The following is a 57,431-nucleotide window of genomic DNA, read 5'->3' on the forward strand; positions in this document are numbered from 1 at the left end:
GACTATACGTACCATATTGGATGAAGCCGATATTACCTATCAACATACGAAAACCTGGAAAGAATCGAATGATCCCGAGTTTCACACTAAAAAAAACGAATCGAACAGCTCTATCATCATCCCCCTCAAGACGGTAGAGTAATTTGTATCGATGAATTCGGACCTTTATCCATTCAACCTTATGCGGGGAAAGGTTGGTATAAACAGAAAAAGCCTGATCGACTCCCTGCAACCTATACGCGTAAGCACGGAGTACGCCATTTGTTTGCCGCATTAGACTTAAAAGAAGATAAATTGTATGCGCATAACCGAGAATCCAAAAAGCATCAAGATCTACTCTATTTTCTAAAAGTATTACGTCGTCGTTACCATCGGAGTGAACGGCTTTATATTGTGCTGGACAATTTTTCCCCCCATCGACATAAGAAAGTTAAAGAATGGGCGGACGAAAATAACATAGAACTCACTTTCACACCAACCAATGCCTCCTGGTTGAACCGTATTGAATGCCATTTTGGACCACTAAGAAAATTTGTACTCGAAGGCAGTGATTATAAATCACACAACGAGCTAGCCCAGGCTATTCAAAATTATCTTCGCTGGAGAAACAAAAATAAACGTCTTGAAAAAATATTACGTGAGCAAAACAAGATCAAAGTTGCTTGAAGGGGCACTAGGTGAAGAGAAAGTATCTTCCTCATATCTTCTTCATCTTCAGCGATCAATATATGTTTACTCATTAATGACTCTCCCTTCCCATTTATTAAACCAAATGACAAATACCCCCAAAAGAATGGCATTGATAATAACATATAGGCTTATTATCAGAAATGTGAATTCGTGATGATTTGCCATCAATTGATATATATACCTTGTTCCATACAAAAGGGGGATGTACTGCCAAATAGAATCACCCAAACTTTGTGCTCCAAAGTAAATAAGAAATATACTGAAGAATACCCCTGCACCAAGACAAATATTCGCATTTATTTTTATTGCTATAAACCATAAAATGATTATTACAGTTAACGAAAAAATGATTGTTAAAATAAAGTATAACAATATATCATTAAGAAAACGCTGACCTATAAGCAACCATAATGGAAAACAACTAATAAATGTACTGCACATTATAGATAGGATGCTAATAACAATTAAACTAATACCCCACTTAGCCCTATCAGGTAATTTTAGAATATGGTTAAAATGCCCTATCTGTTCCTCGTATTTAATATATAAACTAATCATTAGCGAAATTCCAAATGGTATAGCACAATTAAAATAGATTGTATAGTCGTAAAATATTAAAGTTGGATTATCATATCTTTTTAAATATAAGAATAAGCATATGCCGTATATAATTGGAGCCAATATCATAATAAGAAACCAATAGGATCTCATCATTTTGTATGACAATACTTTATAATACCTCATATAGACCCTTCCTTTTAAAAACAAGCATTGACAACATTGATAAAACTATAAAATATACAATACTGACAAGGATAATTATAGCCAAAACATAAAAGTCAGGGATTTTGTTAAAATTATCCATCGGCGTGCCATTGGGATTGATTCCCATTGTTTCAGCTGAAACTCTCATCATATTTCCCCATGGAAGAATCCAAAAATATGATTTTAAAGCAATAAAAACGGATCCGAATGAACCAACAAGACTTAATAAAATTGTTATAATTACACCGACATATTGACATAGTATTAAACATAAAGGTATCAATGGTAATGAAGCAATTGTTATAAATATAGTCGTAAATATTAGTTGTGGGATATTAGGAAACTCCTTATTAATAATTAATGAACCCAATGTAGCAACGATTATTACTAACAACGATGAAATACACTGATAAATGACTATTGATATGATTTTTGAATACCATATTTTAGATTCAGGTAAATTATTTGATAATAAACCTTTATAATGACCACATCTCTTTTCCATATTTATATTGATGCAGCAAGACATGGCTAATCCAATTGGTAAAAAGAATATTGGCCAAAGATTATAAGTAATTATAAGTAATTGTTAAAAAAATATTTGCGTCTGGATGTTGAGATTTATTAGCATAAATATTTGAAAAAGCGGCGAACAACAAAAAGAAGATAGGGATTATTAAAAATAAATTTCTAGATAAAGAAGATTTCATTTTAAGTAATTCAGCTCTAATAAAAGCAGTCATCCTATGCACCCCTTCTATTGCCAGATGTGATTTTAAAAAATAAATCTTCAAGATTTTCCTTATGATCGATTTTATTTTCATACTCTAATTTTCCATTGTGAATAATACCAATGGTATCTGACAATATCTGGATCTCATTTAAGGCATGGCTAGAAATCATGGTGGTAATGCCTTCCCTTTTTAAATCATTTAATAAACTCCTTAATTCCCGTATACCTGCTGGATCTAATCCATTAGCCGGTTCATCTAACACTAAAAACTTGGGTCTTTTTATCAATGCCATAGCAATTCCTAATCTTTGTTTCATGCCTAAAGAAAAAGCCTTGGTCTTTTTCTTTCCTGTATTGGTCAGGTTCACTTTACTTAAAACCTGGTTAATTTCTTCAAAAGGTATGTTTTCCTGTAAACAAAAGAGTTTTAAATTGTCATAAGCACTTAAGTTTCCGTATATCGCAGGGCCTTCTATCAAAGACCCTATTTTTTTCAAATCGCTCCTTTTCCAATAATCGCCTTCAAACATTATCTCCCCTGTTGTCTTTTGAAGGATACCGCAAATTATTTTCATTAAGGTTGATTTCCCAGCCCCATTTAATCCTAAAAGACCATATATTTCTCCATATTCGACATGCAAATTTATATCTGATAAAACTGTTTCATTCTTGAACTTTTTTCCTAAATGTGTTGTCGTTAAAATATAATTTGTCATTATATCAAGCTCCTTTATCTTTTCTAAGGTGATTATAAAAAACAAATATAAAGAAACGATAAGGAATTGAAATATTAAAGCCGTTTCGGTAAATCCCTTAACATGAGGCAGGCGACAGCTAGAAATATGTATTAAACGGCTCTGCACTGGACTACCATTTTTACATCTAATCCTTTTTAAAAATCGAGTAGGAGGGGGTGACTAACCCCCGACCTCTCACACCACCGTACGTACGGATCCGTATACGACGGTTTCATCTAAGTTGTACGCATTGTTTGATATCTATAAAACAGACTCTCCAACCCTTGTTGTACCCAATATTGGTCATCAAGGGCTTTATGCAAGATAGGGCTTTTGGCTATTCGCCAATAAGCCTTTCTTGTGTTTGCCCATTCCCACGCCTTACCTCGCTTAATTCCAAGTTTCATGAGATTCTTATACTTTGTTTTATTTTTCTTCCACTCTTTCCAACGTATCATTCGTAACCGCCTTTTAATCCATCCGTCCAATGTCTTAAATATTGTCGGTGTTTCGGCTAATTGATAGTAGCCGAGCCACCCCACGAGATATCGATTTAATTTCTCGATTCTATCTGTCATGTTCATGGATTTCTTTCTTGACGTCAATTCCCGTATACGTTGTTTAAAGCGTTTAATACTCTCTTTTGAAACCCGAATTTTGGGGTTTTCCTTATGAACAGTCAGGGAAAACCCAAGGAATTTACGTTTCCACGGGCGGTCAACTGCACTTTTCTCCTTGTTAACTTTAAGTTTAAGCTTTCCTTCGATAAAATTTGTGATGCTTTCCATCACTCGTAAGCCTGCTCTTCTTGAGCGAACGTATATATTACAGTCGTCCGCATAGCGGACGAACGGAAGCCCTCTTTTCTCTAATTCTTTATCAAGTTCATCCAGAACAATATTAGAAAGTAACGGACTTAAAGGACCACCTTGAGGCGTGCCTTCTGTATTAGGATGAACAAGGCCGTCCGCCATAACTCCTGCCTGCAAATATCTACGGATGAGTTTTAATACTCTTGAATCCTTTATTCTTTTATTTAGTGTTCGCATCAATCTGTCGTGGTTAACCTTATCGAAGAATTTCTCTAAGTCCATATCTACGACCCATCTATTTCCTTGTTTCATGTATTTCTTTGCTTCTCTCACCGCATCATGTCCCCTCTTATTTGGGCGGAATCCATAACTATGCTGAGAGAATGTTGGGTCATATGTTTCAGTGAGAACTTGTGCAATGGCTTGTTGAATGAATCGATCTGTCACGGTAGGTATGCCTAACTTCCTTTTTCCACCGTTCGGTTTCGGGATTTCGACACGACGGATGGGTTGAGGATGGTAGGCTCCTTCTTCAAGTTGCCTTCGGAGGGCAGGCCAGTGTGTCATGATATGCGCTCGTAGGTTTTGTACAGGCATTTCGTCTACACCATGGCTCCCTTTATTCCGCTCGACACGCTTGAGCGCTAGTATTAAATTTTCCCGTGATAGGATTCTTTCCAACATGATATCTTACTCCTACGTGAATGGTCATTCTTCTTGTGTGGCAATATCTTTCAGCCCTTCTAATGTCCCCCGCGGATTCACCGTTTCCTCCATTAGGAAGGTTAATATGTTTCTGCTTCATCAAGTATTACGTACGTAAAGGTGACCATTCTCCTTACATGATTCAGCCCTTCTCGAATATTCTAGAAATATCCGGTACTATGGCTTCGGCTGACTTCTGATAGTTCAGCGAACATTTTCATATTCGGTTACGGTATGTGTACCGCATGTCTATCAGATCTCCCAGGGTAAGCACACATTCTTCCTCTCCATGTCCTCTCTTCATTTACTTTATGGACCCTTCGGCAGTAAGGGCTTTGACTTGTCGTGCAGTCTTATCCAAGTCCATCTAGCCTTATATGAAGTTCGTGTTCCTAGAGGCGGAGATTTGCCGCTGACTTCCTTCAGATTCTAGGTCGCCCTAGACACCCTTGTCTTAAGCTAACCGCTACTACTGCCTTCGCGGATCGGGACTTTAACCCTAGAGAATATGTGCATGCCTGGCACACACAAAAAAACAACAGCAATCAATATTGCTGCTGTTTTTCATGCATTATTTTTTTACTACTTCGTGTCCGCCGAATTCGTTTCTTAATGCGGCTACGACTTTGCCTGTAAAGGTATCGTCTTCTTGAGAACGATAGCGCATCGCAAGAGATAAGTAAATCAATGGTGTTGGGACTTCTAGGTCTAATGCTTCTTCAACTGTCCATTTTCCTTCGCCTGATGAATTCATGACACCGCGAATTTTATCAAGCTTAGGATCTTTAGAAAATGCATTTTGCGTTAATTCCATCAGCCAGCTGCGGATAACGGAGCCATGATTCCATACCCGAGCCACTTGTTCGTAATCAAAGTTGAAGCGGCTTTTTTCAAGAACTTCAAAGCCTTCCGCAATGGACGCCATCATCCCGTATTCGATACCATTATGAACCATTTTTAAGTAATGGCCGCCTGCAGGTTCATTTGTAAAATGATAACCGTTTTCTACTGCTGTATCTTTGAAGAGCGGCTCAACAATAGAGAATGCCTTTTGGTCGCCGCCAATCATATAACAAGCGCCGTTTCTTGCTCCGGAGACACCGCCGGATGTGCCGGCATCAATGAAATAGATGCCTTTTTCTTTTAATTCATTATAACGGCGCAAAGAATCTTTATAATTTGAGTTGCCTGCATCGATGACAATATCCCCTTTGCTTAAAAGCGGACTGATTTCTCCGATAACATCATCGATGAGGTGACCGGCTGGAATCATCAGCCATACTACTCGAGGCGTTTCAAGAGAATTAACCAGCTCTGTATAAGAGCTTACACCATTCGCCCCTTTTTCCGAGATTTCTTTAACCGCATTTTCATTAATATCAAATGCTATGAGTTCGTGACCATGATCCATCAAGTTAAGACCAAGGTTCATGCCCATTTTTCCTAGTCCAATTAAACCTAATTTCATTTCTAGATCTCCCTTCAAAAAATCCTCGTCAATTATTGTATCATATTGTCTTCAAATTACCCTCATTAGATGCTCGTTCGGGTCTAATAGAAATAATTGAAAGTATAACAGCGGCTAACGAGATGCCTGCTGCTGCCAAAAACATGTTTCGAACCGAGTATTCCATGATCACAGCATAGATTGGCGGCCCTGCAGCGACGCCAATAAAACGCATACTGCTGTATAAACTTGTAATGGTTCCTCTATTTTCTTTTTGAATCCCTTCAGTAATAAAAGCATCAAGACAAGGCAAAGCAACACCAATACCTATTCCGGAAACAAATAAAAATAATAAAAACAGCCGGATATTCGGTTGAAAACTTAAGCATACCATCATAACAGCAGCAATAAACATGCCAATCAAGGTTAACCACTTCATTAGTGACTTATTTTGCCCTATTTTCCTGCCGGCTATTAAAGAAGCGGCGGATAAAGCAAATAGCGGAATCGCAATGACAAATCCTTTACGGACGGCTTTAATATGATATGTGCTTTCGAGAAGCTCTGATAGATAAAACAAAGTGCCAAACAAAACAAACATCACAATACAGCCAATGATAAAGATTGCGATTAACCATTTTAGATTTTCTTTAAACGTGTTTTTAGTATTTTGAAGAAATTCATGAAAAGTAGGAGGATCTTCTTGGTTTTTTGGCACTTTAACAAAAAAGCCAACTAACAAAATTGAGATCAAGCAGAGGATCGGAATCGTTAAAAACGGCGTATACCATGTAATAACAGCAAGCAAGGCACCGACAATAGGACTTAAGACCTTGCCGAACGTATTTGATGTTTCAATAATGCCTAAACCATTGCTGACATCTTCTTCCTTTTCAAACATATCTCCAACTAATGGTATAACAACAGGAAAAGCTCCCGATGCACCAACCCCTTGCAATAATCGGCCAACTAATATCAGCCAGTAAGGTTGGTTTAATAAAATCGGCGCTAAACCAGAAACCGCTCCCCCGATGCCGGTAAGTATAAGGCTTGGAATAATGACTTTTTTCCTTCCTATCCGGTCTGACAGATAGCCTGCAATGGGGATAAAAATAATAGCCATAATAGAATAAACGGTAATAATAAGACTTGACTGGAAGGCGCTGATATTAAGCTTTTTTTGGATGGTGGGCAACACAGGTATAAGCATTGAATTGCCAAGCGTCATCATTAGCGGGATTGAAGCCAATGATAAAAGATCGAAGGTTTTTTTCTCTTCTTCCATAAAGCATCCTCCACGAGTCATATTTATTGTTAGTTTGAAATGAAGAAATAAAAAATATACGAACGGCATTAAGAAAGGAAAAAAGCACCATTCATAATTGTTGTTGTACCGTACAAAAATAGAAAAAGATTGGAGGATTCAAAAATGGCTCAATCAGAACAATTACAATCTAAAAGCAAACTCAAACCTTTAATAGAAACAAAGCAGCTATTGCAAAAAGCTTTAGAATCAGTCAATCAGGCCACTGCTATGGAAAATAATCGTGCGATGATTCAAACGCAGCAGACACTGCAGCAAGCACAACAAACCTTATCCCAAAGCTTAAGTCCAAGTCAATCACCTGAAGAACAACAATTAATCGAAAACGCACAGCAACAGCTGCAGCAAGCACAGCAACAGCTGATGCAAGCAAATAAAGCTGACTATGACAGCAAAACCACTTCCTGAGACTGCGATACTGTCTAGACACGCTGACGTTCAATCTATAAAAAGCACCTAAACAAACACCGACCATAAATAAAATGGGCGGTGTTTGTCTTATATTTATTAAGAAACGCGGGAGGCCAATTGACTGATTTCTTCTTCAAATTTCTTCTGCAAAAGCGTTGTTACAGCACCTGGACGCCCTTCTCCGATCACATTATGATCTACTTTCACCACAGGAGAAATTTCAGATGTTGTACTTGTAATAAATACCTCATCAGCCTGCATCATTTCTTCAATAGGCACGGCTTTTTCAATAACTTCAATTTTGGCTTCCTTCGCATAACGAATCACGTATCGTCTTGTAATGCCGTTGAGAATGAAATGATTGGCGGGATGAGTATATAATTTTCCATTTCTGACTATAAAGACATTTGATGAGCTTCCTTCGGTTACGATGTCTTGACGATGCAAAATCGCTTCATAGCATTGTTGATGATGCGCCTCTTCCTTTGCCAGGACATTGCCCAGCAAATTTAGGCTTTTAATATCACAGCGCAGCCAGCGGATATCATCTGCAAGTATGGTATTGATCCCATTTTGAAGATTATTGTGCGGGCGGTCCATTTCACTTGTATAGGCCGTTAGAACACTTTTGGCCTGCATCGGAAACTGATGCGTTCTCTTTGCCGGTCCTCTGGTTATTTGAAGGTATACAATACCGTTGTTTAATTGATTCTTTTGAATAAGCTGACGGATATTTTCCTCCAGCTCCTTGCGGCTGACCGGCCATTCTAATTTGATTTCTCGGGCGCTTCTTTTCAATCGATCCAAATGTTCATCCATGGCAAAGCACTGACCATGATAGACCCTGATCACTTCGTATACGCCATCCCCAAATTGATAGCCTCTATCTTCAATATCAATCCAGGCATCTTCTCTTTCTATAAACTGATTGTTATACAAAATCATATAAAATCCCCTTTACATTTTCATCTCATTCATTTTTTCAATATGCACCCATTATAAAATATTCAGAACATAATAAGCAATGCTTTTTATCATATTTAAGCGACCGTACCCAGACGGCCGCTTATCAGAAAACACTAGCTTCCTTCCCCATGTTTTTGACGGGACATTTGCCTCTTTTTGGCTTTCTTCGATCCATCCAGCGGCCTCGGCTGTCCGCCGCCGCGCGATTTTTTATCTTTAAGCTGCATGAACATTCTCCTTTCCAAAAAAGGTTAGCCTTAACGGTTTTGCGCCGGCTAACCTTTCTTAGTATGAACAAAAAAGGAGTGTTTATGTCGAGCTGTTAACCTGATAATAAGGCAGCAGCCGCTTAGTCATTAGTTTATATCCTTTTGAATTCGGATGAAAATGGTCTTTATAAAGCAAAGTGTTGGTTTTCCCTTTAAAAATATCTTCTGTTGGGATAAAAACAGTATGGCTGTACATCTTTAAAATATTCTGGCTCGTGTGATTCCACTCTTTAAGAATTACGAAAAACTGTTTGTTTAACTTTTTATCCAAATAATCTTCAAAGGGGTTATAAAGGCCAAAATAATAAATGGTCGCCGACGTATTTTCTTTGCGGATTTTTTGAATAATGTCATTGAAATTCTTTTCAAATTGCTGCCGTTCTGTTTCAAAATCATTTTGTTTTAGATTTAGGAAATTTGATTTTAATACATTGACTAAATCATTGCCGCCTATGGTTAAACATATCATATCAGCATTTTTTAATTGTTTTTTTACATTTTCTTGATCAAGGACCTTTAATAGATCGTCTGTTGTATCACCTGTAACACCAAAATTATTAACAGTCACTTTAGAGATGGTGTCTGATCTTTTTAAATGGTTTATAAAATCTCCGAAATAGCCGCCATTTTTAGGATCACCTACACCTTTTGTCAGGGAGTCTCCTATGCCGACAATATGAACAGGCAGCTTTTTTTTCATGACGTGTTTTTGTGAAGCTTGCGTTTTTTCAACCCGTTCTGATTTAAAAGGGTGAGCGGCAACTGTGAAAATAACCCCCACAATACATATTAGAACGGCGGCGGCGATATAAATTATTTTCCGTTTTAAGGTAACCACCCCCATAACACTTTAAAAGAAAACCTAGCTGTCCCGCTGTCTCGCCTAACTTCGCTTAACCTTAAAGCTAACAGCGCCTGCCGCATTGAATCGAGCGCATTTGCCGTTTGATGCGATAAACAAAACGGTCATTCTTTATTTTTTAGATTGAATCGTTCGATATGGTCTGCATATCCTTCATGATTTAGAATATTGATCTGTTTTTCGCCTAGTAAATCGTAATGCGGGTAGTCTTCCCTGGAATCAATCCACTCGGGTTTCAGACCATACTTTCTGCCCCACATCGCGAGCTTTTCCAAATTGATACAGCCCACTTTAGTTACCGTATGGCAATCAGGAAAACGCGGATCATACCAGTAATGAGTTATAAAAGCAATTTCACCGTCTAATACTTTTCTTTTCCACTCATTTAATTCTTGTCTTTTTAGACCGAAAGCCATATGAAAATACTTCCTTTTATCCTAATGCCCGGCGATAGGCCTGATCCCAGTCTGGGAAGTGCTTTTTCAATATAATCGGCCTGAAGCTATCTTTTTTGACGCAGACATGCTGCGTTTTTGCTTTTACAGAACATTGCCCCTGGCCATCAATCACTTCATAGCCATATGTAACACGGATGCCGTCGTATGCGTCTACCCATGTTCTAACCGTCACTTGTTCACCGTATTTTGCCGGTTTATGATAACTTATATGAACATCAACAACCGGCGATAATATGCCTTCTTCCTCCATTGAAGCGTATCGGAAGCCAAGTTCGCTAACGAGCTGTGTGCGGCCCACTTCCAGCCAAACAAGATAGTTAGCGTGATAGACAACTCCCATTTGATCTGTTTCCGCGTATCTTACCGTTATTTTTGTTTCCGATATATGCATTGATCTCTTCTCCTAAATCATTTGTAGAGTCAAACTATCACTTATTTTAACACATTATCAATTATACAAAAAAGAAAACTCATCGGGCAGATGCCAATAAATAAAGCAACGGCACGCCGTTGCTTTAGCGAATTGAACGTTTTTTTTCAATTTTTAATTCAATTTTTTCAATAGCAGAATGATCTCTTAAAATTTCTGATTTATTTTTAGATACGAGATCTTTAAAAGATACTTTCTTTTTCATGTTTATCACCTTCCACCATTATTTTATAACATTAGTATGGTCAGTTTTTGCTTAAATTATTACAAATGTTTGAAAATTACCGATTGTGCTTTTTATATTCAATCCACTCGCTTTTCAGCAGGCTGTATATTTCTAAATCAACATATTTATCGCCCCATCGCTGATATTGCCGTAAATAGCCTTCCTTTTTAAAGGGAACGACCTTAACCAGCCGTTGGGCCTTTTTATTATCAGGTGATATGAGCGCTTCAATTCTATTTAAGCCCAGCGGATAAAACCCGACTGTCAAAAGGGCTTGTATCCCTTCTTTTCCAATCCCCTTCCCCCAGTAGCTCTTTAATACTTCACCTCCGATTTCCGCCTTTCTTGAAAAGTAATCAATATGATGGAAACCTGCTGTCCCAAAAAATTCGTTAGTGTCTTTTGAAGTGATCGCCCATCGTATAGCGGGCTGATCAATAGACGAAAATGTCTGAATAAAGGCCATCGCCTCTTCTATATTACCCATCGTCATTCCTCCGTCAAACATCATTGTTTCTGAATCAGAGAACAGCTTAAAGACATCGTAAACATCGTCTTTTTTTAATTGGCGGAATCTCAATCGTTCTGTTGTAAACTCAGGAAAAGCTCCGTTAGCCATCAAATCACCCCCATTTTATACGCTCTTATCTTCAAGATATTGATTCAGGGGATTAAAAGGAACGATGTTCGCCTATAAAAAACGCCCTTATGCTGTGCATAAAGGCGTTTTTATCAATGATATTAAGCTTTGGTTTTCTCTTCTATCAGTTCCGTATAATAATAATACATATCCTTGCAGGCCGCCATTAAAGCATCTTTGGCTTTGCCGTGGTAGCCATTATCAATAACATCCAGGATGACATCCAAACCCTCTCGTAAACTATGTCCTTTTAATAATTGATTAATAAAATGATGAGCATGTTCAGTTGCTAAAGTGCAAGAAGCCTCAACGATTACGCCGTAATGCGGGTCAATTTCAGCTGTAACGGTTAATGTTTCATAGACATCCCGTGCCGCCATGCCTTTAGGCAGCTTAGCATGACCAGCAATCATCATTGTTTGCGCCATATGTTTCCTCCTTAATGACTGTTTCTACTGTTTCTGTTCGTTAAAATTTTCTATAGTAAACCGTTAAATCCTCTTTTTTAATAGTTTTCCCGTTAGCCTTTTATTTTTGCTTTATGTCTGATGTCGTCAATCGTCTGTGATACCGAAATGTGATCCGGGTCCATCATCACTTCAATTAACACAGGCTGTTTGATTTGCCCATTTGACAGCTGCTTGAATACAGCCTCAAATTCCATCGTGCTATTAACATAGCAGCTATCAATATGAACAGCTTCAGCCAATTTGTTAAAATTCACCCGGCCAAGCGACGTGCCGACAACTCGACCAGGATAATGCTTTTCCTGATGCATCCGGATAGTCCCATACATCGCATTATTAAAAACAATCGCGATAATAGGGATATGGTATCTCGCCGCCGTTTCCAATTCCTGAACCGTCATCATGAAACCGCCGTCGCCGGATAAGGAAACAACAGGACGAGCGGGATCGGCCAGCTTTGCGCCGATTGCCGCCGGCATTCCATAGCCCATCGCTCCTGAAGTCGGTCCAATATAGGTTTTTGGCTGTTTAAATTGATAAAAAGAATGCAGCCATCCGGCAAAGTTGCCGGCATCATTTGTAATAACTGTATCTTCAGGCATTGAATCTTGGATGATCTTAAAGATATTTTTCAAATTACAGCCGTTATCATGGTCTTCTTCGAAATCTGGCGGTAAACAGGATGCCCTAACATAAGCTTCTCGACGTTCTTTCCTCCAATTTCCCCATTGCGGTGAACATCCGCTTTCTTTTGCAGCTTCCAAAAGCTGCTCCAAAGCCATTTTCGCATCAGCAATCACTGAGGTTTCCACTGGAAAATGTCTGCCTGCTACTTGGTCGCTGATATCAATATGAATCAGTTTATGGTCAGAGGTAATCAATGAATAATCCTGTGTTGTCACTTCTGAAAGCCTTGTACCGATGGCAAGAATAACATCTGCTTGCCTGACCGTTTCAAGAACGCAAGGAAGAGGGCCTAATCCCAAATGACCCGCATAATGACTATGATCATTAGCCATCACATCATGGCGCCTGAATGAAGATAGAACCGGCAAATCCATAGTTTCACTAAATGCCGCCAATACCGCTTCAGCATCTGAAAATTTAATGCCCCCGCCGGCAAGAATGACAGGTCTTTCCGCCTTTTTAAGCAATGATAAACATTTTCTTATCAAGGATGGATCACCGAGCGGACGGGACTTTTCAAATTTCTTAGCAAATCTCATTTCTGCCTTTTCCTTCAGAACATCTTCCGGCAGAGAAACGACAACCGGCCCAGGTCTGCCGGACTGAGCTATTCTTAACGCCCTTTGAACGAGCTCCGGCATACGCTCGGCATCGCGAATTTCAACCGTCCATTTGGCGATCGGCGCAAAAAATTGTTCCAAATCAACCTCTTGGAATCCTTCGCGTCCCCTAAATTTACTGTGAACCTGCCCCAAAAAAACAACCATTGGCGTTGAATCTTGATACGCCGTATGAACACCAATTGTTAGATTGCCGGCGCCAACCCCTCTGGTGGCGAATACAATCCCGGGCTTGCCAGTCGCTTTAGCATAACCCTCAGCCATAAAAGACACGCCGCCTTCATGGCGACCTGAAATAAGTTTAATCCTTGGATGCTCATATAAATTATCTAATACCGGCAAATAGCTTTCTCCTGGAACACAAAAAACGTGATTGATGTCTTCGATTTCCAAACATCTTATTAAAGCCTCGGCGCTTGTCATGTACTCAGTCATTAAATACACTTCCTTATCTAAAGAAATTGTTTGATGCGCTTAGCCGCTTCCTCTAACCGTTTGTCAGGAACAGATAGGGACACTCGAAAATAGCCTTCTCCGTTTTTCCCAAAAGCGGTGCCAGGCGTCACAACAACCCCGGCTTCTTCTAGCAGTCTTTCGCAAAAAGCCCCGCTCGTCATTGATCCCGGCACTTTAGCCCAAAGAAAAATGCTGCCTTTCAGCGGATTTGTCTCGATCCCGATATTACGAAGGGCTTGGCGCATCACCTGTCCCCTTCTTTCATAAACAGCATTTCGCTCTTTTAAAAACGACAGGTCGCTCTTTAAGGCAATCGCAGCCGCTTTTTGTATAGGAAGAAACTGGCATGAATCGAGATTGCTTTTAACCGTCAGCAACGTTTTTATCATCTCTTCATTGCCGACAAGATAGCCGATTCTCCAGCCTGTCATATTAAAAGCCTTTGAAAGCGATCCAAACTCAACAGCTATATCCTTGGCGCCGTCAACTTGCAAAATGCTCGGTGCCTGATAGTTTCCAAATGTAACAAGGTTATAAGCGGAATCATGGGCGATATATATGCCATGCTTTTTGAAAAAAGCAACAGCCTTTTCAAAAAAGTCAATATTGACAGTGGCGCCTGTCGGATTGCTCGGATAATTTAAAAAAGCCAGCTTCGCTTTTTGTAAAATTTCATGAGGAATAGATTCTAAATCAGGCTTGAAATCGTTGTCAGGATCAAGGCGCACAGGATAGGCCTTGCCTCCTGCCAAATGCACAGCCATTTTATATACCGGGTAACTCGGATCCGGAATTAAAACAATATCATCAGGGTCTATCATGGCTTGAACTAAATGGGCAATGCCTTCCTTAGAACCAATTAATGTTTGAACTTCCTTATCTTTATCAATCTTCACATGAAAATGTTTTAAATAGAATTCAGATACAGCGTGACGAAATTCTGGGCAACCGTTAAAAGTTGAATATTTAAAATTATCCGGATGATTTAATTCCTTAATTAATTGATCAATGATAAATGGCGGCGTCGGCAGATCAGGATCGCCAATGCCAAGATCAATCATATCAACACCTTGTCTTTTTAAAGTTTCTTTTTTGCGGTTTAAATTTGAAAATAAGTACGGCGGCATTTGCTGAACATTTCGAGACGGAACTGCCTTCAAAGGAAAACCTCCTTAGACTAGTTTCAATTAATGAAACTATATTCCTTTAAATAAAACACACATTCATTTTAGTTTAATATTTTGAATTTTTCAATTGGTTTTTATATATTTTCAAATTTGTTCACTAGCTGAATGTAATAAATAACATTTGTTTTAGATTAGATTTAGGTCCTTTTAAAATTAATCTTTATACTTCTTCAGTTGATATGGAATGCATTTGATATGGAATGCATTGTTATAAAATGTAAAATTTTGACTATAATTTATGGCCAAATATTCCTTTTATTGTTGGTGAATCCTAATTGCTTATGACAAATATCGTATAAGCAGCTTCACACATTAAAATGATATAGATCTGTATTTACACTAAGTTACCTTAACTTAACGTAACTTGCCTTATATTATATCTCTGTGTATAATATGAATTAGAAAACATAAAGTAAAAAAAGCCGAGAGCGGCTACTCTCGACTTATGTAGCATATCACATTGGTTTCGCGACCACTGTGGTCCGGTAGATATTTATGGATATAATCCACCTGTACGAAACTCGCAAAAGTTCAATAGGCAGGTGGATTATTTTCGTGTTGTTTTATCTATGATGTCAACAACTAGACCGATGAGAGCAACGACGAATATCCCGGTTGAAAGTACGATCTGTATTCCATCCATACGACCTACCTCCATTCTCCACAGAGGTTTTGCCCGTTCCACCTGCTATTGATATGCTACATGTAGATTATATCATATAAAATAAAAATAAGTCGGAAAATATAGTAATAGAGGTTTGACAATAGTAGGAGTAAATGGTTTTGATAAGGTGTAAGTTACCTCATAAGTTTTAACACGCATTTTTTCCCCGCGTATATATACTTTGTTCAAAACAATCCCCTAGCACGAATTAACTATAATACAATAAATTTCCACAATTAATAAATTAGTCCAAATATAGACTCTTTATTCACTTTTATTAATTATATGAACAGCCGGAAAGTCTGCTTGAAGTTGTTTGGCATACAACTCCCCTTTAAGTGCTTCCAGCTCGCTTGCCTTTTTCTGAATATCATAATATGCCGAGTTGAGTTTTTGCTTGCTTTTATCAGCGGAATGTCCTTTACAATCGTTCAGCTGCCCATAAGTTTGTTTCATTTTAGTTTCTGTTTCTTTTAAAACGCTAATCTCCTCATCTATTCTATAAGCAATTAATCGGCAAAGGGTTTCCGTAGCGTCAAATGACTTTGTCATCCTTTTATCCTCTTAATCATTCCTGATCTGCTTGTTCGAATCGAGACGCCGCATCTTTTAACATTTGCGACTGTTCCTGTATTTTTTAAAGACTAAAGTCATTTCATTAATTTTAACGTTGCTGTTTTCTTTCATATAAAGCAAACATCGAACCTGGACATTCATTGAACGTCGTTTTTTGTCTGAATTTATATCATTTTTATGAATTTTGTAAATATACTTGAATCTCATTTTTCTAAGTCATATAATGAAATTGTCAGTGCAATGTTTCATTTTCTGAAACAAAGTTTAATTAATTGAAAACGGTTACTTTTTAAGGAGGGTTTTACAATGGTCACATCAACAAAAACAGCATACCTCAATTTTATTGATGGGAAATGGCAGCCGGCGAAAAGCGGTGAAACTGTTGAAAATGTTAATCCGGCTAATGGCGAGGTGATTGGTCTCGTAACCGTATCATCTGAAAAGGAAATAGACGATGCCGTCAAAGCAGCAAAAAAAGCTCAAAAAACCTGGAGATTGGTTCCCGCTCCGGCTCGCGGAGAATACCTATTTCGAATTGGCGACTTATTAAAGCAAAAAAAAGAAATGCTGGCGCGGCTTTTAACTCAAGAGATGGGAAAAGTGATCGACGAAGCCCGCGGTGAGGTCCAAGAGGCTATTGACATGGCATATTATATGGCTGGAGAAGGTCGCCGGCTCTTCGGCCAAACGGTGCCTTCCGAGCTTCCAAATAAACATGCAATGAGCATGCGTGTACCAGTTGGTGTTGCTGGTCTGATTACGCCTTGGAACTTTCCAATTGCTATCGCCAGCTGGAAGATCTTCCCTGCCCTTATCGGCGGTAATACAGTAGTCTGGAAACCAGCAACGGATACACCTGCTCTCGCTTACGAATTTGCAAAAATTTTCGAAGAGGCAGATTTGCCGAAAGGTGTTGTTAATCTTGTATACGGTTCTGGCAGCACTGTCGGCCAAGCAATGGTTGAACATCCTGATATTGATATTATTTCCTTTACAGGCTCTACAGAAACCGGAAGCAAAATATCCGGGCGGGCCAGTGAGTTATTAAAGCGCGTTTCCCTTGAAATGGGCGGTAAAAACGCCATTATTGTCATGGACGATGCCGATCTTGATTTGGCTGTTGACGGCATTGTTTGGAGCGCTTTCGGCACTTCCGGACAACGTTGTACAGCTTGCAGCCGCCTCATTGTTCATGAAGGCATCAAAGAAAAGCTGGAGTCTCTTTTGGTCAAAAGAATTGGGGAGCTCAAATTAGGCAACGGCCTTAATGAAGATATAGATGTCGGACCTGTCATTTCAAAGCGCGCACTGCAACAGATCGATGAATATGTGCAAATCGGCAAACAAGAAGGCGCAACACTTCTTTGCGGCGGCCGGATCGCTGATAAAGGCGAATTATCTAAAGGGCACTATTATGAACCGACCCTCTTCACCGATGTTAATCGAAATATGAGAATCGCCAAAGAAGAAATTTTCGGCCCTGTGCTCTCCTTAATTCCTGTATCCAGCTTAGAAGAAGCCATTGAAATCAATAATGAAACGAATTATGGCCTATCAAGCGCCATTTTCACCAATGACACGAATAACACTTTTACTGCCATGCGCGATCTTGATACAGGCATTGTTTATATTAATGCCGGAACGACCGGTGCTGAAATTCATTTGCCTTTCGGCGGAACGAAGCATACAGGCAACGGCCACAGGGATTCCGGAACAGCCGCTTTAGACGTATTTACTGAATGGCGCGCTGTTTATGTAGATTACAGCGGCAGCTTGCAAAGAGCGCAAATTGATAATAATTAAAGAAAAAATGAGGTTTTCCTAAAAATCTATATCAATCACTCTAAAATAATGCGGGGAGGAATCAATCATGAAGGTTGCTGTATTAGGTGCAGGTTTAATGGGTAAAGAAGCGGCTCGTGATCTTGTTAATTCCAGCGGTGTCGATCAAGTCATTATTGCTGATGTTGATCAGCAAAAAGCTGATGGCGTCGTTCAAACGCTTAACAGTCCGAAAATTTCTTCTGCTTACATTAATGCCAAAGATGAAGAACAATTAGCGAATTTTATGAAGGATTTCGATGTCGTTATTAATGCTTTATTTTATACATTTAATGAAACAGTCGCAAAGACAGCTGTTAAGGTTGGTGTAAATTTATGCGATCTTGGCGGTCACATCGGACATGCAACAGATAAAGTATTAGCATTAAACAATAATGCCCAAGAAGCCGGCGTAACCCTTATTCCTGACTTAGGCGTTGCCCCGGGAATGATCAATATTTTATCCGGTTACGGCGTCAGCAAGCTTGATAAAGCTGAATCTATAAAAATTTTGGTCGGCGGCATTCCAGTAAGGCCTGAACCGCCGTTTGAATATAATCATGTTTTCTCAATGGAAGGCGTCTTTGACCATTATACTGATGAATCTCTCGTCATTCGTGACGGAAAGAAAATGTTCGTTCCTTCTCTTTCTGAAATTGAAACCGTTTATTTCGAACAATTCGGACCATTAGAGGCTTTCCATACAGCGGGCGGAACTTCCACGCTTTCACAAAGCTACTCTGATCTAAAAAACCTTGAATATAAAACCATCCGTTATCCGGGTCATGCTGAAAAATTCCAGCTGCTTGTTGACCTTAATTTAACTAGACGCGATTATGAAGTTGAAGTGAACGGAACAAAAGTCAAACCTCGAGAAGTTATGCTTAAAGTCCTTGATCCTATTGTCGATCTTAAGGACAAAGATGATGTTGTTCTGCTTCGTGTCATTGTCTCAGGTACAAAGGACGGCGAACAACACACTTATTCATATGAAATGACAACATTTAATGATAAAATTAATCATGTAACAGCTATGGCGCGGTCAACAGCTTATACGATTTCTGTTGTTGCTCAAATGATTGCTAACGGCACAATTACCAAAAAAGGCGTTTATCCGCCTGAACAAATTGTACCTGGCGACTATTATATTGAAGAAATGAAAAAACGCGGTGTCATGATTAAAGAATCTGTTGAAAGAACATCAGTAGCACAAGTCACCGCTTCAAATTAATTATAGGATCGCTCTATTATTCGCTTTCTCCTCACCAAGGCTTGCTTGGTGAGGTGTCTTTTATAAATGCCTTCATCTCACAAAGCTTGCCAATCGATCATTTATTTTTAATACGGTACAGTTATTTCAGAAAGGACATCACATTATGAATCAAAGTGTCCTTAAAGCACTTGATATTTTAGATTTATTTATCAAACAGCATGATATGACCCTCAGCGACATTTCAAAAAAACTAGATATGCCGAAGCCTACAGCATATCGATTGATCAGCGCTTTAGAGTCGCGCGGCGTTCTTCATAAGCAAAAGTATTCCGAACACGATATCCGCTATACGCTGGGCCTAAAACTATTGGAACTTGGAAATATTGTCAGCGAACAGCTTGAAACAAGAAAAATCGCTTACCCTCATATGGAGGCTCTGTGCCAAAAAATAAACGAAGTCGTCCACCTCGTCATCATTGATCAATTCGAAGGTGTTTATATTGAAAAAGTAGAAAGCAATCAAACGCTTCGGCTTCATACGAGAATCGGCAAACGTTCCCCCCTCCATATTGGTTCCGGTCCTAAATTGCTGCTGGCTTATCAAGGACAAGATTTTATTGAAGATTACCTGCAAACTTCGCATTTTTCCAATGTCTCTGAACCATTTTCTATGGCTGCAAAATCCGAAATCAAAAAAGAAATCGCCGGTATTTTACAGAATGGTTATGCTGTCAGTTACGGTGAGCAAGATGCGGAAACCATCGGCATTTCTTACCCGGTGCGGGATCATACCGGTCAAGTTTGCGCTTCGCTTGCAGTCAGCGGACCGACAATTCGTTTTTTCGGGGAACGAGGGCAGCAAATTCAAGAAGAAACCAAAAAGACCGCTCAAGCCATTTCAAAAGATTTAGGGTATAAAAAGAGAGAAGACATATAAGCTATGTCTCCTCTCTTGTTTCAAAGATCATTTATTTTAGTTTTTCATACTGTTCGCTGAACGGCCATTTTGGAAGCATTTTCCGAAGCGGCTTATCTTTACGGTATCCGAGAACATATTCCGCTTGCATAATCGTATGAATTTCCCTAGTTCCTTCGTAAATCACCGGCGCTTTTGAATTTCGCAAATGTCTCTCTACTGGGTATTCATTCGAGTAGCCGTAAGCGCCATGGATTTGAACAGCATCATTAGCCGATTCATTAGCAAAATTGCATGCCTGCCATTTGGCAAGAGACGTTTCCCTTGTATTGCGGACACCTTCATTTTTCAGTTCTCCGGCACGGTAGACAAGTAAACGCGCCATTTGCAGCTTCGCTTCCATATTAGCAATCATTTGTTGGACAAGTTGGTGTTTGCCGATTTCTTCACCAAAGGTTTTCCGCTCATGACAATACTCAACACTTGCTTCAAGACAAGCCATGATGATGCCGCAAGCGCCTGCCGCTACAGTAAATCGGCCGTTGTCAAGAGCCGACATGGCAATTTTAAAACCTTCCCCTTCTTCCCCTAATAGGTTTTCTTTAGGAACCCTGACATTGTCAAAGAAAATCTGTCCAGTATTGCCTGCGCGAATACCCAGTTTCCCCTTTATCGCTTTTGACGAGAAGCCCGGCATCGTGCGTTCAACAATAAACGCCGAAATCCCTTTATGAACTTTTTCTTTATCTGTATAAGCAAAGACAATGAAATGATCGGCAAGGTCACAAAGAGAAATCCATGTTTTTTCGCCGTTTAGTATGTAATCATCGCCGTCACGAACAGCAGTTGTCCGCATCGCTTTAACGTCTGATCCTGCATTCGGCTCCGTCAGACCAAAGGCTGCGAGCTTCTCACCCTTTGCCTGCGGCACCAAATATTTTTGTTTTTGCTGTTCATTGCCCCATTGCAGGAGCGTCATGCTATTTAATCCCGTATGAACGGATACAGCTGTTCGGAAGGCAGTGTCGCCTCTTTCAAGTTCCTCGCAAACAATTGCCAAAGAGTTGTAGTCCATGCCGCTGCCGCCGTATTCTTCAGGGATACACACTCCCATTAAATTCAATTCAGCCAATCTTTTGAAAATATTTGTGTCAACATGGCCATTCGCATCCCATTCACCTATGTAAGGTATAATTTCTTTATCAACAAATTGCCGGACCATTTTTCTTAACATTTCTTGTTCTTCAGAGAATTTAAAATCCATTTAAATCAACTCCTATATAATTTTTTGATCTTTTAGAACTTGGCATTCTTCTTCAGATATGCCTAATTGCTGCAAAATTTCATCCGTATGTTCCCCCACCATTGGCGGCGGGAGTTCATATGAAACTTTAGTTCTCGACATTTTCAGCGGGCTTCCGACCATTGAAATTTTTTCGCCGTTTGTATGATCCATTTCGATGACCATCTCGCGCGCCATGACGTGCCGATCATTAAAAACTTCATCAATATTTTGAATTGGCGCGCAGGGAATCCCCTTTTCTCTGAATAAATGAATCCACTTATCTGTATCATCCTGCATCAGTTTTTCATGGATTAATGCTTCTAACTCTTCCCGATGAGACATGCGGTCGGAATTAGTGATAAACCTTGGATCCTCCTTAAGTTCAGGGGCATTAATGCAATCAGCAAACATTTGGAACTGGCGGTCATTGCCGACGGCCACTACCATTTCTCCATCTTTGACTTTAAAAGTTTGGTACGGTGTGATATTAGGATGATAGTTTCCTAATCTTTCAGGAACTTTTCCTGATACTAAATAGTTGCTGGCGGCATTAACGAGACTGCTGATCGCTGCGTCATATAAAGAGATATCGATGGCTTGGCCGAGACCTGATTTTTCCCTTTCCAATAAGGCGGACTGTATGCCAATGTTGGCGTACAACCCCGTGAGGACGTCGGTAATAGCGACACCGACTTTCATCGGACCTGATTCCTCGGAACCTGTAATGCTCATCAAACCGCTCATCGCTTGAATGGCAAAGTCATATCCGGCAAGGTGCCTTAATGGCCCTGTTTCGCCAAAACCGCTGATATGACAATAAATCAATTCGGGATGATCATATTTAAGAGATTCATAGTCAAGTCCCCATTTTTCCATGGTCCCTGTTTTAAAGTTATGAATTAATATATCGCTTTGTTTAATGATTTTTTTTAAAATGTCCTTGCCCTTTTCAGATTTCAAATTGAGTGTCATTGCTTTTTTATTCCGGTTTGTGCATAAATAGTAGGCGCTTTCCCCTTTTACATAGGGAGGCCCCCACCCTCTTGTATCATCGTTGCCGCCCGGGGCTTCAATTTTGATCACTTCAGCGCCCATATCGCCCAGAATCATGGTACAATAGGGGCCGGCTAATACCCTAGTCAAATCAACGACACGAACGCCTGATAACGGGCCATGCAAACGAACCGCCTCCTTTATGCCGTATTCATAAAATGGATCAAGTATGCCTTGAATCTGTTTCAAATTGAAAAATGCCAGTTACCGGCATTATTGTCGAATGCGCAGTCACTGGCATCATGACCTGAGCTGGTGACACTGGCAGGCATCACATTCAGATCTTTCAGTGCAATGTTTAAATTCATTATTTTTATTAAATTTTAACACTTTATGTTCTTTGTGTCAATATTATTACTTTTCCTTTTGAGCATTTCTTTTATGAGCTTGTCATATTTATAGAATAGATAAGTTCCGTTATAATGGAAATGGTTTATAGGACATTTGCAAAAGCAAACATTAAATGAAAAGTAGGTAACTTGATATGAAAGAAATAGTGATGGAATTGTTAAATTACATCATCAGCCTCGGCTACCTCGGTGTAGCTTTAGCCTTGATGATTGAAATTATTCCGAGTGAACTCGTATTAGCCTACGGCGGATTCATGGTTTCAGTCGGCCATCTTAATTTTGCCGGCGTTGTCATTGCTGGAACTATCGGCGGTGTTATTGCACAGATTTTCTTATATTGGCTTGGGTATTACGGCGGCCGGCCAATCCTTGAGAAATACGGTAAATACTTATTAATACATAAGAAACATCTGGATTTATCAGAAATGTGGTTTGACAAGTACGGTGTCGGCGTCATATTTTTTGCTCGTTTTGTTCCTGTTGTCCGCCATGCCATTTCAATCCCGGCCGGCATTTCGAAAATGTCCCTTAATAAGTTTACATTCTTTACAATCTTAGCTATCATCCCTTGGTCTATATTATTTATATACCTCGGTGAAAAGCTGGGTCAGAACTGGGATAAGATTAAAGATATTACCGCTCCATACGTTGACGTCATAGGCATTTTCATTATCGCAGTGTTTATTTTATTCGTTCTTGTCAAGTTCAGACAGCGAAAATTTAAACCGTAAAAAAGACCAGACATTCCGCATACAATGCTTTGCGAATGTCTGGTTTTCTATATACAATAAACTTGTAAGGAGGCGCTGTAAGATGAATGAAGATGTCAAAAAATACTTGCAAGACAATCGACATGCACAATTAGAACAAATGAAAGAATTTTTATCAATCCCAAGCATCAGCTCACTCTCCGAACATAAGGAAGATGTCAAGAATGCCGCGGATTGGCTGGCAAAGGCATTAAAAGAAGCTGGTGTTGAAAACGTTAAAGTGATGGAAACTGAACGCCACCCCGTCGTCTATGGCGACTGGCTGAAAGCTGAAGGAAAGCCGACTGTGCTCATCTACGGGCACTATGATGTTCAGCCTGTTGATCCATTAGAACTTTGGGAGACGCCGCCGTTTGAGCCGACCATCCGCGATGAAAAAATCTATGCCCGCGGCGCAAGCGACGACAAAGGACAAGTGTTTATGCACATTAAAATGATTGAAGCCATTCTCAAGACAAGAGGCGAACTTCCTGTCAATGTAAAATTCTGTATTGAAGGCGAGGAAGAAATCGGCAGTCCAAATCTCGATTTATTTGTAGATAAAAACCATGATCTGTTAGCAGCAGATGTATTGCTCGTTTCCGATACAAGTATGCTTGGCAAAGGAAAGCCGTCTGTCTGTTACGGACTTAGGGGGTTATGCGGGCTTCAGATTGATTTAAAGGGAACGAAAGGCGATCTTCACTCGGGAATATTCGGAGGTGCTGTGCAAAATTCAATTCACGCCCTTGTTGAACTGTTGGCGACCATGCACAATGAAAAAGGACAAGTTACTGTCGAAGGATTCTACGACCGCGTCCGGCCCTTAACAGAAGAAGAATTAAAAACCTATGAAGCATTATCAAACGATGAAAAATTGAAAGAGCAGCTTGGTGTTAAAGAGCTGTATGGTGAAGAAGGCTACTCATCGATTGCGCGGACTTGGGGACGGCCGACATTAGAGATTAATGGTATTTACGGCGGCTTCCAAGGCGAAGGGATTAAAACAGTCATTCCTTCAGAAGCGCACGCTAAAATCACCTGCCGTCTCGTACCGGATCAAGATCCTAAAGAGATTGCCGATCTAATCATTAAACATATTCATAAACATCTGCCGGCCGGCGTTACCGTTGAAACAACCCTTTTTGACCAAGCCAAACCGTTTATCACACCATATGATCACCCGGCCATTAAAGCTGCGGGCAAAGCTTTAAAAGCAGCTTATCATGTTGACCCTACATATGCACGTATGGGCGGATCTGTTCCGATTGTAGAGACTTTCCATACAAAGCTCGGCCTGCCTGCTGTTCTTATGGGATTCGGACTGGATGAGGAAAATTTCCACGCGCCTAATGAACATTTTCATCTTGAAAACTTTGACAAAGGGCTGATGGCACTTGTCGATTTCCTTTTTGAACTTGAACAGGCGGAGTAACTATATAAAGCATAAAGCTGTTGGCGATATGTCAACAGCTTGCTTTTTTCTAATCATTTAAAAACCTATACTATTTCGTTGGTTCATGTTTAAAATTTAAAATAAATGTTATTGTTTAAGTTCCCGGCAATAATTGATGACAAATGCTTTAAACCCTTCTACCGCAGGAGAAATATATTTTGATTTTCTGGAAGCCAGCCCAATTTTTCTATGGCACGTGAAATCATTTATTTCAAGCAGCGACATGCGGTTTGGGTCTATGTCTTTTGTTTGTGGAATCATTGTGATCCCAAGACCGGCGGCTACGAGTCCGGCCAATGTCGAAACTTCTTCACCTTCAAAAACAATTTCAGGTTTAAATTCTGATTTTTCAGTAATATTATCAAAAATAGTTCGCAAACTATACCCTTTTTTCATACATATAAAATCTTCCTCTTGCAGGTCTAATAATGAAATTGATTGTTGATCAGCATATGGACGGCTTCGAGGCACACAAATATAAAGAGATTCTAGCAACAAATGATCCCAGTGGATATCCGGATGATAAATAGGCGGAGACGTCAGACAAAGATCAACCTCCCCATTCAGCAATTGGCGAAGTAAAATTTCAGGGCCGTTTTGAAATAGTTGAAAACGGATTTGCGGATATTGTTTGCGATAAACCGCCACAAGTTCAGGAATTAATTCATTTCCAAGGGTGTGCAAAAAACCGATGGATACCTCCCCTTTATCAGGAGAAACCATATCTTTTACTTCTTGCTTCCCTTCTAATATCACATTCATTGCCTTTTCAACTTTTTTTCGGAACAACCGGCCATAGCGATTCAGCTTAATTGAACGCCCCTGCCTGTCAAAAAGCGGAGCGCCAAGTTCCATTTCTAATTTTGAAATCGCCCGGCTTAGCGCCGGCTGCGAAATTGATAATTTGTCAGCTGCTTTTGTCATGTGTTCTAACTCAGCGGCTGTTTTAAAATACTCCAATTGATACCATTCCACGATACATCTCTCCCTTTCCGTTTGACATGCTGGACGATGTTTTAATTATAACTGAAAGACATCAAATCAATGCAAATGATAAATTGGACTTATTGATAAGATAGGAATACCATAAAAACTGGGAACTCTATTTAAGAAAAGGTGAAATGAATTGACTTATATTGAACGCGGAACAACACAATATTGGCAGGCAAACCTTGCTTTATTCTTCGGCGGGTTTGTCACTTTTTCGATCCTTTATACGACCCAGCCTTTAATGCCGATTTTTTCTAAGCATTTCGGTATATCACCGTCTGCGGCCAGTCTTAGCCTTTCTCTTACAACCGGCGCCCTGGCTCTTTGTATGCTGCTGGCCGCTGAAGCATCCGATGCCATAGGCAGAAAGCATATCATGATATTTTCTATGGCGCTGGCATCGATATTTACTTTAGTCACAGCCTTCAGCCCTAATTTTGCGGTCTTGCTCATATTGCGCGGACTGCTGGGTATTGTGGCAGCAGGAGTCCCTTCAATAGCAATGACATATGTCAATGAAGAATACCATCCGAAGACGCTTGGTCATGTGATGGGGCTTTATGTTAGCGGGACATCGATAGGCGGTATGTATGGACGTATCGCTGTCGGCGCTGTCACTGATTTCTTCTCTTGGCAAACTGCTTTTATATTTATTGGAATAACCAGTTTGATCATCAGCCTTTTGTTTTGGAGGCTGCTCCCTGATTCCCGTCACTTTGTACCTAAACAAGTATCTGTAAGGTCTTTCTTCCATTCTCTTGGCAGTCAACTTAAAAATCCCGGCATACTTTGCATTTTTGGGATTGGTTTCTCATTAATGGGCGGCTTCGTTACTATGTTTAATTATATTGGCTATCTGTTATCGGAAAAACCTTATTCATTAAGCCAGTCTGTTATTGGTTCATTATTTATTGTCTACATGATGGGAACAGTCAGCTCAACATGGATGGGTCACATGGCAGATACAAAAGGGCGCGCAAAGGTGATCATAATATCTGCCGTGATCATGTTGGCTGGAGTATTACTGACTTTATTCGCAAACTTATTTATAAAAATAATGGGTTTGGCTGTGTTTACCTTTGGCTTCTTTGGCTGTCATTCCGTTGCCAGCGGATGGGTTGGCGATAGGGTTAAAGAAAATAAATCACAGGCGTCATCATTATATTTATTATTCTATTACACAGGATCAAGTTTAATAGGCACATTGGGCGGCTGCTTCTGGAGCCGTTTCGGCTGGGGAGGCATTGCGGGATTAATCAGCAGTCTGATTGTCCTGTCATTGGTCCTTACTGTCATCAGTTATGCATTTGAGAAAAAAGAAGCCAAGAGACATGACTGTTATCGTCAAGCACAGTAATTCCAAAAAAGCTGCCGAGATGATCTCGGCAGCTTTTGTATTAAGCATTTTCTTGTAATTTTCTTCTAAGCACCATTTGAAGGATACCGCCGTTTCGATAGTAGTCAATTTCTACCTCGCTGTCGAAACGGGCGATCACTTCAAAGTTAGTTGTTTTGCCGTTTTCGTCAGCAGCAGTCACTTTAAGGAGCTGCTGAGGTTTAACGTTTTCATCAATATCAACTGTGATCGTTTCTTTGCCAGTTAAACCAAGCTTATCAGCGTTTTCCCCTTCTTTAAATTGAAGCGGAAGGACTCCCATCATGACAAGGTTGCTGCGGTGAATTCTTTCATAGCTTTCCGCGATAACTGTCTTAATGCCTAGAAGGTTCGTGCCTTTTGCAGCCCAGTCGCGGGAACTGCCCATGCCGTAATCTTTGCCGGCGAGAACAACAAGGCCTGTGCCGTCTTCTTTGTACTTCATGCATGCATCGTACATTGGCATCACTTCGCCCGTAGGCCAATAAGTTGTGAAACCGCCCTCTGTTCCCGGTGCAATTTGGTTTCTGATACGGACGTTAGCAAAGGTGCCTCTCATCATGACTTCATGGTTGCCGCGGCGGGAACCGTATGAGTTGAAGTCTGCAGGCTTGACGCCTTTTTCGATGAGGTACTTGCCTGCCGGGCTGTTTTTAGCAATCGCACCTGCTGGCGAAATATGGTCAGTTGTCACAGAGTCGCCGAACTTGCCTACAACGCGCAAGCCTTTCAGCTGTTCAATTTTATCCGGTTCGGCTGAAAGATTTTCAAAGAACGGCGGATTTTGAATGTATGTTGAGTTTTCATCAAAATCATAAAGTTTTCCTTCGCTTGTATCAATGTCATTCCAGCGTTTATTTTCTTCGAATACACGTGCGTATTCTTTCTTAAACATTTCTGGACTCACTGACTTGGTCATGACTTCTTCTATTTCTTCAGCTGTTGGCCAAATATCTTTAAAGTAAACATCATTGCCGTCTTTATCTTTGCCAAAGGAATCGTTTTGCAAATCAAAGTTCACTGAACCGGCTAGAGCGTACGCAACAACTAACGGCGGTGAAGCCAGATAGTTGGCTCTAACCAACGGATGGATGCGCCCTTCAAAGTTGCGGTTGCCGGACAACACGGAAGCAACGGTCATATCCCCTTCAGCAATGGCTTTTTCAACTTCTTCAGGAAGCGGTCCGGAGTTACCGATGCATGTTGTACAGCCATAACCGACTGTATTAAATCCAAGCTCATTCAAATATGGGGTCAATCCGGCATCATCTAAATAATCTGTAACAACTTTTGAACCGGGAGCTAAGCTTGTTTTCACGTAACTCGGCACTTTCAAACCTTTTTCGACTGCTTTTTTGGCTACAAGACCGGCACCGAGCATAACGCTTGGGTTGGAAGTATTTGTACAGCTTGTAATTGCTGCGATAACAACAGCACCCGTCTTAAGAGACACTTCTTTGCCGTCAGGATACTTGACGGATACTTCTTTTTTAATTTCGTCTTCGCCTAAGCCGAATCCATGATTGCCTGCTTCTCTGACAAGAGCCTTATTGAATTCTTCTTTCATTTCAGAAAGCGGAATGAGGTCTTGCGGACGCTTCGGACCGGATAATGAAGGCTCAACAGTTGAAAGATCAAGTTCAATCACTTTGGTAAATCTAGGATCCTTAGCATCAGGCGTATAGAATAAACCATTTGCTTTGCAATAAGCTTCAACAAGCTTGACTTGCTCTTCGCTTCTGCCTGTCAGACGCAAATAATTCAGCGTTTCTTCATCAACAGGGAAGAATGTTGCTGTGGCACCGTTTTCAGGCGACATGTTAGAAATAGTCGCGCGGTCAGCAAGAGACATTTGCGCCATGCCTGGACCAAAGAATTCCACGAACTTGCCTACAACGCTTTCGGCACGAAGAACTTGAGTCACTTTAAGCGCCAGGTCAGTTGCAGTCGTACCGTTAGGCAGTTCTCCAGTCAGCTTAACGCCGATAACTTCTGGAACCGGGAAGTATGACGGCTGTCCCAGCATGCCGGCTTCAGCTTCTATGCCGCCGACGCCCCAGCCGAGAACGCCAAGTCCATTAATCATAGTCGTATGAGAATCCGTACCTACTAATGTATCAGGAAATGCAATATATTCGCCGTTTCCTTCTTCATTAGCGTGGACAACAGAAGCTAAGTACTCAAGGTTAACTTGGTGAACGATACCTGTTGCAGGCGGAACAGCGCGATAATTTTCAAATGATTTTTGCGCCCACTTTAAGAATTTATAGCGTTCGATATTTCGTTCGAATTCTTTTTCCATGTTATATTTTAAAGCTTCATTTGAACCGAAGCGGTCAACTTGGACAGAGTGGTCAACAACAAGATCCACCGGTTTTTCGGGATTAATCTTATCAGGGTCGCCGCCCATATCCGCCATCGCTTTTCTCAGTGAAGCCAAGTCAACAACAACCGGCACCCCGGTAAAGTCTTGGAGGATAATGCGCGAAGGGTTAAAAGGAACGTCTATCTCTTTATTTAGTTCCTCTGTTCCCCATTTTGCCAAATTTTCAACATGTTCCTTCTTAATGACTTTTCCATCATATTGGCGCAGCACAGACTCTAGCAAAACCTTAATTGAATAAGGGAGTCTTTCAATATCGCCAAATTGTTTTAATGCGTCCAACTTATAGTAATTATACGTTTTTCCGTTTACAGAAAACGTATCGCGAGCTTTATAGATATCTTGCTTCGCTTGGTCTTTTGTAGAAGTTGGCATCCCACTCACTCCTTTTCCGACGGTTTTCACAAAATCGTAGAAAAACTTACATATCTATCATAAATCAAAATAATACATAAGTAAAATTCAATGAGGTTATGATTCGTCATAAGCGTAACTTATATTTTGAACTGCGTTTAGAATCTCGACGCATTCATTATCGGCCACCGTTCGACAATCAATGATCAAGTCCTCGTCCTGGATACGGCCAATAACAGCAGGCTCGCCTTTTCTTAATTCACAGGCGAGGCTGTGAGCTGCAAGCTTCCGATGCTTAATGGCAACACCGTAACTTTCTAAATCAACATCAGGCATTGTTCCGCCGCCTATAGGCGAACGAAGCGATACCAAACGAACTGTCAAGCCGGAAACCCCTTCCAAATGTTCGAGAAGCCTTTGCGCGCGTTTTTTTACCGATGAACGCTTCTCCATGATCCGGTTCAGCGTCGGGTTTTGATCATAGCTGTGTTCGTCCAAGAAATAGGACTGAATGGTTGCGCTGAGAGCCGCGAGCGTCATTTTATCAACACGAAATGTTCTCATCAGCTGATGTTTTTTTAACCGGTCGATTAAAGCCTTCTTGCCTAATATGATTCCCGCTTGCGGACCGCCAAACAGCTTATCCCCGCTGCACGATATGATATCCGGCCCGTCCTTTAAAACATTTGCCGCAACAGGCTCATTGCCGATGCCGTATTGATGAAAATCAAAAAAGGCACCGCTGCCAAGATCCTCATAAAAAATAATGCCATGCCGCTTAGCGATGCTTGCCAAACTTTTTCTGGACACCGATGAGGTAAATCCTGTGATGTTAAAGTTGCTGCGATGAACCTTTAAAACCATTGCTGTATCATTGGTTATCGCTTGTTCAATATCTTCTGTGTGCGTTTTATTCGTTGTTCCTACTTCAACAAGCTTGGCGTCACTCTCTTCCATAATTGATGACACGCGAAAAGAACCGCCGATTTCAACGAGTTCTCCTCGGGAGACAATGACTTCTTTATTCTTGGCAAACGCCCGCAAAATAAAATAAACAGCCGCAGCATTGTTGTTGACAACCAGCGCTGCTTCCGCCCCGGTTAACTTCCTCAGCAGCCATTCAGTATGATCATGGCGGCTGCCCCGTTCGCCAGTCTTTAAATCTAACTCAAGATTTGTATAGTTTGTCGCCGCTGAAAAGACTTCTTCAGCCGCACGTTCACTTAACCGCGCCCGGCCCAAATTCGTATGTAAAATAACGCCTGTTCCATTGATTACTTTCCGTAAAGGTGTTTTGATAAGCAGCGAAGCTTTGCTTGTGAATTTTTGATAGACTTCTCGATAAATTTCTTTTTCGCTTGTTCCTGTTGTTCGTTTCATCAGCTGTTCTCTTACTTCGTTAACAGCTTCTCGAGCCAACATCGTTAAATATTTTCCGCTGATGCCTCGGCTCAAAAACAAACGGTATTGGCTGCTGTCTTGTATTGCTTTGATAGACGGTAAATAACGAAACTTATTATCCATAGAGACCTCTGTTTCATGTATTTATATATTGTTTGTTATTATTGTATTATAAACAAATAAAAGCGGGTTAGCGATTAAAGTTAGATTTTAGAGCACTTAACTCTAATCGCAGCCTTAGAATAGGAGGAACGGACATGACCGACTTAAAAAGACTGACTAAAATGTCTTCCAAAGGCGGCTGAGGCTGCAAATTAGGTCCTGAGGACTTGGCGCAAGTTTTGCGTCAATTACCAGCGCAAAAAGAAGATCCAAACCTGCTTGTCGGAACAGATACATCTGATGACGGCGGTGTTTATAAATTAACTGATGACCTTGCTCTTATTCAAACCATTGACTATTTTACACCGGTTGTTGATGACCCGTATATGTTCGGGCAAATCGCGGCAGCCAATGCGCTAAGCGATATCTATGCAATGGGCGGAACGCCGAAGACAGTGTTAAACATAGTCGGATATCCTATGGAAGCGCTTGGCCCCGATATGCTGAGCGAAATATTAAAAGGCGCCGCAAATAAAGCCGCGGAAGCTGGGGCAGTAACGGTCGGAGGGCATTCTATTGATGATCAAGAACCTAAGTTCGGTCTTGCAGTCACCGGAGTGGTTCATCCGGATAAATATTATAAAAATGTCGGCGCTAAAGCAGGCGACGCACTCGTTCTGACTAAGCCGATCGGTGCCGGCATTCAAACAACTGCGATAAAACACGATCATATGACTGACGAAGCAATTGATAAAGTTAGCCAAGTGATGGCTGAACTTAACAAAACGGCAGCTGAACTGTTGAAGAAGTATCATCCTCATGCCGTAACAGATGTCACAGGCTTTGGGTTATTAGGACATGCCTATGAGATGGCATCAGGCAGCCGCGTCACAATGACTATCAATAAGGATCATGTCCCTGTCTTGGCCGGGACTGAAGCCTTGGCGAAAGACGGCATGATTCCAGGGGGAACCCGAAAGAATTTACGTTGGCTGACCCCAAATATTGCGTTTCATCAGTCTATTGCCGAGCATTGGCCGTTCATCTTGGCCGATGCGGTCACTTCCGGCGGACTGCTTGTCAGCTTGCCTAATCACGAAGCCGAACGATATGTGAGGGATCTGCACAAGGCAGGCATAACAGAAGCCGCTGTCATTGGCAACGTTCATCAACATTCTGACAAGGTCATAAAGGTTTTTTAAAGGAAAACGCGGCTGCGCCCAGTCTCCTTAGGCACAGCCGCACCGCTCATACTGTTAACCTATCTTAACTGCGCCGGATCATCACCAATGCTGGCGGGATATTGTTCTGAAAACAAAGAAACTCGCATACACCGAGTTTTTTAATTTCTTAAGAAATAATTAAATGATCCAGACTTTTAATCAGCCATTTTCTGCTGTTGTCTTCCCGTTTCGTCAAGCCTTTCAAGTCGCAGCATTCGAGAAAAGGCATTAAATATTTTCGCGTCAGCCCTAAAATCTCTTTTGCCTCTTGAACCGTAAATTGTTCATTTGTATGATCCTTTAACTTTTGCACCTGATTCATAAACTTGCCGCAATCTGCGATATGCTGATCATCAAGCAGTACCGCTTGTCCTGTGTTCAGCAAAAATTGTCTTAACTCAATGTGGTAATGATCAGGAATTTCTTGGTTTTTACAAATGTCTACCCATGCCTCAACTTTTAATCCTTGTTCTTTTAGCTTAAGAACAGCATTATTCATTCGGGTCTGCCACGCCTTTGGCAAATGAGGGACAAATTCAGCCCGCCGAATCACCGGACCGTCCGCCATAATTAGATGTTGATCTTTTAATTGCTGGAAAGCTTTCTGAATGATGGCATCTGGAGCGGAAACCGTTTTAAGCCATTCAGCTTTGGGCCGGCCTAATCTCATTGGAAATTGATCATGGTAACGTTCCAAGCTTTGCAGAAGTTGTTTTTTTATGGCCTCAATCATGATTTGGCATGCAAAATGTTCCTGATCCAGCGGTACGGCGATACTTTGTTCGATAAAATTTTGAATGACTTTATGGCATATATCATGAGGTAACCCGGTCGCTTTAATGAGTTCTTTCTTATCAAGCATTGTATGTTCATAGAGCGCTTGCATCACTAAATCTTCCGGCGACCCTTTTGCTTTTTGTTCGAGTTTCCTGACCGTTTGCTCGCCAAATCGATGCTTTGAAACTTGCACATCAATGACGATTCCGCCGCCGATTGTCTCGGCTGGTGTTGGTCTTCTCAAAATAAAACGATCGCCTTTTTTGGCAACAATCGGCTTATCCAATTGCAATTGCGCGTAAAATCGTTCTCCCCCATTGACTTTATTCCGGTCAAACAGGATAATCCTTCCCATAACAGCGGCCGTTCCTGTATGACAAACAATCGGCATTCTCTGTTTGATAGGATGGTTTATACCCTTTGCCGTTTGGATATCGACATCTATCCGATCTGTCGGTATGTATACTTTCCTATCAGAAACAAGAACATCTCCCCTTCTCACTTCATCACGGGACACGCCGAGCAGATTAATGGCTGCCCTTTGCCCTGCGAAAGCTTTCTCTTTATCTTTATAATAGACTTGAATGCTTCTTGCTTTTGTCTTTTTCCCTTTTGGCAAAAGAATGATTTCTTCTCCTTGCTGTATGCTGCCGTTAAAAATGGTGCCTCTGGCAATCGTGCCGAATCCTCGTAACGTAAAAACATCATCGATAGGCAATCGAAAAGGCTCGTTCGTATTCTTTGGCTTTATTTTGTTGCACTTTTCGATAACCGCCTGCCTTAATCCATCTATCCCTTCATGAGATAAACTATCGACTTTAAAAATAGGCGCCCCGGCAAATGGCGTTTCAGAAAGATCCTGTTTCACTTCACTTTCAACGAGATCAAGCCATTCTTCATCTGCCAAATTCACTTTCGTTAAAATAACAAAAGCTTCTTTCAGCCCAAGTAACGTTAAAATGTCAATATGTTCTTTTGTTTGCGGCATGACGCCTTCATCGGCCGCGATCACGATAAGAACCATATCAATGCCTGCGACACCTGCGATCATTTGACGAATAAATTTTTCATGGCCGGGCACATCAATAACAGCAGCACGATGATGTTCATCCAAATCTAGATAAGCAAATCCATTTTCAATAGAAATCCGCCGTTCTTTTTCTTCCTTTAAACGGTCCGTATCGATGTTCGTTAAAGCCTTTGTTAAGGCGGTTTTCCCATGATCAATGTGGCCCGCAAGCCCGATCGTGATATGTGAATTCATGATGCTGCTCCCTTCTATTTTATTGTTTGGGGCATAAAGCCAAATTCACTATAAATCGAGTGAGTTGAATAAGTTCACCCGATATCCGGCAGTTGATAGAAACGGCAAGTATTATCCCAAATGATTTTATAGACATCTGATGCTTTCTGGATGAAAAGTTCCAATAACTCAATATAAGGCGCAAGATCTACCTTCTTTTTTTGACGCATATAATAAGGCAAGCCCGCCTCGCCGACCGCAATCATCGCTTTTACGCCGTATTGGCTGTTTTCATTAATCATATAAGAAATCTGTTGTTGTGAATATTGGTCTTAAAATGAATATGTGCGTCTATGATTTTATTCAACGTACTTCCCCCGTTTTCGCTGTTCCTCTTAGTTTGAATATATCATTTATAAATCTTGTGACAATAAAAAAATGAAATTCCCCAAATGAATTGACGGAATCAGCTTGTCTTTCTATACTGGTAGAGTTAATGAAATGAAACAAGGTGAACATCATGGATTTTGTGATAAATTTCTTATCTTTTTACGTTGTTTATGTTGAGGGTCAAGGCGAACAGGTCAATAAACATTATAAACACTTTCAAACATTAGATACGGAAAGCTATGAAAGCAGCGCGCTGAAAGACTTTCTAGATGGAGAGCTGACAAAAATCGCGAAACGGAAAGTCGAACGCCACCCGAAGTCTGAACAAGTCCCGACAAAAATTGGCCAGTTCATTGTAGAACCTGGCCACGGTCTAGATACCAACCCGAACTATAATCTCTTTCACCGGATCCGCTTTGCCGATAATCAAGATGAATTTAAAGCATTGAGCGAGCAGTTTGTTTCTGCTTATACCGACACAAGCGCGGTACGCGGCGGTGTATTTCTTGTTGCTTCAGCAAAGCTGCGAAAATATTTCGATGATCCGTTCGTTTTTATTATGAAGTGCGATTTCGAACCGAAAGTGGCTTCAATCGCCGATGAAACGTCCCTTATCCGCAACTTGGAAATGGCCATTACTACAAAAAATATGAAGTCTATTCAGTATCCTTTCATGCCGGAAGACGGCATGGTTGAGGAAGGTGAACTGAAAATACACCAAGCTTCGCACGCCCGTTATTTTGAGGATTTCCTTAAATTCGTTGAGTTTGAAAAATCTATGCCCGAAATTGTAAAAACACAAGTGATGGACATGGTGCGTGAACACATCATAGAATCATACGAAGAGGACAGCGAAGAGCGGGGACAAATCGAAGAAGCAATGGAAACGTGGGCGCAAAGCCCGAAACGCGAGCTGCAAGAGCGCTTCAGTACGGAACAAGTCGTAGAAGCAGCAGGGCAAATTGTCGAGCACACACCCGATTTGGAGTTGAAGCTGAAACTCGATCATATCTTTCTTAAAGGACTGCTTTCCGACTTTGGCGAATCGATACATTTAGCTAAATCTAATGGCCGATATATCCTCCTTGTTGAAGCGGAAGCAGTGCATTTTGAAAAAGGCTTTTCGCCGATTGAATTTCATAAGCCTGATGATTTACAGAAAGTTATCGAGAAAATAAAGTCAAAAAATAACACTAGCAAACTATAAAGTACTTAGCTCAGCGGGCGGTTTTGTTCCCCCGCTGAATTTAGTTGAACTTATAGGGGTGTTTCCGCTTGTTAGCCCCTGCCTCTTTTCCTATCTTTCTTATTTTATCGGAACAATATTCTTTCATGGTGAGATTGTTTCATAAGCATAGGCAATTTGCAATAATAGTCCTTCTGAAAAGGTGCGCCCATGAATAAAGCTATCCTATTCATTTTAATAAGTTTACATAAAATTATTATCGTAACGAGAATTTTACCTAACACATTATTTCTTTAACTGCTGCCGGCTTGACTTTATCTTCAAGTGCTGCCTCGCCAACCCAGATGAAGAAATATCTATTGTTCTTCTAAACATCGCCTTCCAACTGAGAGATTCTATCGTCTATTTTCGGGATAATTTCGTCTAATTGGCCGATGCTTTCTATAACATAGTTTGCGCCGGCTTCTTTAAACTTTTTTTCAACGGCTTCCATTTTATCTGCTAAAATATCAGGATCGCACTGATTAATCTCTTGCTCGGTCATTCCTAGTTCGTTGCCGCCCTTTATGACACCGACAGTCCAGGTGCCTGCATTTTTGCCTTCTTTAATGTCGCTGATTGAATCGCCGACTTTAATCGTATGCTTCAATGGATATACCCCCAAGGTCATGGCATTTTGAAAGATCATCCATGGATACGGCCGGCCTGCGGGCATTTCATCGGACGTAACGATCAAATCAGGAGAGCAGCCGTGTTTTTTGGCGACAGGAGCAACGACCTCCATCATTTTGCGGGTAAAACCTGTCGTTGAACCAATTTTGAGTCCCATTTTCCTTAGACGTTCAACCAATTCGACAGAGCCGGGAATTGGCTTGCTGTATTTTGGCAATATTGAAATAAGCAAAGGCTCAAAATCGGCGTAAAGCTCATCGACATCTTTGTCATGAGGCATTCTGCCATACTTTTGTTTCCAAAGATTTGCGATTCGGTCTATTTTGCACATTTCTTTAATATGGTCCCATTTTTGAAGTCCCATTGGTTCGCGTGCTTCTTCAGGTGTCACCTCAATGCCTTTTCTTCTAAAAACTTCAATAAAAACATCAACGGGAGAAAAACAGCCATAATCGACTATCGTCCCTGCCCAATCCATGAAGACGGCTTTTACATATTTGGGCGCTTGAGCATTCATCGAAGCAGACCTCCTCTTTACACAGGTTTTAAAAAGTATTCAATCAGCGGGCGGCATAAAGTTTCATTATTAATTTGGCCGATTGCTGGAATCATTCAGCCGCCTTTGGCGATATCGCAGCCTTGCATTTATAACTGTCAGTCTCGCATCAATCTTTATGAAGTCTGCGCGCGGATCATTTGATCGTTTCACGAGTCTTATGTCCTCTTTTCATTAAAATCTCCTGCATTTTTTTCAAAATCAAAAGGGCAAACAGTTCATTAATGGCTGCCCTGCAAACTTTTCCTGCTCTATGAGACTTAAAAGCCTTTATGGAACGGCTCCCCAATTATGATAATTCAGACTATTCGCGGTGTCAATCACTCTGCTTCCTCACCTTTAACCCTCTCTCTCATCGGTCATTTTAAACAAAAAAATATTTCATGAATAATTTTAAAAAACACCGTATAGGACAAGTTAGATTTTGTTCAACATAATGCTAAGGAGGCGGTGTTAGATGAGTATCTATGAGTCGTTGATGTTAATGATTAACTTTGGCATGCTGGTAATCGCTGTCCTTAAGAGCAATAACCCTAATAAATAGAGACTTTAACCCGCTTTTGTATTTAGAAACCATGCACTTACTAAAATTAATGACTCTATATATCAATTAATGCACTATAAACTTCCCCTAAACTGAAAGATGCTGTCCGGCAATGAACAGCATCCTTTTTTTTTATCATTTACGCTGCCGTTTCAGCACAATAGAAAAAGACGGCCTCTGATTAAAGCATCTGGGTCTTGCGGCTTCCTATCGGCAAATGTTCTTTATTCGATAACGTTTGTAAAAGGAGTTAACGGAAGGGTTGAAGATAAAACAAAAGCAAGCATCACAATCATTGACATTGTTAAAAGGAAAATAAGATCATAACTGCTTACCCCAGTCTTATAATAGTAGGTTCGATTCTTCGCAAGTGAGAAGCGTTTGGCTTCCATGGCAACAGCCGTTCTTTGAGCGCGTCTGATTGACTGCGCCAAAAGTGTGATGGCATAGCGTTTGATCTTATGATATTGTCCTTTTGGCCCCTTGTTTTTTTCTATGCCGCGTACTTTCATTGCGGCTCTTATAATATGAAACTCTTCATACATCATCGGCAAAATCCGAAACGCCGCTAAAAATCCATAAGCAAATTTAGGCGGCAACTTCAGCTGCTGCATCAGTGAATAAAAAAATAAGACAGGCTTTGTTGTTGAAACAAATATAAGGCTTAATATACTGAATAGAAATGTCCGCAGCCCGATATGACATCCTCTGGCCAGACTTTCTTTAGAAATTACAAGAAAATGCCACTTGAATAAAATATGTGTGCCTTGGCCAAAAAAGATCATGGTTGTCGAGCTTAAAACCGCCAATATTAATGCTAATAGCAGCATCCAAGAAGATAATTTAATATTAAAACCATTAAATACTAAGTATAAAATAAAAAATAAGCCTGTTATCCAAATCATTGTATTAAGATTATGAACCGTTAATAAAGCAATAAATAAAACGGCGATAATTAGAAATTTAAATGATGGATTAACCTTAGAAAGCCATGTGTGATAGGTTAACAATTTTTTTATTCATCCCCTTTTTTTCGCTTTCCTCAATAAACCATGCCGGCTTCGTTTTTATTTAACAGCAAATGCCCGCGTGCTGTCAGAAAATCTTTCTTTAGTTTGCCGTCTTCAATCTCCAGAACTCGAGTGGCAAAGCGTTGGACGATTTCCATTTCGTGCGTCACCATGATAACAGCCGCACCGGTTTGTCTTAATTTTTCAAAATGCTCAAGCAGAGCGAAGGTATTCTTTGCATCTTGGCCAAATGTCGGCTCATCCAGTAAAACTATTTTTGGATTTTCAAGCAGCGAGCAGGCAACACTTAGCCGTCTTTTTTGTCCAACCGACAATTGAAACGGGTGTTGGCGGATATGCGGTGCAAGCGAGAATTGGTGAAGCGCTTGATTCACTTTTTCATTAATGATGGATTGCCCCACTTTCTTTATGACCAGTCCATACTGCAGTTCATCAATCACCTTGTCGGTCACAAATTGAAATTCTGGATTTTGAAAAACAAACGCCGGGTCTGTTTCATCTGAAAGGTTCTTGCACTTGCCGGTGCAAGGCAATAACCCCATCATCCCTTCGAGAAGCGTACTCTTCCCGGCTCCGTTTCGCCCAATAATCGTAATCCATTCGCCTGATGCGACTAAGAGTTTGTTAACATGGACTTTTGGCGTTTTCTTGCGGTATACAGTAAAATCTTCAATCTCAATCAACGGCTGTCCTTCAAAAATATCGGCCGCTTCTGGTTTATTGCCAAACTCATTTTGCCAGACACCCGGGTACCAAATCCCATATTCAATCAATTTATGTTGATAATTTTTAAAAATATCATTAACCGTGCCGTCAGCTATCATGTCTCCGTCGTCATTAAATAAAACCACCCGGTCAACAAAATTAACAACATGATCAATTTTATGCTCAACAATAATCACTGTTTTATCAGCGGCCGCATCTTTAAGCATTTCCCATAAACCTTCTGTTCCTTCTGGGTCAAGCATGGCTGTCGGCTCATCCAGAAACAGCGCATCGGGATCCAAAGCTAATGCGGAAGCCGTCGCCAGCCGCTGCTTCATCCCTCCCGACAATTGGTTAATAGGCGTATGAATGTCGTCAAGGTGAAGCCCTGCTTCTTTTAACTTTTGATGAATAATGTCAGGCATTTTTTCACGCGGAACTTGAAGATTTTCAAGAACAAAAGCAATTTCTTCGTCAACGCAAGTCATACAGAATTGTGAATCAGGATCTTGAAAGACATAGCCCCATTTTTCTGGAATCTTAATTTCATCGGCTTTCACAGGATATTCAATATGCTCCGGGACAAGACCGCATAACACCTGCATTAATGTTGATTTTCCGCATCCTGATGGACCGAGCATTAATATTTTCTCGCCCTTTTGATAATGAAAGGTAAGATCCTTAAATTGCATCTCTTTTTGCTTTGGAAAAGCTAAGCGCAAACGAGTGACTCCGTATTGGCTATTGGTTAAGGACATCATAATCATCCTTTGATACAGGTCTTACGATATTCGCAACTCCGGCCGACTCCAGCGCTTTAACAAGGACATAACTAAATGCCCCCGCAATCAGCCCTGCGCCAATAAAACGGAAAATGATATTTAAAATAAGATTCCATCCGGCAAGTTCAAACAGATAGCCGTAACCTAAATCCAATATAAAAGATGCAAGCGCCGACGCCATTCCAGACAAAACAGCAACAGAGAAGTTAAATGACTTGTAGCGAAAAACTAAGAAAACAAGTTCAGCAAACAGCCCCTGCAGAAATCCATAATAAAAATCAATCACGCCGCCTTGACCGGCAAATAATACTTCTCCTAAAGCTGCCGCCGTTTCAGCAAGGAGCGCTGTACCCGGTTTTCTGATCAACAAAAGAGCGAACGGTCCTGCCATAAACCACATTCCGTAGATAAGCTGATCAATTTGAAAGCCCAATGGTTTTAATAAGTAGGATACCGGACCCCACAGCTTATAAATTAAACCAAATACTAATGCGATAACGATCGTTACCAAAATGTCTGTGAGCTTTAACTTTCGATGATTTTTCACGAATTTTCCTCCTCGCGATTTGTTCCGTCCAATTAAGGAAACTAAGAGGCAGACTTTTCGTGAAAATAGCAATACTGTCTTGGTTTGAAGAGCTTCCATCGAAAATTTGCCAAAAGGCAATGATTGAGAAAGCCGGCTTGGAAAACGATATAAGGCCGCTTTGTCATTATGCTTTCCTTCGCATATGCTGCACCTCATAAAAAAATGCCGCTTTCAATTAATGAGAAAGCGGCATGAAAAAGACGACTGTCAACATATAAAAACAGTGTATTTTCACCACTTTCCTTCGCTGGTATTATCCAGATCAGGTCCGAGGGTTTAGGCATTAGCCATTCTCAGCGAAAAGCACCCCTAGTGGAACAAATCAATATTTGCTTTTTATTTATTATCACTTTACTATACTCATTATCTTTTTTCAATATCGTGATTTTTTATTTTTAAAGTCGGCCAGCCGACAGTTTTTGCATCGTATTTTTACTTTTTTTGACATAACATAGCCGAATTCAAGTTTTTTCTATGAAAACCTTTTCAATATTGTTATAATATTGTTGAAATAGGACATTTACAATAAGAAGCAATAGTATTAACAATTTAAATTACAGCTGAGAGAGGAGAAACAGTATGAATATAGGCGTCCTTATTTCATTATCTATTTATATTATCGTCTTGTTGTTAATTGGCTATTGGTCCTATAAGCGGACATCAACATTATCCGATTATATGCTTGGCGGCCGCGGCCTCGGACCTTGGGTCACTGCGTTATCCGCAGGTGCATCAGATATGAGCGGCTGGATGGTTATGGGACTGCCGGGAGCCATGTATGCAACAGGTCTGTCAAGTGCTTGGCTGGCGATCGGCTTAACATTGGGTGCTTATGTGAACTATTTGGTCTTAGCCCCGCGTTTGCGTATTTATACTGAAATCGCCAATGATTCGATCACGATTCCTGATTTCCTTGAAAACCGTTTCAATGACAAACAAAACATTCTCCGTCTTGTTTCAGGTCTTGTTATCCTTGTTTTCTTTGCCCTATATACAGCTTCAGGCATGGTATCAGGCGGAACCCTTTTTAAAAGCGCCTTCCACCTAGATTATCGGCTTGGATTATTTTTGACTGCAGGCGTCGTGATTATTTATACGCTATTCGGCGGTTTCTTGGCCGTGAGCATGACTGACTTTGTTCAAGGTGTCATCATGTTTGTCGCCTTAATCATGGTGCCGATTGTCGCTTTTACCCATATAGGCAGCACACAAGTTATGTTCCATGATATTAAGAGCGTCAACCCTTCTTTGCTAAGTATATTTAAAGGGACTTCCGTTCTCGGCATTATTTCCTTCTTCGCTTGGGGACTTGGCTACTTTGGCCAGCCGCACATTATTGTTCGGTTTATGGCGATTACATCCTCCAAAGAACTCCGTGTGGCCAGACGCGTCGGTATCGGATGGATGGCACTGTCCTTAATTGGCGCGATGTTAACGGGCCTTATCGGTATTTCATATTTCTTGCGGCATGGAGGCTCATTGCATAACCCGGAAACGGTGCTTATTCAATTTGCAAACATTTTATTTAACCCGTATATTACAGGATTTATATTGGCAGCTATGCTCGCGGCCATCATGAGTACCATTTCTTCGCAGCTTTTAGTTACATCGAGCGCCGTGACAAATGACTTTTACAAAACATTTATCCGCCGTGAAGCCACAGACAAAGAGCTTGTTTTGGTTGGTCGATTGGCAGTATTGGCCGTATCGATTATCGCTCTCCTATTATCGATCAGCCCTAACCAGACGATTCTCAGCCTTGTTGGCCATGCTTGGGCTGGTTTTGGTTCCGCTTTTGGTCCGGCGATTTTAGTCAGTTTGTATTGGAAACGGATGACGAAATGGGGGGCGCTTGCCGGTCTTATAGTCGGCGGCCTAACAGTTATTATTTGGCTTATTATTCCTGGACTGTCAGACTTTTTATATGAAATGATTCCAGGGTTCTTCCTGAGCTTGGCAGCCGTTATTGTCGTCAGTCTGTTGACGAAAGAACCTGATGAGGCCGTTAATCTGGAATTTGAAGAAATGAAATCAAGAATCGTAAAGTAATAAAGCAGCTTGACACGCCGCCTCATTATATATTCAAAAAAAGCGCCCTGGTAAACGTGTTTTACCGGCGCTTTTCTAATAATAATCATCACTCTTTGGAAAGATAAAACAAGGAGGTGTTACATATGTCTCATCCTTATCTCTGTCCAAATTGCAAAACAAATAAGACACGATTTAATATCATTGAGCAAAAACCCAGAGCTGTTAAAATGGATCCGTCCACCGGCGAAATAACGGATGAATTCAGTATGGACCATTTAGATCCTATTCATTTGCCTTATAATGGCCCTGCACGAAAAATCCAGTGCGGCGTTTGCGGGTTAATAGAAGATGAACATTCATTTATTAAACGTGCGGAATACGCTCAAAAAAAAGATAATCATCTCATTCATTAATTTCAAACCAGCTGACGGCTGGTTTTTTTTGAACCATTATCCGCCCATTTCATAGACTAATGGTAGCAAATCGCTTAAAGGATGTTATGACATGCCTGCACTTGTCGGGATTATTAAAGTCAACATTATGTCAAGCTCGGCCGTTTTAAATGTCGGCGATGTATATAACCTTTCGCCGTTTGCCTTTTCAAAAAGTTTTGCCGGAGCCGGCTCTTTTAACACCGGCGATAAGTTAATCATTCATAACGCGCCCAATTCTACTCAAGTTGAAGATCCTGATCTTATTGATCAAGGCAACCAATTAAATATATAGTTCTTATCTAAAATTTCATTCCTTAGGTCATCGTCCACCCTATGCCATGCATATCTTTATAGTAGAGAGGTGAGCGATGGTGAATGTCCAACAACCTTATCAGTGGCAGCGGATCATACAACATTTGCACGGCACCGTGAATACGCAGGAAAAACGCATTCGCGAACTAGAGAGAATGATTAAAACTTTAAGAACAGACTTAGATGGTTTGCAAAAACAACAGCCATTAACTGTCAATTACTCCTTCGACCAATTAAAAATTGATACGCTTGAAGGCACTTTAAATATTGGATTAAACCCTAATAAAGATATGGAAGATCTTGATGATTTTACAATTAACGATCAAACCATTCATGCTCCTGAACAGCCTGTTGACCCTGCTTCTGCTGTCATGAATGAGGTTAACAGCTTCCTAAATCAATATTTCAGCAAGCAAGCGTACGAAGATTTGCGCACGATCGAACAAGAGAAAGGTTATCCTTTAGATGACACATACCGGCAATTTATCATTAATGATGTTCAAAAACAGCTTCATAACCGTGCCCAATATTATCTATCGAAATATCAAGAGCATTATCTTGATAACCAAGAAGAATTAGTTGATGTGATTAACGAAAAGCTTCATGATGACATCCGAAGGGCGTTCAGTATGTTTATTGATTATCTTCCTAAAAAAAGGCGTGATTCTCAATGAATTTTAATGTTGTTAACAAGCAATTATGCGTCAATAACATTAGAATTATCGGTGTGGCGACGGCTTCAGTCGTTCTGGTCGGCGATGCAAAAACCATTGGAACATCATCTATATATGACACCCCGGCAGAATCATTAATCGTTGGCGAAGCGGTTGTTCCATATGCACCAGCGGGGGTTGTACGATAATGCCGGCCCGGACTTCTGCCGTTAATACATTAAAAGCCAACTCTATTTCTATGGGTTCAATACTTGAAATTGGCGATTCTAAGCGGGTTACGCCGGTAGGAAAAGTTTTTGCTCTGCAAAGAGAATACCCCATTTTTCCAAAAGATGATCCTATCCTTAACCAAGAACCGGACATTTTTAAAGTGCCGTTGCTTGAAGCTCATATTTACGAACCTATTCATACGAATATCGTTAATGAAGATCCGCTAATAAAAGTCAATCATATGAAAATAACAGGTGTGTCTACTGCTTCTGTTATAGAAATTGGTTCTACAGATTATGTTTACAGTGAAGCACGCGTTAAAAATATTCGGCAATTTTTTAACCCGCCTGACCAAAGGTCTTAGCAACCTAACATTTGCCCAGTCACCGGCATAGAATAATTTATCACTAGGTGTAAAGGATGTTTCGATATGCCATCAATTGCGGGACCAATTAAAATCAACAGCGTAGGCAGCGGCGCCGTTTTTCATGTTGGCGACTCACTGAATATTTCTCCTAAAAGCACATCGAAAACGTATGCCGGATCAGGTGCATTAAATACCGGTGACTTTTTGCAAACGAATAATATGATTAACAGTACAAATACATTAGATTCAGATCTGGCAGACGGAAATAATGCGGCGGATAATTAATTTTAATTGGAGCGTTCCATATGAATTTTTTTATTAATCAAGAAATTCATATCCATCAAATCAGAATAAATGGTCTATCAAATTCATCTGTACTACAAATCGGCAGTGCCGGAATGATTAAACCTATATCAAATGCATATAATTCCGGGCGGTTCACACAACCTGCACCGCAACTTGCTTTGCCAGGCCAAATCACGCATGGAGAAACTTATCAGCCTTCCCAAGTACCGGCGGCTCACCCGATTTTGGTCCCTCTTCCCGCCCCGCGGTGACATTTTTAAATATAATCATAAAGTTTCCCGTCTTAATTTTTATCTTTATCATTGGGAAAGACATAGCACCTATAAGAAAAACTCGCTGTCAGCGAGTTTTTTTCTATTAAATCATCATATTTCAATATGGACAACCATATGTTGTATTAATAAAACACTTGAGGAGGAGAAACAATGATTGCCGGCAAAATATTAGAAAAAGCTAAACCTAAACGTTCATTTATTCACTCAGTGAAATCTTTTATAAAAGATTTTAATAAAATTCAGCCAGAAGACCTCCTTGAAAAGATGACGAACGTGATGTTTAAAATGATCTTATTTTTAGGCATTCCGTACTTTATTTTTATCTTCATAAAGTTTTTGATGATTTATTAGGACATGGAAACACCCTTCTGAATTCAGACCAAAACAGAAGGGTTCATTTATTTATTATAATTGTTTTAATATGGCGTCGAGGACATAGTCAATCGCTTTGATCGTTTCTAGAAAACGGCGGCGGCGCGTGTCTTTTTGAAAAGCGGTGACTGATGTGATTGTCAAATTGTCGTACGTATCATTAATTTGTATATGGTAAATATATTTGGGGCGTTCTTTGTTAACCCATTCTAATGCAAGCGGTTTCCACTTGTCTGCCGCACTGAGAACCTTGTCAGCAAACGGCTTTACCTCATTGTAAAAGTCAGCTTCATACCCCTCTTGCCGCGTACTGTTCACAAATTGGCCGTAAGCCTTTTGATTATATTGGCGAAGTTCTATTGTTAAATCCTTCAAAAGCTGTTTTTTGTCGTCATCCATAGCTGTCACCCCCTTCTATATCGTACCAAAAGAAAGGGATGATGACACGCGCATTACATTTCTAAAGTCATTCCGCGGAAACTAGGAGCCGACGATGCCTTTCAAAACTGGTAAGTGATGCCTTTCGTTGTTCGTTAATGAAAAAATGCCATTCGCTTGAGTAAATCTTGTTAATTTACGATCAATGATTCTAATTTGTTCATCAATCTGATGGATCATACGATAAATAGATTCCAGTTCTTGACGATGGTGCAATAATTGCATCGAAACAATTTCATCCGCTTTATTGGAAATTTTTCTTTCTAACATATCCATTTTAACTTCCAAACAGTCCATCCGTACATCCAGCTCTTTCCTCGATAACCCGTAGCCGTAAGCGATTTGTTCTTCATGCCGTTCTGTTTTCATAACCTCAACTCCCGTTGGTTTATTAATGTTAAATAGTTCTTTCTTTTTAATAAACTCCCTGCACGCTTGACAAAAGAAGTGGTTCTTCATCAAAGAAAGGTGCCTTTCTCACTCATTTTTTGATTTTCGACAAATCAAAGATATCAGCGCGGCTGTTCTTTCAATTTGCTTTTGTTTTTTAACGTACCAATGAGTGAGGTCATAAGGCATAAGTTTAGGACGACCATACCATTTGTCGTTAACCTCACCTGTAAACCAATCATCCATTGTGCTTAAATGATGTTTAACAGGATTGTAAAAATGCCGCAAACAGGCATCATCCATCTCAGGCTCCTTCTGAAACCTCCCGTAATCTGACCGAGATCCGGTTGGTTCCACGTTTAAAGCAAATTGACGGATGTCTTGACAAACCGGGGACTCAAATAGAAGCCATGCAAGCTGCTTACCAAGCTCTATTCTATTTTCAACATGTGTAAATCGGCTAACGGAGAAACCATATAAAGCGCCGTTCATCGTCGGGAAAATAACCGACGTTTGATGCAGCCATTCTTGAAATTTAAAAAACATGCGGTTAAAAACTTTATTTTTTAAATAGTTTTGTCGAATGACCGGTTTTTCAATGACTTGCTGCTCATTAACGATTTGACTTGTGCAAAGCCGTCCCCTATCCCGCGTTAACCAAAATGTCTCCCATTCCTTTTCCATAAAAACAGAAACATTAAACGCTTTTAAAAGGTGGAAATAGGGCCTGTTTTTTTGTTTTGAAAATTGATATATCAGAAGTTGAGGAAAAGCGTCCGAAAAAATTAACCAATTGGGCCGTTCATAAGTATGAAAAAGAATAAAGCGGTCCTTCGCCTTTAATATCTGTTTCATTGGCCTAAGGGCAAGGTCGGTCATATTCCAGCCGGCATTTCTGGAAACCATGCTGGCAAGCAGCGACCAATCAATTTCTGGATTTCCAAGATAATAATGGATATATGCTTTTGTTCTTGAGATATTATCAAGATTATATTCATCGGTTTTCTTGCGGATATAGCCAATCATTTTCCTTTCTTGACGGCTAAAGCAAATTTTTTGTCGACGGTGACAGATATCAATAAAGGTGTTAGACTGTATAGGCATAGCTTTCTCCTTATTATCTAAGGATAGAAGATGTCATAATAAAAATAATTCTATACCATTTGCATATATACGTTATAATTGAGATAGAACTAGTTTATTTATAAATTAGTTCTTCATGTGCTTTCTTATCTTCATTAAGATAGTAAGAAAGTACAATAACGAAAATAGATAAAGGAGTTTACAACTTGACTATTTTCTATCCTAACGGTAAACCTTATATTAATCAGTCACCGCCGAAAAAGAAAACAGCCAAAGTGAATTTTGCCAACCGCGGCATGACACTTGAGGAAGATTTGAACATGACTAACCAGTATTATTTAGAACGTGATATAGCGGTTATTCATAAGAAACCGACCCCCGTGCAAATTGTAAATGTTGATTATCCGCGAAGAAGCGCCGCTAAAATTACTGAAGCCTATTTTAGAAAAGCATCAACAACCGATTACAACGGGTTATATCGGGGACATTATATTGATTTTGAAGCAAAGGAAACGAGAAGCAAAACCGTTTTGCCGCTGAAAAATTTTCATGAACATCAAGTTGAACATATGAAAAAAGTGAAATCTCACGGCGGTATTTGCTTTGTCATCATTAAATTTACAACCAGCGGGGAAATTTTTCTGTTGGATGCCGAACACCTGATAAAATACTGGTCAGAACAAAAATCTGGCGGTGAAAAATCAATTCCGAAAGCTATCATTAAAGGTCAAGGTTATCCTATTCCACAAGGATATATGCCGCGCATCGATTATTTAACGATAGTCGATCGTGTTTATTTATAATTTAGCCATAAGGCTATGAGTTCATTCGAATGCTATTATTTGAATAGATTTGTCGTCTGGAAAGGTAGGATTGTATAATGACAGAATATATGTCTAGAGCTGAAAGACGTCAAGCAAAACGACAAGATAATCAAAATCAACCAAAGGGGCAGAAAGGGAAGAAAAAAGGCCTTTTTAAACGCATTGCACTCATTTGTTTCTTAATCATCCTTTTCTTAGTCCTTGCCGGCGTCATCACGGTGTTTGCAATCATTAAACAAGCGCCGACTTTAGATCCGAAGTTATTAAAAGATCCAATGTCCACTACGATATATGACAAAAATGGACATAAGATTGATACGGTTTACACCCAGGAAAATCGGACTTATGCACCTATAAATAAAATACCAAAAGTTGTGCAAGAAGCTTTTATTTCAACAGAAGATAACCGTTTTTACAAGCATTTCGGCATCGATCCGTATCGAATCGGCGGAGCCGTTGTCGCTAACCTTACTCACGGTTTTGGTTCAGAAGGAGGCAGCACGCTCGATCAGCAGGTCATTAAGAACTCCTTGTTGACACCGCAAAAAACATTAACCCGAAAAATTCAAGAAGCTTATTTGGCCATTAGGCTTGATCAAAAATACTCTAAGCAGCAAATCCTGGAAATGTACTTGAATAAAATTTATTTAGGCGAAGCCGCTTACGGTGTTGGAACAGCAGCCAAAGTATACTTTGGCAAAAATGTTCAGGATTTGACATTGCCTGAAGCAGCCATGCTTGCTTCACTGCCAAAAGCGCCAAGTTACTATGATCCATTGGCAAATCCTAAAGAAGCGAAACAGCGTCAAGAATTAGTGCTCGATACGATGGCAAAGAACCATTATATTACTAAAGAACAAGCTGACAAAGCAAAACAAGTATCTATTAAAGAATTGACCAAAAACCATAAAGGCTTGCAAAAGCCGAAAAGAAAATATAACGCCTATATTAACTACGTTTATGATGAACTCGTTAACAAGAAAAAAGTCATCTCAAAAGATGAATTCTATCAAGGCGGATTAAAAATATATACAAATCTTGATCCTAAAGCCCAGCAAAGACTTCAAGATGTACTCAATAACGACGGCAACTTCCCGGGCGTCAAGAAAAATTTCCAAGCCGGTGCCGCGATTATTGATACAAAAACCGGTGCAGTTCAAGCTATCGGCGGCGGACGTCATTATGAAAACGGCATAAACTGGGCAACAAGCACAGATAATGCTGTCGGTTCAACAGCCAAGCCGATTATGGATTACGGCCCTGCTATTGAATATCAAAATTGGTCCACGGCTCACCGCGTTATTGATAAACCATACAAGTATAAAAACGGACAGTCCTTAGGAAACTGGGATGGAAAGTACAAAGGAACAATGACTATGCGGGAAGCGCTCGCGCAGTCACGAAATATCCCTGCTGTTAGAACGCTTCATCAGCTTTTAGAAGATGAAGGCGAAGGCAAAATCAAAGAATTCACCAGCAAATTAGGCTTGGACTTCAAAGATGTCTATGAATCCTATGCGATAGGTGCATTTACAGCATCGCCGCTGCAAATGGCGGGCGCCTATGCAGCTTTTGGAAACAATGGCGTGTATAACGAACCTCATGCCGTTACATCGATTGCATTCCCTGATGGTCATACTATTGATCTTGACCACAAAGAACATGTAGCAATGCATGACTATACGGCATATATGATCACTGATATGTTAAAATCAGTTATCCACGATCCGCAAGGAACAGGAAGAGATGCGAATATTTCTGGCGTGCCGGTTGCCGGCAAGACAGGTTCAACCAATATTCCTGATGAATACGCCCAGAAACATGGTCTGTCTTCTTATGAACAGCTTCATGGCGATCTTGACTCATGGTTTGTCGGTTATACGACTGAGTTAACAATGTCGGTATGGACGGGTTATACACCATCTAATGATCCTGACAGCGGATCATATTTGCCGGTCAGCCAACAGCACTATGCACAAGATATCTTTAAATATGTCATGCAGGATCTGGTATCACCTCATACGCCAGATTTCAAAAAGCCTGACTCTGTTATCGAATCCGGCGGCGAACTATATGTCAGAGGTCATCAATCTGACGACGTCATAGTTCCGAAACACGCCGGCACAGATAAGAAAAAAGAGCAGTCAAGCTCATCATCTGAAGAACAAAGCAGCACTGATACGAATAGCAGCGATAACAGCGACAACAGCAAACAAAAAGATAACAAACAAAAACAAAAGGACCAGCAGGAAAAAGACAAAAAAGATAAAGAAGATAAAAAGGATCAAAAAGATAAACAGGATAAACAAAATCAAGACAATCAAAGCAATGATCAAAACAGTGATCAAAACACAAACAATGACCAAAATCAAAACGACCAAAATAATCAAGATAACCAAGGTCAAAAGGATAATGAAAATAATCATCAAGGCGATAACCAAGATCAAGGCGGCCATGGCAATAATCAAGATCAGGGCGGCCAAGATCAAGGGGATCAAGGCAATCAAGGAAACAATGGAGGCCATAACGGACAAGGCAATCAAGGCGACTCTAATAACCAAGGCCATCAGGGCGGACAGACGAATACCGGAAACTCTGGTGATAACGGCAATCAAAACCCTTCCCAAAACAATAGCGGCAATAATGATGGGAAGCCGTCAAGTTCGGACGGAAACAGCAATAAAACGGACTCCGGAGACAATCAGCAGAATAGCCAGTCTTCCGAAGGACATTAAAAAAAACGCTCGCTAGAAGCGAGCGTTTTTTTATGCTCTTTTAACATTAAAATAATCTGTTATTAAAGGCCAAACTTGCGGATAACGAAACGCCAAATTCCAAAAGCTGATGCCCCCTAATTGATACTCGTTAACCAATTGAAACATGGCCTCCATCATTCTTAAATCGCTGAACCATACCACATGCCTTTTGCCGTTTTCATCTGTATAATGGAAAAATGGCGCCTCCGCTTTAACATCATATTGAATTTGAGCACGGTATCTCGCAGCTAATTCATAGGCTTGATTTGTTGTCAGCGCCTTAGCAAACTCCCCTCCTTCTGTATATGGCAATGTCCAATCATAACCATATAAAGGGATACTCATCACAATTTTATTTTTTGGAATAACTGATCTGGCATAGTTTACAACAGCCCGAACCTGCGCCATTGGACTGACTGCCATTGGCGGCCCCCCGCTCCATCCCCACTCATACGTCATTAATACAACAAAATCGACAATTTTTCCGACGGTTTGATAGTCATGCGCTTCATACCAAGCACCTGTTTGTTGTCCGCTTAACTTAGGAGCCAGCGATGCTGCCACTTTGAAATTTTCTTTATGGAGACGGTCTGTTAATCTTTTTAAAAAACGGTTGTTCAATTGTCTCGTATTCGTTCCTAAAAATTCAAAATCAACATTGACACCGCTAAATCCTTTTTCTTTAAGCTGATTAACGATGTTCTCAAATAATCGGTTTTGGACGGATGTACTGGAAAGAATGTTTTTGGCTATATCGGCGCTAAACGCTTCGCTATCAACATTAGTGATGACCATAAACGGACGGACTCTGCTGTTTTTAACCGCATGAAGAAGTACCTCCTCATTGTCAGGAGGTACGATATCGCCATCAGAAGTCACTTTATATTGAAAAACGGACAAATACGTCAGTGCCGATTTTGCCTCCTCAAAATCCTCTGTATTTGAACTTGGCTCAAGAAAACCATTGACGATAATCGTTGATTTTCTTCTTTCTGGAAGTCTAATAACTGTACCAGGGTAAAGCATTTGACCTTCTAATTGAGGGTTTTGCTTCAATAATTGCTGATAGTCTACATTATATTTTTTAGCTATAGACCATAATGTGTCGCCTGGTTTAACAATATATGCCGGCCGTGCCGGGATCAATAATGTTCGGCCGGCAATTAATTGGCCGGGACTTGTAATCTGATTTATATTCAAGATATGTTGAGGTGAAACATTGTATTTATTTGATATCGTACTCAATGTTTCCCCTGCCGTTACAACATGAACTTGCATAGACATCCCCCTTAAAACTTCATGTTGTATCCTATGTACAGGACATTTGTCCATGTGCCACTTTTTATTTTGGGGGAATGCAGCTTGAGATTTCTTGAAAGCTTAAAAAAAGGCTGTGCCAATTTTTATTGCACAACCCTTTACAACATTCATCTATTGAATTTTAACCTTTTCTCTTTTTCTCATTCGCTTCTGCCCTTCTCTGCATATATTTAAGAGCGGACAGATATCACATTTCGGCGTTTGGGCTTTGCAATGGTACCGGCCAAAAAAAATCAGACGGTGATGGGTTTCAGACCATTTTTCCTTAGGAACTTTCTTCATTAAAGTCTTTTCAACTTCTAGAACACTGTCTTTCCATCGGCAAATACCGAGCCGCTTTGTTACCCGTTCAACATGCGTATCTACCGCAATGGCAGGAACTCCGAAGGCCACGGAAACAATGACATTTGCCGTTTTTCGTCCGATGCCCGGCAGTTTCATCAGTTCATCGCGATCTTTTGGCAACTCGCCGCCGTACTCGTCAATAAGGATTTGACAAAGTTTGCGGATGCTTTTAGATTTATTTCGAAATAAGCCGATCGATCGAATATCTTGCTGAAGTTCTTCTAATGGTACAGCTAAATAATCTTCCGGTGCATGATATTTTTCAAATAATCCAGGCGTCACTTTATTGACTAAGGCATCTGTGCATTGAGCGGAAAGAATAACAGCAATCGCAAGCTCAAATGGATTACTGTGATTCAGCTCGCAATGAGCATCGGGAAACATTTCGCCTAATGTATCAAGAACAACATTTATTTGTTTTTTGCTTAGCACTTCATCACCTTTTTCAATTAATTCTCTAACCAATTATACATTGGCAAAGTTATTGAATTTTGGTTTTTATTTGCTTGATGTTCTTTTTTTTGCGGGAATTTATTTCTAATTTTTTCACCGTACGCTTTCGCCTGCTGTAAAGTTTTGATCCCGTTTTTTTTCCACTCAAATAATATTCTGTCTATATATCGAAAGTTTAATTTGCCTGAAATGACAGATTCTCTTAATGCCGCTTTGATTAATTCCGGGGAATGGTGATCTTGATCCAGCCACATCGTTAATGTTTCACATTCAATCGGTGATAATGGACGGCCAAATTCGTTTTCAAAAACAGTATATAAAGCAACCTCTTGCTCTGCATGCTGTTGGTCGGTTGTCTTTTGATAATGATGAACAATTAATTTTTCCCATAAAGGCTCCAGTGTGTAAGCCTCTGAATAAATTTGATTATCTGTTCTTTGTTCAATATTCAAGAAACCGTTCTGAACTAAGCGGCGCAAATGATCAGCACATTGGGCAGGCGTACAGCTCATTCGTTCAGCTAAATCATCAGGCGTTGGAAAGTAATTGCCCTTGGATATAAAAGAATGAACATGAATGAGAAGCATGCATTCTTCTTCATTCAAGCCAAGCATATAATAATTCTCAAGCAATAGAGAAGGGATCATGACATTACTGTTTACCATTAAGTCCATCATTATTTTTTTCTCCACATTCGACACCTCTCCCCTATTATATCATGAACTTCTTGTTCTATCTTCTAAAAGATAGGCGCTTGATAAACAGCGGAATGCTATAAAGAAAACTTGCCGAACTGGCAAGTTTTCTTTATGGATAAATTCGATTTAATAATCTTGGGAATGGAATTGTTTCGCGAACATGTTCTGTTCCGCTGATCCACGCAACCGTTCTTTCCAAGCCTAATCCGAAACCTGAATGAGGAACGCTTCCGTATTTTCTTAACTCTAAATACCATTCATAAGCAGGATCGGTCAGGTTATGTTCTTCATAACGTTTTTTAAGCAATTCCAAATCATCGATTCTTTGGCTGCCTCCGATAATTTCACCATAACCTTCAGGGGCGATTAAGTCAGCGCAAAGCACCACTTCTTCGCGGTCTGGATCAGGCTTCATATAAAAAGCTTTGATTGACGCTGGATAATTGGTAATAAATACCGGCTTGTCAAAGCTCTCAGCAATGGCTGTTTCGTGCGGCGCACCGAAATCTTCTCCCCATTCAATATCGTCGAAGCCTTTTTCTTTTAGAAGTTCAATGGCTTTATCATAAGAAATTCTTGGAAACGGCGCTTGAACCTTTTCTAACTTGGAGATATCGCGATCAAGCGTCTTCAATTCCATCCGGCAATTTTTCAAAACGGACTGCACAATGAATGACACATATTGCTCTTGAATTTTAAGGCTTTCTTCATGATCAGTAAATGCCATTTCCGGTTCAATCATCCAGAACTCGATTAAGTGGCGGCGGGTTTTAGACTTTTCTGCCCGAAAAGTTGGACCAAATGAAAACACTTTACCGAAAGCCATGGCCGCCGCTTCCATATATAATTGTCCGCTTTGCGATAAATAAGCGTCGCGGTCAAAATATTTTGTATGGAAGAGATCCGTGGTCCCTTCTGCGGAGCTGCCGGTCAAAATCGGCGGATCGATTTTAATAAAACCATGTTCATTAAAAAATTCATATGTTGCTCGAATAATTTCATTGCGAATACGTAAAATCGCATGCTGGCGGCTTGAACGCAGCCACAAGTGGCGATGATCCATCAAAAACTCTGTGCCGTGTTCTTTTGGCGTAATAGGATAGTCTTCTGTTATTTGGATAATCGAAAGATCTGTAACCGTCAACTCATACCCGGAAGGTGAACGATGATCTTCGCGCACTATACCATTGACATAAAAAGAACTTTCTTGCGTTAATTCTTTTGCTATATTCCACGCTTCCTCTGAGACTTCGCTTTTTACGATGACGCCTTGGATGAATCCGGTACCGTCACGAAGCTGCAAAAACTGAATTTTGCCGCTGGAGCGCTTGTTGGCAAGCCAAACGCCAATCTTTACTTCTTGTCCAACATATTTGCTTACTTCGGAAATCGTTATTTTCATAAACATAACCTCCACTACAAAAGAAAACTCATGACCTTTCGAGAGGCCACCAATATTTTGATCTTATAATTTTTTCTTGTTTTGATCTATCATTTTTTATCATTTTGATCCATAGATGCCGCGTAAGACAAGCGGACATAATCGGGTTTAACTGCTCTTCATGGCCGCCTCGAGAATATGATCAGGGGTGTGTAAATCAGGCTTATCCAGCTCATTTTCCTTTTTCTAAGCTGGATAAAGATGTTCCGGGAAAAAAGCGATTTTGTGCGAATGTATGCGTGCTGCTGCACCGCTGGTTCGCCTTCCTTGAACTGGCGCTAGATGTGAAGAATATGTCCCTCTTCTTTGCCGTCTTTGAAATATAAATAGACGTAATTATATTCTTTATTGTGGTCAGTAAAAGTAATCTCCCAAACAGGCTGATTATTATCAATGCCCAGCCGGACGGATACAATTTTGCGGACGTCATAATTTAACTTAGAAAATGCCTGTAGAGCTTCTTGTTTGGTTAGCCCGTCTTTAACGTACTCTTTAAACATTTTTCCATCTTTTTTATAAGGAACCCAAATATAAACGTCTTTGCCGGATTTATCGACAGAACGTATAACATGGTAAGATTGTTTCCCATTATAATAAGAAACATCCTTAATCTTTGATATATGATATTGTTTCTTCGCTTCGGCTACAGCTTTCTGTGCAGCCGTACCTTCATAGGAGCTTGCCCGATGATAAATTAACCAAGACTGCCATACACATATTAAAATAACAATCCCTGCTATAAATCCCCATTTCTTCAATTCAATCACCTTTTTAAACGACAACTTTTTATGTACGATATATTGTAAATACCATCTTATCTTTATCTTTTTCGTCTAATGCTAATCCGAACATTAAGTCTTGGCGTTTTAATGTTCTATTTAAGCTGTCAACGATTTTATAGAGATCATCTGACTTTTTAACGACAACAGTTGACAGAAGCTCAATTTTGTCTCCCATTCATATCCTCCTTGGCACAAAATCTGTTAAACATAGTAGGACAAAAAACAGGTCAAACTATAAACACCCTGACATCAAGGGAAAATTCGCCTAACCGACACCTTTTTAACGAAACCTCTTTGGGTTTCGTTTTTTTGTTTTGGGCAGCATCTTTATTCGACATCCTCTAAATTAATCCTAATCATTTTATAATACAATTGCAACTGAAACTATATATGATTTTAGAAAAACACTGATGTTCAATTAAAAACCCCCCAATCTGACAATCATTTGTTATGACTGGGGGAAAAAATGAGTATTTATTTCGCCAAATGAGCCGTCATTGCCTTTTCTCCGTTAATCAATTCCTTGATTCGATTGTTTTCATCCATAATCGCAATCGTTGGTTTATGGGAGATCATTTCATTATGATTCAATTGGGCATAAGAAATAATAATGACTATATCATCTTTTTGAACAAGACGGGC

Annotated in this window: 62 protein-coding genes and 1 riboswitch (1 of these 63 running past the window's edge); of the genes, 23 read left to right on the plus strand and 39 right to left on the minus strand. The window is 40.3% G+C overall.

Features of this window, described 5'->3' with window-relative positions; translation table 11 throughout:
- The first annotated feature begins 147 nt into the window (after nt 1-147).
- Nucleotides 148-666 carry a transposase gene (locus JOD45_RS06855; RefSeq protein ID WP_338056045.1) on the plus strand — a complete coding sequence of 173 codons (519 nt, stop codon included), beginning with the start codon at nt 148-150 and terminating at the stop codon, nt 664-666.
- 66 nt (nt 667-732) lie between these two features.
- Here the strand turns inward: JOD45_RS06855 and JOD45_RS16940 are convergent, their stop codons facing one another.
- From JOD45_RS16940 to JOD45_RS06880, 6 genes are all read right to left on the minus strand, one after another.
- Entirely contained in the window at nt 733-1,434 is a 702-nt protein-coding gene (locus JOD45_RS16940) for a BsaG family lantibiotic immunity ABC transporter permease subunit (RefSeq protein ID WP_381002261.1), read from the minus strand.
- Nucleotides 1,421-2,035, minus strand: a complete 615-nt coding sequence (locus JOD45_RS06860) for a lantibiotic immunity ABC transporter MutE/EpiE family permease subunit (protein WP_205003276.1) — start codon at nt 2,033-2,035, stop codon at nt 1,421-1,423. The genes JOD45_RS16940 and JOD45_RS06860 overlap by 14 nt, the downstream gene beginning before the upstream one ends.
- Before the next feature lie 164 nt (nt 2,036-2,199).
- Nucleotides 2,200-2,904, minus strand: coding sequence for a lantibiotic protection ABC transporter ATP-binding subunit (locus JOD45_RS06865; protein ID WP_205003277.1), 705 nt, complete (start codon nt 2,902-2,904; stop codon nt 2,200-2,202).
- Nucleotides 2,905-3,161: 257 nt separating this feature from the next.
- A complete protein-coding gene (gene ltrA / locus JOD45_RS06870) occupies nt 3,162-4,424 on the minus strand; it encodes a group II intron reverse transcriptase/maturase (RefSeq protein WP_205003278.1) in 1,263 nt (420 codons plus the stop codon).
- A 589-nt stretch (nt 4,425-5,013) separates the two neighbouring features.
- Nucleotides 5,014-5,910 carry a phosphogluconate dehydrogenase (NAD(+)-dependent, decarboxylating) gene (gene gnd, locus JOD45_RS06875; RefSeq protein WP_205003141.1) on the minus strand — a complete coding sequence of 299 codons (897 nt, stop codon included), beginning with the start codon at nt 5,908-5,910 and terminating at the stop codon, nt 5,014-5,016.
- Between the two features lie 40 nt (nt 5,911-5,950).
- Nucleotides 5,951-7,174, minus strand: a complete 1,224-nt coding sequence (locus tag JOD45_RS06880) for a bacillibactin exporter BcbE (protein WP_205003142.1) — start codon at nt 7,172-7,174, stop codon at nt 5,951-5,953.
- 144 nt (nt 7,175-7,318) lie between these two features.
- Here JOD45_RS06880 and JOD45_RS06885 point away from each other — a divergent pair, with 144 nt between their 5' ends.
- On the plus strand, nt 7,319-7,621 hold the full coding sequence (locus JOD45_RS06885; protein ID WP_205003143.1) for a hypothetical protein: 303 nt from the start codon (nt 7,319-7,321) through the stop codon (nt 7,619-7,621).
- 99 nt (nt 7,622-7,720) lie between these two features.
- Here JOD45_RS06885 and dat read toward each other — a convergent pair whose 3' ends face one another.
- The 12 genes from dat to JOD45_RS06945 all read right to left on the minus strand — a co-directional run bounded on the left by dat (nt 7,721) and on the right by JOD45_RS06945 (nt 16,108).
- Nucleotides 7,721-8,569, minus strand: a complete 849-nt coding sequence (dat, locus tag JOD45_RS06890; RefSeq protein ID WP_205003144.1) for a D-amino-acid transaminase — start codon at nt 8,567-8,569, stop codon at nt 7,721-7,723.
- Nucleotides 8,570-8,703: 134 nt separating this feature from the next.
- Entirely contained in the window at nt 8,704-8,817 is a 114-nt protein-coding gene (locus tag JOD45_RS06895) for a small acid-soluble spore protein P (protein WP_239549133.1), read from the minus strand.
- An 82-nt stretch (nt 8,818-8,899) separates the two neighbouring features.
- The gene (locus JOD45_RS06900) at nt 8,900-9,640 is read right to left on the minus strand and encodes an SGNH/GDSL hydrolase family protein (protein ID WP_205003146.1); all 741 of its coding nucleotides are present in this window, start codon (nt 9,638-9,640) and stop codon (nt 8,900-8,902) included.
- Between the two features lie 185 nt (nt 9,641-9,825).
- Nucleotides 9,826-10,137 (minus strand): hypothetical protein, encoded by a 312-nt coding sequence (locus tag JOD45_RS06905; protein WP_205003147.1) that lies wholly within the window; start codon nt 10,135-10,137, stop codon nt 9,826-9,828.
- Between the two features lie 16 nt (nt 10,138-10,153).
- Nucleotides 10,154-10,570, minus strand: a complete 417-nt coding sequence (locus tag JOD45_RS06910) for an acyl-CoA thioesterase (protein WP_205003148.1) — start codon at nt 10,568-10,570, stop codon at nt 10,154-10,156.
- Between the two features lie 124 nt (nt 10,571-10,694).
- Nucleotides 10,695-10,814 carry an FbpB family small basic protein gene (locus tag JOD45_RS06915; RefSeq protein ID WP_239549134.1) on the minus strand — a complete coding sequence of 40 codons (120 nt, stop codon included), beginning with the start codon at nt 10,812-10,814 and terminating at the stop codon, nt 10,695-10,697.
- Between the two features lie 76 nt (nt 10,815-10,890).
- Nucleotides 10,891-11,454: a GNAT family N-acetyltransferase gene (locus tag JOD45_RS06920; protein WP_205003149.1), complete on the minus strand. Its 564-nt coding sequence runs from the start codon at nt 11,452-11,454 to the stop codon at nt 10,891-10,893.
- 122 nt (nt 11,455-11,576) lie between these two features.
- Nucleotides 11,577-11,903, minus strand: a complete 327-nt coding sequence (locus JOD45_RS06925) for a DUF3870 domain-containing protein (RefSeq protein ID WP_205003150.1) — start codon at nt 11,901-11,903, stop codon at nt 11,577-11,579.
- Nucleotides 11,904-11,995: 92 nt separating this feature from the next.
- Nucleotides 11,996-13,684 carry a thiamine pyrophosphate-dependent enzyme gene (locus JOD45_RS06930; RefSeq protein WP_205003151.1) on the minus strand — a complete coding sequence of 563 codons (1,689 nt, stop codon included), beginning with the start codon at nt 13,682-13,684 and terminating at the stop codon, nt 11,996-11,998.
- A 17-nt stretch (nt 13,685-13,701) separates the two neighbouring features.
- Nucleotides 13,702-14,865, minus strand: coding sequence for an LL-diaminopimelate aminotransferase (locus tag JOD45_RS06935; RefSeq protein ID WP_275583929.1), 1,164 nt, complete (start codon nt 14,863-14,865; stop codon nt 13,702-13,704).
- 574 nt (nt 14,866-15,439) lie between these two features.
- A complete protein-coding gene (locus JOD45_RS06940) occupies nt 15,440-15,535 on the minus strand; it encodes a putative holin-like toxin (protein WP_205003152.1) in 96 nt (31 codons plus the stop codon).
- A gap of 285 nt (nt 15,536-15,820) precedes the next feature.
- Nucleotides 15,821-16,108 carry a hypothetical protein gene (locus tag JOD45_RS06945; protein WP_205003153.1) on the minus strand — a complete coding sequence of 96 codons (288 nt, stop codon included), beginning with the start codon at nt 16,106-16,108 and terminating at the stop codon, nt 15,821-15,823.
- A 330-nt stretch (nt 16,109-16,438) separates the two neighbouring features.
- On the opposite strand from JOD45_RS06945, the gene JOD45_RS06950 reads away from it, so the two are divergent.
- From JOD45_RS06950 to JOD45_RS06960, 3 genes are all read left to right on the plus strand, one after another.
- The gene (locus JOD45_RS06950; RefSeq protein WP_205003154.1) at nt 16,439-17,935 is read left to right on the plus strand and encodes an aldehyde dehydrogenase family protein; all 1,497 of its coding nucleotides are present in this window, start codon (nt 16,439-16,441) and stop codon (nt 17,933-17,935) included.
- A 67-nt stretch (nt 17,936-18,002) separates the two neighbouring features.
- On the plus strand, nt 18,003-19,184 hold the full coding sequence (locus tag JOD45_RS06955; protein WP_205003155.1) for a saccharopine dehydrogenase family protein: 1,182 nt from the start codon (nt 18,003-18,005) through the stop codon (nt 19,182-19,184).
- Between the two features lie 145 nt (nt 19,185-19,329).
- Entirely contained in the window at nt 19,330-20,103 is a 774-nt protein-coding gene (locus tag JOD45_RS06960) for an IclR family transcriptional regulator (protein ID WP_205003156.1), read from the plus strand.
- Between the two features lie 31 nt (nt 20,104-20,134).
- Here JOD45_RS06960 and JOD45_RS06965 read toward each other — a convergent pair whose 3' ends face one another.
- Both JOD45_RS06965 and JOD45_RS06970 read right to left on the minus strand, forming a co-directional pair.
- Nucleotides 20,135-21,346 carry an acyl-CoA dehydrogenase family protein gene (locus JOD45_RS06965; RefSeq protein ID WP_205003157.1) on the minus strand — a complete coding sequence of 404 codons (1,212 nt, stop codon included), beginning with the start codon at nt 21,344-21,346 and terminating at the stop codon, nt 20,135-20,137.
- Between the two features lie 12 nt (nt 21,347-21,358).
- Nucleotides 21,359-22,546, minus strand: coding sequence for a CaiB/BaiF CoA transferase family protein (locus JOD45_RS06970; protein WP_205003281.1), 1,188 nt, complete (start codon nt 22,544-22,546; stop codon nt 21,359-21,361).
- Between the two features lie 358 nt (nt 22,547-22,904).
- Here JOD45_RS06970 and uptA point away from each other — a divergent pair, with 358 nt between their 5' ends.
- Entirely contained in the window at nt 22,905-23,501 is a 597-nt protein-coding gene (gene uptA / locus JOD45_RS06975) for an undecaprenyl phosphate transporter UptA (protein ID WP_205003158.1), read from the plus strand.
- A gap of 82 nt (nt 23,502-23,583) precedes the next feature.
- Nucleotides 23,584-24,954 (plus strand): dipeptidase, encoded by a 1,371-nt coding sequence (locus JOD45_RS06980; protein WP_205003159.1) that lies wholly within the window; start codon nt 23,584-23,586, stop codon nt 24,952-24,954.
- 108 nt (nt 24,955-25,062) lie between these two features.
- Here the strand turns inward: JOD45_RS06980 and JOD45_RS06985 are convergent, their stop codons facing one another.
- The gene (locus JOD45_RS06985) at nt 25,063-25,950 is read right to left on the minus strand and encodes a LysR family transcriptional regulator (protein WP_338056039.1); all 888 of its coding nucleotides are present in this window, start codon (nt 25,948-25,950) and stop codon (nt 25,063-25,065) included.
- Nucleotides 25,951-26,101: 151 nt separating this feature from the next.
- On the opposite strand from JOD45_RS06985, the gene JOD45_RS06990 reads away from it, so the two are divergent.
- The gene (locus tag JOD45_RS06990) at nt 26,102-27,322 is read left to right on the plus strand and encodes an MFS transporter (protein ID WP_205003160.1); all 1,221 of its coding nucleotides are present in this window, start codon (nt 26,102-26,104) and stop codon (nt 27,320-27,322) included.
- Nucleotides 27,323-27,362: 40 nt separating this feature from the next.
- Here JOD45_RS06990 and acnA read toward each other — a convergent pair whose 3' ends face one another.
- Nucleotides 27,363-30,098, minus strand: coding sequence for an aconitate hydratase AcnA (acnA, locus tag JOD45_RS06995; protein ID WP_205003161.1), 2,736 nt, complete (start codon nt 30,096-30,098; stop codon nt 27,363-27,365).
- A 96-nt stretch (nt 30,099-30,194) separates the two neighbouring features.
- Entirely contained in the window at nt 30,195-31,601 is a 1,407-nt protein-coding gene (gene selA, locus JOD45_RS07000) for an L-seryl-tRNA(Sec) selenium transferase (RefSeq protein ID WP_205003162.1), read from the minus strand.
- Between the two features lie 134 nt (nt 31,602-31,735).
- Here selA and selD point away from each other — a divergent pair, with 134 nt between their 5' ends.
- Entirely contained in the window at nt 31,736-32,782 is a 1,047-nt protein-coding gene (gene selD, locus JOD45_RS07005) for a selenide, water dikinase SelD (RefSeq protein ID WP_205003163.1), read from the plus strand.
- Nucleotides 32,783-32,930: 148 nt separating this feature from the next.
- Here the strand turns inward: selD and selB are convergent, their stop codons facing one another.
- Entirely contained in the window at nt 32,931-34,844 is a 1,914-nt protein-coding gene (selB, locus tag JOD45_RS07010) for a selenocysteine-specific translation elongation factor (RefSeq protein WP_205003164.1), read from the minus strand.
- 74 nt (nt 34,845-34,918) lie between these two features.
- On the minus strand, nt 34,919-35,125 hold the full coding sequence (locus JOD45_RS07015; RefSeq protein ID WP_205003165.1) for a hypothetical protein: 207 nt from the start codon (nt 35,123-35,125) through the stop codon (nt 34,919-34,921).
- A gap of 218 nt (nt 35,126-35,343) precedes the next feature.
- Between JOD45_RS07015 and JOD45_RS07020 the strand changes: the two genes are divergently transcribed.
- Nucleotides 35,344-36,420 (plus strand): DUF3900 domain-containing protein, encoded by a 1,077-nt coding sequence (locus JOD45_RS07020; protein ID WP_205003166.1) that lies wholly within the window; start codon nt 35,344-35,346, stop codon nt 36,418-36,420.
- 346 nt (nt 36,421-36,766) lie between these two features.
- Here the strand turns inward: JOD45_RS07020 and phnX are convergent, their stop codons facing one another.
- The gene (gene phnX, locus JOD45_RS07025; RefSeq protein ID WP_205003167.1) at nt 36,767-37,588 is read right to left on the minus strand and encodes a phosphonoacetaldehyde hydrolase; all 822 of its coding nucleotides are present in this window, start codon (nt 37,586-37,588) and stop codon (nt 36,767-36,769) included.
- Nucleotides 37,589-38,084: 496 nt separating this feature from the next.
- Here phnX and JOD45_RS16945 point away from each other — a divergent pair, with 496 nt between their 5' ends.
- The gene (locus JOD45_RS16945; protein ID WP_380898122.1) at nt 38,085-38,171 is read left to right on the plus strand and encodes a putative holin-like toxin; all 87 of its coding nucleotides are present in this window, start codon (nt 38,085-38,087) and stop codon (nt 38,169-38,171) included.
- 224 nt (nt 38,172-38,395) lie between these two features.
- Here JOD45_RS16945 and JOD45_RS07030 read toward each other — a convergent pair whose 3' ends face one another.
- From JOD45_RS07030 to JOD45_RS07040, 3 genes are read right to left on the minus strand one after another with little or no spacing between them, the layout of a single operon-like run.
- Nucleotides 38,396-39,181 carry an energy-coupling factor transporter transmembrane component T family protein gene (locus tag JOD45_RS07030; RefSeq protein WP_239549135.1) on the minus strand — a complete coding sequence of 262 codons (786 nt, stop codon included), beginning with the start codon at nt 39,179-39,181 and terminating at the stop codon, nt 38,396-38,398.
- A 32-nt stretch (nt 39,182-39,213) separates the two neighbouring features.
- A complete protein-coding gene (locus tag JOD45_RS07035; protein WP_205003168.1) occupies nt 39,214-40,665 on the minus strand; it encodes an ABC transporter ATP-binding protein in 1,452 nt (483 codons plus the stop codon).
- Nucleotides 40,649-41,236, minus strand: coding sequence for an ECF transporter S component (locus JOD45_RS07040; protein WP_338056040.1), 588 nt, complete (start codon nt 41,234-41,236; stop codon nt 40,649-40,651). The genes JOD45_RS07035 and JOD45_RS07040 overlap by 17 nt, the downstream gene beginning before the upstream one ends.
- Nucleotides 41,237-41,295: 59 nt before the next feature.
- On the opposite strand from JOD45_RS07040, the gene JOD45_RS07045 reads away from it, so the two are divergent.
- The 10 genes from JOD45_RS07045 (at nt 41,296) to JOD45_RS07090 (ending at nt 46,238) form a co-directional block, all read left to right on the plus strand.
- Nucleotides 41,296-41,436: a hypothetical protein gene (locus JOD45_RS07045; protein ID WP_205003291.1), complete on the plus strand. Its 141-nt coding sequence runs from the start codon at nt 41,296-41,298 to the stop codon at nt 41,434-41,436.
- A 64-nt stretch (nt 41,437-41,500) separates the two neighbouring features.
- Nucleotides 41,501-41,599: riboswitch (TPP riboswitch) on the minus strand.
- 258 nt (nt 41,600-41,857) lie between these two features.
- Nucleotides 41,858-43,327: a sodium/proline symporter PutP gene (putP, locus tag JOD45_RS07050; protein ID WP_205003169.1), complete on the plus strand. Its 1,470-nt coding sequence runs from the start codon at nt 41,858-41,860 to the stop codon at nt 43,325-43,327.
- A gap of 125 nt (nt 43,328-43,452) precedes the next feature.
- Nucleotides 43,453-43,722, plus strand: coding sequence for a DNA alkylation repair protein (locus tag JOD45_RS07055; RefSeq protein ID WP_205003170.1), 270 nt, complete (start codon nt 43,453-43,455; stop codon nt 43,720-43,722).
- Between the two features lie 91 nt (nt 43,723-43,813).
- Nucleotides 43,814-44,035: a spore germination protein gene (locus JOD45_RS07060; protein WP_205003171.1), complete on the plus strand. Its 222-nt coding sequence runs from the start codon at nt 43,814-43,816 to the stop codon at nt 44,033-44,035.
- Between the two features lie 79 nt (nt 44,036-44,114).
- The gene (gerPC, locus tag JOD45_RS07065) at nt 44,115-44,729 is read left to right on the plus strand and encodes a spore germination protein GerPC (RefSeq protein WP_205003172.1); all 615 of its coding nucleotides are present in this window, start codon (nt 44,115-44,117) and stop codon (nt 44,727-44,729) included.
- Entirely contained in the window at nt 44,726-44,917 is a 192-nt protein-coding gene (locus JOD45_RS07070) for a spore gernimation protein GerPD (RefSeq protein ID WP_205003173.1), read from the plus strand. Before gerPC ends, JOD45_RS07070 begins: the two co-directional genes overlap by 4 nt.
- The gene (locus tag JOD45_RS07075; protein WP_205003174.1) at nt 44,917-45,303 is read left to right on the plus strand and encodes a spore germination protein GerPE; all 387 of its coding nucleotides are present in this window, start codon (nt 44,917-44,919) and stop codon (nt 45,301-45,303) included. Before JOD45_RS07070 ends, JOD45_RS07075 begins: the two co-directional genes overlap by 1 nt.
- A 66-nt stretch (nt 45,304-45,369) precedes the next feature.
- Nucleotides 45,370-45,591: a spore germination protein gene (locus JOD45_RS07080; RefSeq protein WP_205003175.1), complete on the plus strand. Its 222-nt coding sequence runs from the start codon at nt 45,370-45,372 to the stop codon at nt 45,589-45,591.
- A 20-nt stretch (nt 45,592-45,611) separates the two neighbouring features.
- Entirely contained in the window at nt 45,612-45,863 is a 252-nt protein-coding gene (locus JOD45_RS07085; RefSeq protein WP_205003176.1) for a spore germination protein GerPB, read from the plus strand.
- A gap of 174 nt (nt 45,864-46,037) precedes the next feature.
- Nucleotides 46,038-46,238 (plus strand): hypothetical protein, encoded by a 201-nt coding sequence (locus JOD45_RS07090; RefSeq protein ID WP_205003177.1) that lies wholly within the window; start codon nt 46,038-46,040, stop codon nt 46,236-46,238.
- Between the two features lie 54 nt (nt 46,239-46,292).
- Here the strand turns inward: JOD45_RS07090 and JOD45_RS07095 are convergent, their stop codons facing one another.
- From JOD45_RS07095 to JOD45_RS07105, 3 genes are all read right to left on the minus strand, one after another.
- Nucleotides 46,293-46,658, minus strand: coding sequence for a YppE family protein (locus JOD45_RS07095; protein WP_205003178.1), 366 nt, complete (start codon nt 46,656-46,658; stop codon nt 46,293-46,295).
- Nucleotides 46,659-46,739: 81 nt separating this feature from the next.
- Nucleotides 46,740-47,066, minus strand: coding sequence for a hypothetical protein (locus JOD45_RS07100; RefSeq protein ID WP_205003179.1), 327 nt, complete (start codon nt 47,064-47,066; stop codon nt 46,740-46,742).
- Between the two features lie 108 nt (nt 47,067-47,174).
- Nucleotides 47,175-48,113 (minus strand): DUF2515 family protein, encoded by a 939-nt coding sequence (locus JOD45_RS07105; protein WP_205003180.1) that lies wholly within the window; start codon nt 48,111-48,113, stop codon nt 47,175-47,177.
- Nucleotides 48,114-48,376: 263 nt separating this feature from the next.
- Between JOD45_RS07105 and recU the strand changes: the two genes are divergently transcribed.
- Nucleotides 48,377-48,973, plus strand: coding sequence for a Holliday junction resolvase RecU (recU, locus tag JOD45_RS07110; protein WP_205003181.1), 597 nt, complete (start codon nt 48,377-48,379; stop codon nt 48,971-48,973).
- A gap of 77 nt (nt 48,974-49,050) precedes the next feature.
- Complete coding sequence (locus JOD45_RS07115) at nt 49,051-51,729, plus strand: transglycosylase domain-containing protein (protein ID WP_205003182.1); 2,679 nt, start codon at nt 49,051-49,053, stop codon at nt 51,727-51,729.
- Nucleotides 51,730-51,759: 30 nt separating this feature from the next.
- Here the strand turns inward: JOD45_RS07115 and JOD45_RS07120 are convergent, their stop codons facing one another.
- The 7 genes from JOD45_RS07120 to panD all read right to left on the minus strand — a co-directional run.
- Nucleotides 51,760-53,028, minus strand: a complete 1,269-nt coding sequence (locus JOD45_RS07120) for a glycoside hydrolase family 18 protein (RefSeq protein ID WP_205003183.1) — start codon at nt 53,026-53,028, stop codon at nt 51,760-51,762.
- 153 nt (nt 53,029-53,181) lie between these two features.
- Nucleotides 53,182-53,847: an endonuclease III gene (gene nth / locus JOD45_RS07125; RefSeq protein ID WP_205003285.1), complete on the minus strand. Its 666-nt coding sequence runs from the start codon at nt 53,845-53,847 to the stop codon at nt 53,182-53,184.
- 17 nt (nt 53,848-53,864) lie between these two features.
- Nucleotides 53,865-54,560 (minus strand): DnaD domain protein, encoded by a 696-nt coding sequence (locus tag JOD45_RS07130; RefSeq protein WP_338056042.1) that lies wholly within the window; start codon nt 54,558-54,560, stop codon nt 53,865-53,867.
- A 115-nt stretch (nt 54,561-54,675) separates the two neighbouring features.
- On the minus strand, nt 54,676-55,968 hold the full coding sequence (gene asnS, locus JOD45_RS07135) for an asparagine--tRNA ligase (RefSeq protein ID WP_205003184.1): 1,293 nt from the start codon (nt 55,966-55,968) through the stop codon (nt 54,676-54,678).
- Nucleotides 55,969-56,285: 317 nt separating this feature from the next.
- Nucleotides 56,286-56,774: a cell wall elongation regulator TseB-like domain-containing protein gene (locus JOD45_RS07140; protein WP_205003185.1), complete on the minus strand. Its 489-nt coding sequence runs from the start codon at nt 56,772-56,774 to the stop codon at nt 56,286-56,288.
- A 19-nt stretch (nt 56,775-56,793) separates the two neighbouring features.
- Nucleotides 56,794-56,964, minus strand: coding sequence for a YpmA family protein (locus JOD45_RS07145; protein WP_205003186.1), 171 nt, complete (start codon nt 56,962-56,964; stop codon nt 56,794-56,796).
- A 299-nt stretch (nt 56,965-57,263) separates the two neighbouring features.
- On the minus strand, nt 57,264-57,431 hold the final stretch of the coding sequence (gene panD / locus JOD45_RS07150; protein WP_205003187.1) for an aspartate 1-decarboxylase. The gene runs 225 nt beyond the window's last position; the window shows 168 of its 393 coding nt (coding positions 226-393); its start codon lies off the right edge, out of view; the stop codon is at nt 57,264-57,266.

Origin of the sequence: Scopulibacillus daqui (assembly GCF_016908855.1) — a bacterium.
Taxonomy (GTDB): Bacteria; Bacillota; Bacilli; order Bacillales; family Sporolactobacillaceae; genus Scopulibacillus_A; species Scopulibacillus_A daqui.

What these genes read in the sequence shown, in the direction of transcription:
- JOD45_RS06965 (WP_205003157.1), bottom strand. Translation starts at nt 21,346, where the DNA reads ATGGATTTTAAATTCTCTGAAGAACAAGAAATGTTAAGAAAAATGGTC.
- dat (WP_205003144.1), bottom strand. Translation starts at nt 8,569, where the DNA reads ATGATTTTGTATAACAATCAGTTTATAGAAAGAGAAGATGCCTGGATT.
- JOD45_RS06950 (WP_205003154.1), top strand. Translation starts at nt 16,439, where the DNA reads ATGGTCACATCAACAAAAACAGCATACCTCAATTTTATTGATGGGAAA.
- JOD45_RS06955 (WP_205003155.1), top strand. Translation starts at nt 18,003, where the DNA reads ATGAAGGTTGCTGTATTAGGTGCAGGTTTAATGGGTAAAGAAGCGGCT.
- JOD45_RS07115 (WP_205003182.1), top strand. Translation starts at nt 49,051, where the DNA reads ATGACAGAATATATGTCTAGAGCTGAAAGACGTCAAGCAAAACGACAA.
- gnd (WP_205003141.1), bottom strand. Translation starts at nt 5,910, where the DNA reads ATGAAATTAGGTTTAATTGGACTAGGAAAAATGGGCATGAACCTTGGT.
- JOD45_RS06945 (WP_205003153.1), bottom strand. Translation starts at nt 16,108, where the DNA reads ATGACAAAGTCATTTGACGCTACGGAAACCCTTTGCCGATTAATTGCT.
- JOD45_RS07095 (WP_205003178.1), bottom strand. Translation starts at nt 46,658, where the DNA reads ATGGATGACGACAAAAAACAGCTTTTGAAGGATTTAACAATAGAACTT.
- JOD45_RS06930 (WP_205003151.1), bottom strand. Translation starts at nt 13,684, where the DNA reads ATGACTGAGTACATGACAAGCGCCGAGGCTTTAATAAGATGTTTGGAA.
- JOD45_RS07015 (WP_205003165.1), bottom strand. Translation starts at nt 35,125, where the DNA reads ATGATTAATGAAAACAGCCAATACGGCGTAAAAGCGATGATTGCGGTC.
- JOD45_RS07100 (WP_205003179.1), bottom strand. Translation starts at nt 47,066, where the DNA reads ATGAAAACAGAACGGCATGAAGAACAAATCGCTTACGGCTACGGGTTA.
- JOD45_RS06880 (WP_205003142.1), bottom strand. Translation starts at nt 7,174, where the DNA reads ATGGAAGAAGAGAAAAAAACCTTCGATCTTTTATCATTGGCTTCAATC.
- JOD45_RS06865 (WP_205003277.1), bottom strand. Translation starts at nt 2,904, where the DNA reads ATGACAAATTATATTTTAACGACAACACATTTAGGAAAAAAGTTCAAG.
- JOD45_RS07055 (WP_205003170.1), top strand. Translation starts at nt 43,453, where the DNA reads ATGTCTCATCCTTATCTCTGTCCAAATTGCAAAACAAATAAGACACGA.
- JOD45_RS07090 (WP_205003177.1), top strand. Translation starts at nt 46,038, where the DNA reads ATGATTGCCGGCAAAATATTAGAAAAAGCTAAACCTAAACGTTCATTT.
- JOD45_RS06885 (WP_205003143.1), top strand. Translation starts at nt 7,319, where the DNA reads ATGGCTCAATCAGAACAATTACAATCTAAAAGCAAACTCAAACCTTTA.
- JOD45_RS06960 (WP_205003156.1), top strand. Translation starts at nt 19,330, where the DNA reads ATGAATCAAAGTGTCCTTAAAGCACTTGATATTTTAGATTTATTTATC.
- selA (WP_205003162.1), bottom strand. Translation starts at nt 31,601, where the DNA reads ATGGATAATAAGTTTCGTTATTTACCGTCTATCAAAGCAATACAAGAC.
- JOD45_RS06980 (WP_205003159.1), top strand. Translation starts at nt 23,584, where the DNA reads ATGAATGAAGATGTCAAAAAATACTTGCAAGACAATCGACATGCACAA.
- JOD45_RS06920 (WP_205003149.1), bottom strand. Translation starts at nt 11,454, where the DNA reads ATGGCTAACGGAGCTTTTCCTGAGTTTACAACAGAACGATTGAGATTC.
- putP (WP_205003169.1), top strand. Translation starts at nt 41,858, where the DNA reads ATGAATATAGGCGTCCTTATTTCATTATCTATTTATATTATCGTCTTG.
- JOD45_RS07020 (WP_205003166.1), top strand. Translation starts at nt 35,344, where the DNA reads ATGGATTTTGTGATAAATTTCTTATCTTTTTACGTTGTTTATGTTGAG.
- phnX (WP_205003167.1), bottom strand. Translation starts at nt 37,588, where the DNA reads ATGAATGCTCAAGCGCCCAAATATGTAAAAGCCGTCTTCATGGATTGG.
- JOD45_RS16945 (WP_380898122.1), top strand. Translation starts at nt 38,085, where the DNA reads ATGAGTATCTATGAGTCGTTGATGTTAATGATTAACTTTGGCATGCTG.
- JOD45_RS07105 (WP_205003180.1), bottom strand. Translation starts at nt 48,113, where the DNA reads ATGATTGGCTATATCCGCAAGAAAACCGATGAATATAATCTTGATAAT.
- uptA (WP_205003158.1), top strand. Translation starts at nt 22,905, where the DNA reads ATGAAAGAAATAGTGATGGAATTGTTAAATTACATCATCAGCCTCGGC.
- JOD45_RS07035 (WP_205003168.1), bottom strand. Translation starts at nt 40,665, where the DNA reads ATGTCCTTAACCAATAGCCAATACGGAGTCACTCGTTTGCGCTTAGCT.
- acnA (WP_205003161.1), bottom strand. Translation starts at nt 30,098, where the DNA reads ATGCCAACTTCTACAAAAGACCAAGCGAAGCAAGATATCTATAAAGCT.
- selB (WP_205003164.1), bottom strand. Translation starts at nt 34,844, where the DNA reads ATGAATTCACATATCACGATCGGGCTTGCGGGCCACATTGATCATGGG.
- JOD45_RS07080 (WP_205003175.1), top strand. Translation starts at nt 45,370, where the DNA reads ATGCCATCAATTGCGGGACCAATTAAAATCAACAGCGTAGGCAGCGGC.
- JOD45_RS16940 (WP_381002261.1), bottom strand. Translation starts at nt 1,434, where the DNA reads ATGAGGTATTATAAAGTATTGTCATACAAAATGATGAGATCCTATTGG.
- JOD45_RS06895 (WP_239549133.1), bottom strand. Translation starts at nt 8,817, where the DNA reads ATGCAGCTTAAAGATAAAAAATCGCGCGGCGGCGGACAGCCGAGGCCG.
- JOD45_RS07085 (WP_205003176.1), top strand. Translation starts at nt 45,612, where the DNA reads ATGAATTTTTTTATTAATCAAGAAATTCATATCCATCAAATCAGAATA.
- JOD45_RS06915 (WP_239549134.1), bottom strand. Translation starts at nt 10,814, where the DNA reads ATGAAAAAGAAAGTATCTTTTAAAGATCTCGTATCTAAAAATAAATCA.
- JOD45_RS06905 (WP_205003147.1), bottom strand. Translation starts at nt 10,137, where the DNA reads ATGGCTTTCGGTCTAAAAAGACAAGAATTAAATGAGTGGAAAAGAAAA.
- asnS (WP_205003184.1), bottom strand. Translation starts at nt 55,968, where the DNA reads ATGAAAATAACGATTTCCGAAGTAAGCAAATATGTTGGACAAGAAGTA.
- JOD45_RS07145 (WP_205003186.1), bottom strand. Translation starts at nt 56,964, where the DNA reads ATGGGAGACAAAATTGAGCTTCTGTCAACTGTTGTCGTTAAAAAGTCA.
- JOD45_RS06940 (WP_205003152.1), bottom strand. Translation starts at nt 15,535, where the DNA reads ATGGATGGAATACAGATCGTACTTTCAACCGGGATATTCGTCGTTGCT.
- JOD45_RS07060 (WP_205003171.1), top strand. Translation starts at nt 43,814, where the DNA reads ATGCCTGCACTTGTCGGGATTATTAAAGTCAACATTATGTCAAGCTCG.
- JOD45_RS07075 (WP_205003174.1), top strand. Translation starts at nt 44,917, where the DNA reads ATGCCGGCCCGGACTTCTGCCGTTAATACATTAAAAGCCAACTCTATT.
- JOD45_RS06925 (WP_205003150.1), bottom strand. Translation starts at nt 11,903, where the DNA reads ATGGCGCAAACAATGATGATTGCTGGTCATGCTAAGCTGCCTAAAGGC.
- JOD45_RS06910 (WP_205003148.1), bottom strand. Translation starts at nt 10,570, where the DNA reads ATGCATATATCGGAAACAAAAATAACGGTAAGATACGCGGAAACAGAT.
- JOD45_RS07070 (WP_205003173.1), top strand. Translation starts at nt 44,726, where the DNA reads ATGAATTTTAATGTTGTTAACAAGCAATTATGCGTCAATAACATTAGA.
- JOD45_RS07120 (WP_205003183.1), bottom strand. Translation starts at nt 53,028, where the DNA reads ATGCAAGTTCATGTTGTAACGGCAGGGGAAACATTGAGTACGATATCA.